At 64.4% G+C, this 56,600-nt stretch carries 50 protein-coding genes, 2 tRNA genes and 1 riboswitch (1 of these 53 running past the window's edge); of the genes, 30 read left to right on the top strand and 22 right to left on the bottom strand.

The window, feature by feature from the left end; all coding sequences use genetic code 11:
• The 9 genes from ABT24_RS03615 to ABT24_RS03575 form a co-directional block, all read right to left on the bottom strand.
• On the bottom strand, positions 1-30 hold the beginning of the coding sequence (locus tag ABT24_RS03615; RefSeq protein ID WP_276731634.1) for a hypothetical protein. The gene continues 393 nt to the left of window position 1, outside the view; 30 of the gene's 423 nt are visible here — the first part of the coding sequence; the start codon lies at positions 28-30; its stop codon lies off the left edge, out of view.
• A gap of 71 nt (positions 31-101) precedes the next feature.
• Complete coding sequence (locus ABT24_RS03610) at positions 102-428, bottom strand: DUF190 domain-containing protein (protein WP_013123323.1); 327 nt, start codon at positions 426-428, stop codon at positions 102-104.
• Complete coding sequence (gene crcB, locus ABT24_RS03605; RefSeq protein WP_286737347.1) at positions 425-823, bottom strand: fluoride efflux transporter CrcB; 399 nt, start codon at positions 821-823, stop codon at positions 425-427. Before crcB ends, ABT24_RS03610 begins: the two co-directional genes overlap by 4 nt.
• 58 nt (positions 824-881) lie before the next feature.
• Positions 882-2,885: a proton-conducting transporter transmembrane domain-containing protein gene (locus ABT24_RS03600; protein WP_276731629.1), complete on the bottom strand. Its 2,004-nt coding sequence runs from the start codon at positions 2,883-2,885 to the stop codon at positions 882-884.
• Positions 2,872-3,693, bottom strand: coding sequence for an NADH-quinone oxidoreductase subunit B family protein (locus ABT24_RS03595; RefSeq protein WP_276731626.1), 822 nt, complete (start codon positions 3,691-3,693; stop codon positions 2,872-2,874). Before ABT24_RS03595 ends, ABT24_RS03600 begins: the two co-directional genes overlap by 14 nt.
• A gap of 16 nt (positions 3,694-3,709) precedes the next feature.
• A complete protein-coding gene (locus ABT24_RS03590; protein WP_276731621.1) occupies positions 3,710-5,308 on the bottom strand; it encodes a hydrogenase large subunit in 1,599 nt (532 codons plus the stop codon).
• A 1-nt stretch (position 5,309) separates the two neighbouring features.
• Positions 5,310-6,767 carry a proton-conducting transporter transmembrane domain-containing protein gene (locus ABT24_RS03585; RefSeq protein ID WP_276731617.1) on the bottom strand — a complete coding sequence of 486 codons (1,458 nt, stop codon included), beginning with the start codon at positions 6,765-6,767 and terminating at the stop codon, positions 5,310-5,312.
• 4 nt (positions 6,768-6,771) lie between these two features.
• Positions 6,772-7,452: a hydrogenase gene (locus tag ABT24_RS03580; protein WP_276731614.1), complete on the bottom strand. Its 681-nt coding sequence runs from the start codon at positions 7,450-7,452 to the stop codon at positions 6,772-6,774.
• Positions 7,453-7,462: 10 nt separating this feature from the next.
• A complete protein-coding gene (locus ABT24_RS03575) occupies positions 7,463-8,407 on the bottom strand; it encodes a respiratory chain complex I subunit 1 family protein (protein ID WP_276731611.1) in 945 nt (314 codons plus the stop codon).
• Between the two features lie 41 nt (positions 8,408-8,448).
• Positions 8,449-8,518: riboswitch (Fluoride riboswitch) on the bottom strand.
• 178 nt (positions 8,519-8,696) lie between these two features.
• Here ABT24_RS03575 and fumC point away from each other — a divergent pair.
• Positions 8,697-10,130: a class II fumarate hydratase gene (fumC, locus tag ABT24_RS03570; protein ID WP_276731607.1), complete on the top strand. Its 1,434-nt coding sequence runs from the start codon at positions 8,697-8,699 to the stop codon at positions 10,128-10,130.
• A gap of 8 nt (positions 10,131-10,138) precedes the next feature.
• Here the strand turns inward: fumC and ABT24_RS03565 are convergent, their stop codons facing one another.
• From ABT24_RS03565 to ABT24_RS03550, 4 genes are all read right to left on the bottom strand, one after another.
• Positions 10,139-10,936, bottom strand: a complete 798-nt coding sequence (locus ABT24_RS03565; protein ID WP_276731602.1) for a GNAT family N-acetyltransferase — start codon at positions 10,934-10,936, stop codon at positions 10,139-10,141.
• Between the two features lie 193 nt (positions 10,937-11,129).
• Positions 11,130-11,645: a SixA phosphatase family protein gene (locus ABT24_RS03560; RefSeq protein WP_050985938.1), complete on the bottom strand. Its 516-nt coding sequence runs from the start codon at positions 11,643-11,645 to the stop codon at positions 11,130-11,132.
• A 101-nt stretch (positions 11,646-11,746) separates the two neighbouring features.
• Entirely contained in the window at positions 11,747-12,646 is a 900-nt protein-coding gene (locus tag ABT24_RS03555; protein ID WP_276731598.1) for an AEC family transporter, read from the bottom strand.
• Positions 12,647-12,707: 61 nt separating this feature from the next.
• Complete coding sequence (locus ABT24_RS03550; protein WP_013106074.1) at positions 12,708-14,045, bottom strand: hemolysin family protein; 1,338 nt, start codon at positions 14,043-14,045, stop codon at positions 12,708-12,710.
• Between the two features lie 379 nt (positions 14,046-14,424).
• Here ABT24_RS03550 and ABT24_RS03545 point away from each other — a divergent pair, with 379 nt between their 5' ends.
• Both ABT24_RS03545 and ABT24_RS03540 read left to right on the top strand, forming a co-directional pair.
• A complete protein-coding gene (locus ABT24_RS03545) occupies positions 14,425-15,594 on the top strand; it encodes a cystathionine beta-lyase (protein ID WP_276731595.1) in 1,170 nt (389 codons plus the stop codon).
• Between the two features lie 67 nt (positions 15,595-15,661).
• Positions 15,662-16,243 (top strand): glycine zipper 2TM domain-containing protein, encoded by a 582-nt coding sequence (locus ABT24_RS03540; RefSeq protein WP_276731592.1) that lies wholly within the window; start codon positions 15,662-15,664, stop codon positions 16,241-16,243.
• A 29-nt stretch (positions 16,244-16,272) separates the two neighbouring features.
• On the opposite strand, the gene serB is transcribed toward ABT24_RS03540, so the two are convergent.
• The gene (gene serB, locus ABT24_RS03535) at positions 16,273-17,154 is read right to left on the bottom strand and encodes a phosphoserine phosphatase SerB (protein WP_276731590.1); all 882 of its coding nucleotides are present in this window, start codon (positions 17,152-17,154) and stop codon (positions 16,273-16,275) included.
• A gap of 65 nt (positions 17,155-17,219) precedes the next feature.
• A complete protein-coding gene (mfd, locus tag ABT24_RS03530; RefSeq protein ID WP_276731588.1) occupies positions 17,220-20,702 on the bottom strand; it encodes a transcription-repair coupling factor in 3,483 nt (1,160 codons plus the stop codon).
• 91 nt (positions 20,703-20,793) lie between these two features.
• Between mfd and ABT24_RS03525 the strand changes: the two genes are divergently transcribed.
• From ABT24_RS03525 to ABT24_RS03495, 7 genes are all read left to right on the top strand, one after another.
• Positions 20,794-21,648 carry an IspD/TarI family cytidylyltransferase gene (locus ABT24_RS03525; protein ID WP_276731585.1) on the top strand — a complete coding sequence of 285 codons (855 nt, stop codon included), beginning with the start codon at positions 20,794-20,796 and terminating at the stop codon, positions 21,646-21,648.
• A complete protein-coding gene (ispF, locus tag ABT24_RS03520) occupies positions 21,645-22,127 on the top strand; it encodes a 2-C-methyl-D-erythritol 2,4-cyclodiphosphate synthase (protein ID WP_013123306.1) in 483 nt (160 codons plus the stop codon). The genes ABT24_RS03525 and ispF overlap by 4 nt, the downstream gene beginning before the upstream one ends.
• Positions 22,128-22,154: 27 nt before the next feature.
• Entirely contained in the window at positions 22,155-22,619 is a 465-nt protein-coding gene (locus ABT24_RS03515) for a DUF192 domain-containing protein (RefSeq protein ID WP_276731582.1), read from the top strand.
• Between the two features lie 113 nt (positions 22,620-22,732).
• A complete protein-coding gene (locus tag ABT24_RS03510; RefSeq protein ID WP_276731580.1) occupies positions 22,733-23,254 on the top strand; it encodes a hypothetical protein in 522 nt (173 codons plus the stop codon).
• Entirely contained in the window at positions 23,251-23,484 is a 234-nt protein-coding gene (locus ABT24_RS03505; protein ID WP_276731577.1) for a hypothetical protein, read from the top strand. Before ABT24_RS03510 ends, ABT24_RS03505 begins: the two co-directional genes overlap by 4 nt.
• A 14-nt stretch (positions 23,485-23,498) precedes the next feature.
• The gene (locus ABT24_RS03500; protein ID WP_276731575.1) at positions 23,499-25,190 is read left to right on the top strand and encodes a DUF1800 domain-containing protein; all 1,692 of its coding nucleotides are present in this window, start codon (positions 23,499-23,501) and stop codon (positions 25,188-25,190) included.
• Positions 25,191-25,284: 94 nt separating this feature from the next.
• Positions 25,285-26,499 (top strand): DUF1501 domain-containing protein, encoded by a 1,215-nt coding sequence (locus ABT24_RS03495; RefSeq protein WP_276731572.1) that lies wholly within the window; start codon positions 25,285-25,287, stop codon positions 26,497-26,499.
• Between the two features lie 68 nt (positions 26,500-26,567).
• On the opposite strand, the gene ABT24_RS03490 is transcribed toward ABT24_RS03495, so the two are convergent.
• Positions 26,568-27,149: a superoxide dismutase gene (locus ABT24_RS03490; protein WP_013123300.1), complete on the bottom strand. Its 582-nt coding sequence runs from the start codon at positions 27,147-27,149 to the stop codon at positions 26,568-26,570.
• Positions 27,150-27,380: 231 nt separating this feature from the next.
• Entirely contained in the window at positions 27,381-28,754 is a 1,374-nt protein-coding gene (xseA, locus tag ABT24_RS03485) for an exodeoxyribonuclease VII large subunit (protein ID WP_276731567.1), read from the bottom strand.
• A gap of 396 nt (positions 28,755-29,150) precedes the next feature.
• On the opposite strand from xseA, the gene ABT24_RS03480 reads away from it, so the two are divergent.
• The 11 genes from ABT24_RS03480 (at position 29,151) to hemH (ending at position 40,619) form a co-directional block, all read left to right on the top strand.
• Positions 29,151-29,771, top strand: a complete 621-nt coding sequence (locus ABT24_RS03480; protein WP_013106061.1) for a MotA/TolQ/ExbB proton channel family protein — start codon at positions 29,151-29,153, stop codon at positions 29,769-29,771.
• Between the two features lie 33 nt (positions 29,772-29,804).
• Complete coding sequence (locus tag ABT24_RS03475; RefSeq protein WP_013106060.1) at positions 29,805-30,224, top strand: ExbD/TolR family protein; 420 nt, start codon at positions 29,805-29,807, stop codon at positions 30,222-30,224.
• Positions 30,224-31,351: a tetraacyldisaccharide 4'-kinase gene (gene lpxK, locus ABT24_RS03470; protein WP_276731564.1), complete on the top strand. Its 1,128-nt coding sequence runs from the start codon at positions 30,224-30,226 to the stop codon at positions 31,349-31,351. Before ABT24_RS03475 ends, lpxK begins: the two co-directional genes overlap by 1 nt.
• Positions 31,332-31,553 carry a Trm112 family protein gene (locus tag ABT24_RS03465; protein ID WP_276731560.1) on the top strand — a complete coding sequence of 74 codons (222 nt, stop codon included), beginning with the start codon at positions 31,332-31,334 and terminating at the stop codon, positions 31,551-31,553. The genes lpxK and ABT24_RS03465 overlap by 20 nt, the downstream gene beginning before the upstream one ends.
• 2 nt (positions 31,554-31,555) lie before the next feature.
• Positions 31,556-32,335, top strand: coding sequence for a 3-deoxy-manno-octulosonate cytidylyltransferase (gene kdsB / locus ABT24_RS03460; RefSeq protein ID WP_276731557.1), 780 nt, complete (start codon positions 31,556-31,558; stop codon positions 32,333-32,335).
• Positions 32,336-32,411: 76 nt separating this feature from the next.
• Positions 32,412-33,062, top strand: coding sequence for an adenylate kinase (adk, locus tag ABT24_RS03455; RefSeq protein WP_276731553.1), 651 nt, complete (start codon positions 32,412-32,414; stop codon positions 33,060-33,062).
• A 16-nt stretch (positions 33,063-33,078) separates the two neighbouring features.
• Positions 33,079-33,837: an SDR family NAD(P)-dependent oxidoreductase gene (locus tag ABT24_RS03450; protein WP_276731549.1), complete on the top strand. Its 759-nt coding sequence runs from the start codon at positions 33,079-33,081 to the stop codon at positions 33,835-33,837.
• Between the two features lie 63 nt (positions 33,838-33,900).
• A complete protein-coding gene (dnaG, locus tag ABT24_RS03445) occupies positions 33,901-35,781 on the top strand; it encodes a DNA primase (protein WP_276731546.1) in 1,881 nt (626 codons plus the stop codon).
• Between the two features lie 418 nt (positions 35,782-36,199).
• A complete protein-coding gene (gene rpoD, locus ABT24_RS03440) occupies positions 36,200-38,536 on the top strand; it encodes an RNA polymerase sigma factor RpoD (RefSeq protein ID WP_276731542.1) in 2,337 nt (778 codons plus the stop codon).
• 55 nt (positions 38,537-38,591) lie between these two features.
• A complete protein-coding gene (locus ABT24_RS03435; RefSeq protein ID WP_013106052.1) occupies positions 38,592-39,512 on the top strand; it encodes an adenylate/guanylate cyclase domain-containing protein in 921 nt (306 codons plus the stop codon).
• A 12-nt stretch (positions 39,513-39,524) separates the two neighbouring features.
• Positions 39,525-40,619 carry a ferrochelatase gene (gene hemH, locus ABT24_RS03430; RefSeq protein WP_286737342.1) on the top strand — a complete coding sequence of 365 codons (1,095 nt, stop codon included), beginning with the start codon at positions 39,525-39,527 and terminating at the stop codon, positions 40,617-40,619.
• Between the two features lie 291 nt (positions 40,620-40,910).
• Here hemH and ABT24_RS03425 read toward each other — a convergent pair whose 3' ends face one another.
• Genes ABT24_RS03425 through ABT24_RS03410 form a run of 4 tightly spaced genes read right to left on the bottom strand, consistent with a single transcriptional unit; the run spans position 40,911 to position 45,657 of the window.
• Entirely contained in the window at positions 40,911-41,966 is a 1,056-nt protein-coding gene (locus ABT24_RS03425; protein ID WP_276731535.1) for a GNAT family protein, read from the bottom strand.
• Between the two features lie 24 nt (positions 41,967-41,990).
• Entirely contained in the window at positions 41,991-43,907 is a 1,917-nt protein-coding gene (gene asnB / locus ABT24_RS03420) for an asparagine synthase (glutamine-hydrolyzing) (RefSeq protein ID WP_276731532.1), read from the bottom strand.
• A gap of 8 nt (positions 43,908-43,915) precedes the next feature.
• Positions 43,916-45,052 (bottom strand): GTP 3',8-cyclase MoaA, encoded by a 1,137-nt coding sequence (gene moaA / locus ABT24_RS03415; protein WP_156055167.1) that lies wholly within the window; start codon positions 45,050-45,052, stop codon positions 43,916-43,918.
• 56 nt (positions 45,053-45,108) lie between these two features.
• Positions 45,109-45,657 carry a phosphatase PAP2 family protein gene (locus ABT24_RS03410; protein ID WP_231836145.1) on the bottom strand — a complete coding sequence of 183 codons (549 nt, stop codon included), beginning with the start codon at positions 45,655-45,657 and terminating at the stop codon, positions 45,109-45,111.
• A 177-nt stretch (positions 45,658-45,834) separates the two neighbouring features.
• Between ABT24_RS03410 and ABT24_RS03405 the strand changes: the two genes are divergently transcribed.
• The 3 genes from ABT24_RS03405 to ABT24_RS03395 are packed head-to-tail and all read left to right on the top strand — an operon-like array spanning position 45,835 to position 49,101.
• The gene (locus tag ABT24_RS03405) at positions 45,835-46,617 is read left to right on the top strand and encodes an SDR family oxidoreductase (protein WP_156055171.1); all 783 of its coding nucleotides are present in this window, start codon (positions 45,835-45,837) and stop codon (positions 46,615-46,617) included.
• Positions 46,618-46,628: 11 nt separating this feature from the next.
• Complete coding sequence (locus ABT24_RS03400) at positions 46,629-47,066, top strand: acyl-CoA thioesterase (protein ID WP_286737341.1); 438 nt, start codon at positions 46,629-46,631, stop codon at positions 47,064-47,066.
• 22 nt (positions 47,067-47,088) lie between these two features.
• Positions 47,089-49,101 (top strand): acetoacetate--CoA ligase, encoded by a 2,013-nt coding sequence (locus tag ABT24_RS03395; protein ID WP_276731523.1) that lies wholly within the window; start codon positions 47,089-47,091, stop codon positions 49,099-49,101.
• A gap of 4 nt (positions 49,102-49,105) precedes the next feature.
• Here the strand turns inward: ABT24_RS03395 and ABT24_RS03390 are convergent, their stop codons facing one another.
• Positions 49,106-49,948, bottom strand: coding sequence for a squalene/phytoene synthase family protein (locus tag ABT24_RS03390; RefSeq protein WP_276731518.1), 843 nt, complete (start codon positions 49,946-49,948; stop codon positions 49,106-49,108).
• A gap of 170 nt (positions 49,949-50,118) precedes the next feature.
• On the opposite strand from ABT24_RS03390, the gene ABT24_RS03385 reads away from it, so the two are divergent.
• From ABT24_RS03385 to ABT24_RS03360, 6 genes are all read left to right on the top strand, one after another.
• Positions 50,119-50,205: transfer RNA gene (locus ABT24_RS03385), tRNA-Leu, on the top strand.
• A 58-nt stretch (positions 50,206-50,263) separates the two neighbouring features.
• Positions 50,264-51,598, top strand: a complete 1,335-nt coding sequence (gene tig / locus ABT24_RS03380; RefSeq protein WP_276731513.1) for a trigger factor — start codon at positions 50,264-50,266, stop codon at positions 51,596-51,598.
• Positions 51,599-51,925: 327 nt separating this feature from the next.
• The gene (gene clpP, locus ABT24_RS03375; RefSeq protein WP_013106041.1) at positions 51,926-52,534 is read left to right on the top strand and encodes an ATP-dependent Clp endopeptidase proteolytic subunit ClpP; all 609 of its coding nucleotides are present in this window, start codon (positions 51,926-51,928) and stop codon (positions 52,532-52,534) included.
• A gap of 28 nt (positions 52,535-52,562) precedes the next feature.
• Positions 52,563-53,825, top strand: a complete 1,263-nt coding sequence (clpX, locus tag ABT24_RS03370; RefSeq protein ID WP_276731510.1) for an ATP-dependent Clp protease ATP-binding subunit ClpX — start codon at positions 52,563-52,565, stop codon at positions 53,823-53,825.
• Between the two features lie 112 nt (positions 53,826-53,937).
• Positions 53,938-56,358, top strand: coding sequence for an endopeptidase La (lon, locus tag ABT24_RS03365; protein WP_276731506.1), 2,421 nt, complete (start codon positions 53,938-53,940; stop codon positions 56,356-56,358).
• Positions 56,359-56,433: 75 nt separating this feature from the next.
• A tRNA-Ala gene (locus ABT24_RS03360) sits at positions 56,434-56,509 on the top strand.
• Positions 56,510-56,600 lie beyond the last annotated feature (91 nt).

Raw genomic sequence — 56,600 nt, 5'->3', positions numbered from 1 at the left:
GCAATACTGAAAAGCGCTGCGCTCGCCCATGAAAAACGCTCCAGGCCAGAACGCGATATGCGGGTCGACGACGTTGAATTTTCTCGGCTGAACTCGGTGCCTCATTGACAGCCGCACTGCGCCGACCAATAGACGATGTGGCCCGGCGGCACCATTTCCTGAATGCGCGGCAATACCGACTCGACCACTTCCGGCTCATCGAAAAACTCCAGTACCAGCGGCAGATGGACGTTGAGCCGCAGCAGGTCGTCGGCATGCACTTCGCCCTTGCTGCCGAAGCCGGCTACGCCGCGAAACACCGTGACGCCGTGGACTTTATGCTGTTCGTGCAACAGCTTGAAGATCGAGCGCATCAGGTCGTGATGATCGGTGTCCTTGTCGCCCTCTTTGATATAGACGCGAACCATGGTGACGGATTTGGCGCTCATGCTGAGACTCCCATATTGCGTGACAGAAAGGCGCCGAAAATGGCCGCTGCGATCGACAGCACGACCGAGGCGCCGATGTACAACCCGGCCTTCACCATCTCGCCGTTCTCGATCAGATTGAGCGATTCCAGCGAGAAGGTCGAGAAGGTCGTGTAAGCCCCGAGACCGCCGGTGAGAATGCCGGTGCGCAACTCAGGGCTGACGTTGATGCGCTCCAGGGTTTCGAAAAACAAAAAGCCCATCAGAAACGAACCGAGCACGTTGATCGATAGCGTGGCAAAAGGGAACGAGCGTCCCAGCACGCCCTGAACGACGATGCTCTGGCCGTAGCGCGCGAACGCGCCGATGATGGCGAAGAGGGCGATATACACATAAGTCATAGATAGATCCAACAAGGCGAAGACGAAAAGACGGCTGTGACATCAACACAGCCCAAAAGCGGGAAATACCGGCTCAGCCCGGCGTCCACACCAGCACCAAGCCGAAAACCACCAGCAACAACACGCCGATATAGGCCAGATAGGCGTTCATCAGCCCGTTCTGCAGGAATCGCAATTTGCGCGCCAGCCATTGCACCGCATGCACCGCAGGGTTGAACAGCAGCGGGCCGAACAGCGGCGCCTGCGAATAGTCGAACTGCAATTCTTTCAGGAAATAGGCCTTGCCCTCGAACTGCCGCGCCACCGCGTTTTGCGGCCGGTAGATGAAGTTGTAGAACACCCGCAGCGCGTTGGAGAACGACAGCGCCGTGGTCGCCCCGGCGTGCGCGGCGTAGTCCTCGCCGCCGCACCACAGCGGCGCACGGCGTACGGCATAGCGGCGCCGACCCCATACCAGGGCCAGCGGAATGAGGGCGAGCAAGGGCACGACGATCACCAGCATGGCCGGGGAGATGAAGGCGAACCCGGCCGACAGCGGCACCAGCAGCCAGTGATGCGTCATCTGCTGCGGGGCTTGCGCGGCGGGCCAGGCCGAGGCGGCCATCTGCGGCAGCCAGAACACCAGACTCACCGCGAACGCGGGCACGGCCAGCCCGGTGATGAGCACGGCTCCCCGTTGCAGCGATGTGAGCGTGGTCTGGTGTTTGCGGTGCTGCGCGGCGTGTTCCTCGTTCTGCCCGAGCAGGCCGACGCCGAACAGCTTGACCATGGTCGCCAGCGCAATGGCCGCGGTCAGCGCCATGCCGGCGCCAGCCAGCGCCAGGGCGATGCGCGAGCCATCGGTCTTGAGGGTGAAGTCGTGGAACAGGCTCTGGAACAAATACCACTCGCTGACGAAACCCGCGGTGGGCGGCATGGCCGCCAGACTCATCGCGCCGAACACCGCGCCCAGCCCGAGGGTGAGCGGCGCATGACGCAGGATGGCGCTTTGCCGCAAGTGATGGTCGCCCTGCAGCGCGGCGGTGGCATCGGCGCTGAGAAACAGCGTGCCCTTGGCCAGGCTGTGGCCCATGAGGTGCAGCATGCCCACGGTCCAGGCAAGGGCCGAGAGGGCGTCTTGCCCCCCCGCGCGGAAGATGAGCGCCGCCCCCAGCGCGGTGACCGCGACCCCGGCGTTTTCGGCCGAAGAGAACGCGAGCAAGCGTCGCCAGTCGCTCTGCTGGAAGGCATAGAGAATCGCCAGAATGGCGGTGAACGTGCCCGCAGCCAGCACCACCACGCCGAACGCGGCCAGCCAGGGCGGATGGCTCATCCACTGCAGCAGCGCACGGCCAAGGGCGAAGTAGGCCGCATTCATCACCACCCCGGACATCAGCGCGCCGCTGGAGCCACTGCCGCTGCCGTAGGCGCCTGGGTACCACTCGTAAAACGGCAGCAGCCCGAGCTTGGCGCCGAAGCCCGCCAGCCACAGCAGGCCGAGGAAGAAGGCCGAAGCCACGCCCCACTGCGTCCATTGCAGCGCGTAGGTGCCGAAGGCCAGGCTTTGGCCCAGCATGAGCACGGCCAGCAGCAGCGCCACGCCTCCCACTTCGAGCAGCGCGAGCATGAACAGATTGTCGCGCCCGGCCTGCACGCTGCGATGGTCGGCCAGCAGCATGAGCGCGCCGCCGAAGCCCATCACTTCCCAAGCGATGAGAAAGCTCGCGCCGTCCTGCAAGCCATACACGCCGAGCGCGCCCAGCAGCGACAGCGCCGCACCGGCTGCCCAGCCGCGGGCGTGCCCCGTGCCGCCAAGCAGGCTGGCAAAGAAGGCGGGCAGCAGCGCGGGCAGCATCAGCCACAGTGCGGCGGCATCGGGCTGAAACGCCACTGGCGAGTTGCCCAGCAGCAGCAAGGTCTGGCTGGCGCCGCCTTCGGGCAGACCCCACAGTGCGCCCAGCGCCGCCAACGCGCAGCCCGCAGCCAGCAGCAGACGGGGCAGGGCGGTGCCGATGAGCAGATCGGCGAGCAGCGCCAGCAACCAGGCCAGCGCGGCGAGGCCGAAAGCGGTCAACGAGACGGAATCAGGCAGATTCATAAACGCCTCCGTGCACCCGCTGCGGGCTGCGCCGCAGCAGCAAAAGCAGGGCTTCGATCAGCGCCGCCGGATTGGGCGGGCAGCCGGGCAGCCACACGTCCACCGGCAGAATGCCGTCCAGCCCCTCGTGGCAGGCATAGCCGCCGCCATTGGTGCCGCCGCCGGTGGCGCAAGTGCCAGCGGCCATGACCCAGCGCGGCTGCGGCATGGCCTCATAGGTGCGTAGCAGCGGCTCGCGCATGGCGGTAGTCACCGGGCCGGTGACCAGCAACAGGTCGGCAAAGCGCGGCGAGGGCGTGAAAAAAATGCCCAGGCGATGCAGGTTGTAGAAGGGGTTGAGCAGGGCCTGCAGCTCGCTTTCGCAACCGTTGCACGAACCGGCGTCCACATGGCGGATGTGCAGGCTGCGGCCGAAACCCTTCATCGCTTGCGCGAGTTCGGCTTCTTTCGCGGCGTCGGGGTTCGTGGGGGCGGCTTGGTCGGGGTTGAGCAAATCGGCCTTGTCGCGCACGCCAAACGCCCAGTCATGGCTGACGCTGAACGCGCCTTCCGGGCAGACCTCGGTGCAGAGCTGGCAGCCGACGCAGCGGGCGTAGTCGAGCTGAATCGCGCCCGCTTCGCTGCGCGTAATGGCCGAGGCCGGGCAGGCCGCGACGCAATCGCTGCACCCGCTTTGCTCGCTGGAGCAGCGCGTGGCATCGAAGCGCGGCAGGCCGAGCACGCCCTCCTGCCCGTCGGGGCCGGGGCGCTCGGGCCAGGGGGTGGTGGCGCGGCCTTTTTGAAGGCCAAACCAAGTCCATACAGGCATGGTGGCGCTCCTCTTTTTAGCGATCAGCGCCCGCGATGGACAGGCCGAAGCTGGCTTCGTTGATGGCGTAATCCATCATGTTGCTGTCCTCCACAGTGAATGGAAACACCCGCCAGTTCGAGAACGACGGCTCTTTGATTTTCACGCGCTGCAGCCGGGTGCGGTCTTCGCTGAGGTGCACGGCGTAAAGCAGACCGCCGCGCGTGGCCTCCACCCAGCCCAGCCCTTCGCCCTGCGGATCGGCTTCTTCCATCACGTCGAAGCGCAGCACCTCGCCCGGCTTGGTGCGGCCGATGGTCTGACGAATGATGGCCAGCGATTCGCGGATTTCTTCCATGCGCACCAGTGAGCGCGCGTGGGCGTCGCCGCCTTGCTGCACGGGCACCGAGAAGCGCACCTTCTCGTAGTTGGCGTAGGGATGATCGCGGCGCAGATCGCGGTCCAGGTTGCTGGCGCGCTCGATCGGACCGCAGGCGCCCTGGTCGAAGGCCACCTGGCGCTCCAAGCGGCCCGTGGTCATCAGCCGGTCGAGGTGGCTGCGAGTGTTTTCCAGGCGCTGCAGATAGCGGTCGATCTCGTCGTTGACGCTGTCGAGCGCCTTGTCCAGACCCGAGATGTCGAGGTCGCGGCGCAGGCCGCCGGGGGTGATGAGCCCGCGCAGAAAGCGGCTGCCGGTGAGTTTGCCGTTGATCTGCTTCAGGCGCTCTTCCAGCAGATGGCCTTCGGCCTCGCCGACCTTGAGCGTGGTGGTCTTGGACAGATGGCCGAGATAGTGCAGATGGTTGTACAGACGCTCCAGCTCGGCCAGGATGACGCGCAGATAGCGTGCGCGCGGCGGAGCCCGCCAGCCCATTGCGCCCTCCACGGCCTGGGCATAGGCCAGCGCATGCGCCACCGAGTCGATGCCACTCACGCGCTCGGCCAGCACCGAGCCCGACGCCAGAGTGGCGCCCTGAAAGCGCCCTTCCATCGCCCGGTGCTTGTAGAACAGCCGCGGGTGATAGTGCAGGATGCCTTCGCCGATGTAGAAAAACAGAAACTGCGCCGACTCCACAATGTCGGCCCGCACCGGGCCGAAAGGCAGACGCTGGATGTCCGGCCCCTGCACCTGCGGCACGATGGGCGGCAGCGGCGAATAGTCTCTTGCCGAGGCCGCGGGGTCGAAGCCAGATGCCAGGGGCGCCGGATCGCGCGGCTCGCCCTCGTGCAAAACCAGCGGGTTTGCCTCGGGGTGGCCTTCGAAGCGCAGGCCGTACGAGTCCATCATCTCGCGTTCGTACCAACCCAGCAGCGGCAGCTTGCTGGCCAGCGACGGCAGGGTGCGGTCTTTCGGCCGCACGCGCCAGACCTTGTAGGGTTGGTTCGTGCCCTGGTTGAGCAAACCGTCGGGCCTCCCCAAGGTTTGCTCGCCCCCTTGGGGGGCAGGCACCGCTTGCGGCGCCGTGGGGGCGCTACTGACGTAAATGACCTCCATGCCTCCCTCGGCGCAACTACAGGCGTAGGCCATCTGCATGCGGCCGTGGGCGCTGGGCGTGTCGCCCAGTTCGGTGAGCAAGCTGTCGGCCGCCGTCAGCAATTCGGCGGGGCTCAGGCGGGTGGTGTCGCAAAAACGCATGTCACACCCCTCCCAGTTGCGTGGCGATGCTCGCCAAATGATTCCAGATCGGCGGCAGCCACCACAGGCCGAGCAGCAGGATGGCGGCCAGCGCCACCACCATCGGCACCACATGCACGAATTTCAATTCCAGATGCGGCGCATGGTCGGGGCGCGGGCCGAAGAACATGGCGCGGAAGTGGTTGAGAAAACCGATGAAAATGACGATGAGCAGCACCGCCATCAGCCAGACCGCCCAGGGGTTGGCGCTCTGCATGCCGCCGCGCAGAATGGTCAGCTCTGAAAGAAATAGCCCGAACGGCGGCGCCCCGGTGATGGCCACCGCCCCGGCCAGCCAGATCGCGCCGCTGCGCGGAAAGAAGCGCAGCACGCGGCGAATCTTCGCGATGTCCTTGCTCTCATAAGCGTGCATCATGTTGCCCGCGCCGAAGAACACCAGCGATTTGGTCAGCGAGTGGTTGAGCATGTGATAGAGCGCGCCGATCACCCCCAGCGGCCCGCCGAAGCCGAAGCCCAGCGCGATCACTCCCATGTGCTCCACACTCGAATACGCCGCCAGCCGTTTGATGATGGTCTGTCGGCTGATGAACAGCGCCGCCACCAGCAGGCTGAAGGCGCCCAGTACGACCAAGGCGGTGCGCGCCATCGTTTCAATGGACGTGCCTTGCAGAATGTGCAGATAGCGCACGATGCCCAGCATGGCGCAGTTGAGCAGCGCGCCCGAGAGCATGGCCGAGACGGGAGCCGGGCCTTCGCTGTGCGCATCCGGCAGCCAGGTGTGCATGGGGGCCAGGCCCACCTTGGTGCCAAAACCCACCAGCACCAGCAGGAAGGAAAGCATCAGCAGCAAGGGCTCGGCCTTGGGGGCGATGGCGGCGAGATTGGCCCAGGTCATGTCGTACACCGGGCCGAGGATGAAGGTGCCGGCCCAGTAAAACAGCACCGTGCCCAGCAGCGCCAAACCCAGCCCGGCGGAGACGATGACGATGTACTTCCACGCCGCCTCGATGCTTTCTGGCGCGCGTTGAAAGCCCACCAGAAAGGCGCTGACTATTGTTGTGAGGTCGATGGCGATCCAGTACAGACCCGGATTGTTCTGCGCCGGGGCGAAGAACATGGTCAGCGCGAACGCGGCGAACAACGAATAGAAGCGGTGCAGCCGCGCCTGCTCGCCGTGCATCCAGCGCATATAGCCGATGGCGTACACGCTGGCCAGCAGATACACGATGGCCAGACAGAACATCACCCACACGCCGAAGGTGTCGAGCAGCAGGTAATGGTTCAGCGTGGTGATGGGCTGACTCGGCGTGGCGATGAGCAACACGACGACCAGCACGAAATCGATGATGGCCGCGGCGAGGTTGAGCGCCTCGGCCACGCGGCTCCGACGCGACACCCAGCTCCCCGCCATCGCCAGCGCGGTGACGATCCAGATGGCATACAAGACGTTCCAGATCATCGCCTCACCCCACCAGCCTTGTGAGTTCGCGGCTGCTCGTGGTGCCGATTTCCTTGTGCAGGAAGCGGATCAGCATGCCGAAGGTCGAGACGACGATCAGCAGGTCGAACAGAATCACCATTTCCAGCAGCAGGGGCATGCCCGGCACCAGAATCTGCGAGCCTAGAAAGATGCCGTTCTCGATCACCAGCAGCCCGAGGATGGAACTCACCGCCTCTGCCCGCAGCACCAGCATGAGAAAGCCGATGAGCTTGAGCGAGAACATGGCGGTGAGCGCGAGCACCGCGATGTTGTCCACCAGATTCATACGCACGCCCAGCTTGTGCGCAAGCGCATAGGAAAACAGCACCAAAAAGCCGCCCAGCACGATGCTCGATGCCGGTTGCAGCAGCGGGGTGAATTCGCGGTTCTGCCCCAGCCCGTTGACGATGCGCACCAGCAGATAGGGCAGCAGCGTGCCGCGAAACAGCGCGGTAAGCGCGGCGATGAACACCAGCTCGGGGTAATGGCCGGTGATGCCGATAGCCGCCGACAGCGCCGCGATCACCCACGACTCTGCGGCGAACGCCAGGATGTGGTTCTTGATCCAGTGCGAGCCCAGCATGACAAACGCCAGGATGAGGGCGATGATGGTCAGCAGGCTGAAGAGTGAGGCCTGCACGCCGCCGAGGTGGAAGATCAGCATGGTTGGGCCCTCACACCTGCCGCGCCACGATAGCGAGAATTGCCATCAGGAAAGACAGCGCCAGCGGCTCCTGATAGCGGTAGAAGCGCAGGCGCGACTGCGCGGTATCGACGAACACCATGATCAGCGCAACCACCGCCCATTTGGCCAGCAGCGCAAAGGTGGCGCCCAGAATGCCCAGCGCCGTGCCTTTGATGGACAAGCCCCAGGGAATGGTCAGCACGTTGAGAAAAATGGTGTAGAGAATGGCCTGCTTCATCCACGAGGCCCACTTCAGCAGCGCCAGCAGCGGGCCGGAATATTCGAGGATGCGCGCCTCGCCGATCATGTAGATCTCGTAGTGGATGCTCGAATGGATGGGCAGGCGCTCGGTTTCCACCGTCAGCAAAATGAAAAAGGCCGCAACCAGGAACAAATGCGCCGGGCTCCAGAACACCGCCGGGCTGGCCACCAGCAGATGGTTGACCACGAAGGGCAGCATGGCCTGCGCCAGCAGGGTGATGCCGACGAACACCATGATCAGCGTGGGCTCGGCCAGGATGGAGAGCATGGCCTCGCGGCTCGACCCCAGTCCGCCGTAGGGATGGCCGCTATCCAGCCCGGCGAGCAGGATGGCGAAGCCGCCCAGGGTGAGAATGAGCCCGCCGCCGAGAATATCGCTCATATCGGAGAGCGGCAGCGGATAGTTGGTCAGCACCGGAATGAGAATGGGCACCGTGAGCATGGCCGAGAACGCCACGATGGGCGCGGCCCAGAAAATCCACGAAGCCGTCTGCGGCACCACGATCTCTTTGCGCAGCAGCTTGAACAGATCGCGGTAAGGCTGAAAGAGGCTGGGGCCGCGGCCGCGCTGCACCTTCTCTTCCATCGTGACGATGAAGCCGTGCAGCAAAGGCGAGAGCATCACAATGGCCAGTACCTGGCACACTTGCTGCAAGATGACGTCACCGCGCATAGCTCCTCCCTGTCGTGAAACGCAAGCGATTGCATGGCTTGCGGCAGGTAGGAGTCATTAGCTTGGGGGCAGCCCCACGCGGTTTTGGCGAACTCCATCGCCTTAATGGTTGCTGTGCAGTCTAGGAGTTCAAACCGAAAAGGGTCAAGCTGACATCCGTTTCAAAACGAAAGTATGGCGACCAAACTTTACCCCAGCGAGATGGCTGAATGATGCGGTCACAACCTCGCCACTGGCAATGCTGGGCCGCAGGCGCTACAAACTTAGAAATACACGCGGGAGACGACGCATGAACCGTAACGGCAACACTACCCAGCAGTTGATAGAGCCCAGCGAGGGCAACCGGATCGAGACCGACTCGTTCGGTCCCATCGAAGTGTCCGAGGCGCATCTGTGGGGCGCGCAAACGCAGCGCTCGCTGCAGCATTTCGCCATTTCCACCGAGCAGATGCCGCGCGAGTTCATCCGCGCCCTGGCGCTGATCAAGCGGGCCTGCGCCGGCGTGAATGCCGAGTTGGGCAAACTCGATCTGCGCACCGCGCAGGCCATTATCGAGGCGGCCGATGAGGTCATTGCCGAACGCTATCCCGACGAGTTTCCGCTGGCGGTCTGGCAGACCGGCTCGGGCACGCAGACCAATATGAATATGAACGAGGTGCTGGCCAACCGCGCCTCGGTGCTGCTGGGCGGTGGCGTCGGTTTGGCGCGCAGCGTGCATCCCAACGATCAGGTCAATATGGGGCAGTCTTCGAATGACATTTTCCCCACGGCCATGCATGTGGCCGCCGCTGCGCAGACCGTGCAATATCTGCTGCCCGCACTCATCGCCTTGCGCACCACCCTGCAGACCAAGGCGGAATCTTTCGCCGACATCGTCAAAATCGGCCGCACCCATTTGCAGGACGCCACGCCTCTCACCCTCGGGCAAGAATTTTCGGGCTACGTCGCCCAACTCGATCTGGCAAGGCGCGCCATCGACGCCGCGCTGGGGCCGGTCTATGCACTGGCCGTGGGTGGCACCGCGGTGGGCACCGGGCTCAACACCCATGCGTCGTTCGGCGTGCGCGTGGCCACCGAGTTGGCGCGGCAGACCGGGCTGCCGTTCACCAGCGCCGAGAACAAGTTCGCCGCGCTCGCCGGGCATGAGGCGCTGGTGTTCCTGCACGGCGCGCTCAAAACGCTCGCGACGGCGCTGATGAAAATCGCCAATGATGTGCGCTGGCTGGCTTCCGGTCCGCGCAGCGGCCTGGGCGAGATTCGCATTCCCGAGAACGAGCCGGGCAGTTCCATCATGCCGGGAAAGGTCAATCCCACGCAGTGCGAGGCGCTCACCATGGTGTGCGCGCAGGTGTTCGGCAACGATGTGGCGATCAATATCGGCGGGGCTTCCGGCAACTTCGAGCTCAATGTATTCAAGCCGCTGATCGCGCACAACGTGCTGCAAAGCCTGCGGCTGCTGGCCGATGCGATGAACAGCTTCGATCATCATCTGGCGCGCGGCATCGAGGCCGACCGGGCGCGCATCACCGAGTTGATGCAGCGTTCGCTGATGCTTGTTACCGCGCTGGCGCCGCACATCGGCTACGACCAGGCGGCGGCCATTGCCAAGTCGGCCCACCACAGCGGCAGCACCCTGCGCGAAGCAGCGCTGGCCTCGGGGCTTGTGAGTGCGGAAGACTACGACCGCTGGGTGCGGCCGCAGGACATGGTGAGAACCAGTTGACGCGGCGCTTACTCGCCGAGGAAATGCCGCGCGTAGCGCCGGTTGACCTGGCTCAGACGCAGCAGTAAGGCGAAATCGGCCACGCCGAAGTCCGGGTCCCAAGCGGGCGCGCCGCACACTTTGGCGCCGACACGCAGATAACCCTTGAGCAGCGGTGGCGGCTCTACTGCGAGGTCTTGCCGCAGGTGCTGCACCGGCAGGGCGAGACGCGGGTGCACCCGGTCTTCGATCGCGGCCAGATGGCTTTTCTGCAGTTGCGCCCAGAGGCTGGCGGCGGTATGTCCGCCGCAACGCATCGACATGCTGGCGCAGCCGATCAGCGCATCGAGCCCGTGGCGTTGCATATAGTTGGCGATGCCGCCCCAAAGCGCCATGATGACGGCGCCGCTGCGATAGTCGCGGTGCACGCAGGAGCGACCGATTTCAAGCAGGCGGGGCTTGAGGTGATATAGGCGGGTGAGATCGAATTCGGTTTCGGTGTAGAGCGTACCCACGCGCTTGGCCTGATGCGGGGGCAGGGCGCGGTAGGTGCCGATCAGGCGTCCGTCGCCGTCGCGTACCAGCAGGTGGTCGCAGTAGGCGTCGAACAGATCGATGTCGAGGCCGGGCTCGGGCGTTTTGATCTGCGCGCCCATTTCTTCGACGAACACCTTGTAGCGCAGGCGCTGCGCCTCGCGCACTTCATCGCCATGACGCGCCCAGGCAACGCTGAGACTCTGCGAGGCTTGTCCGGCTGCGGCGTTCAGGCCCGCCGCGTTGTGCTCAGTGCGCCTGTCCAGCGGACGCGCGTGTTCGTCGTCGAACATGGTCTTTCCTCCATATCGGATAGGAGCCCCAGGGCAGGGCTAGGCCCAGCCCGCCCCCCGTGGGGGTCAAGAAAACTTGGGGTGGCCCTGCGTTTTCTTGAGTGAAAGATAAGAACGCGCCGTGACAGTTCAGTGAAGGTCTCGTGAATTTGGTGTGACAGTGCAAGCAAGCTGACGAGTTGTGAGCAGGGCCTCAATCGCCCAGCAAATCCGGGCTGACGCAGGCGCGCAGACTGCGCTGGATGCCGACTTCGCGGCTGCGTTCCACCGCCCAGAGCAGGCCGCTTTTGCGCAATGAGAACTGCTGGTCGCAGCCGGTGATCCAGTAAAGCCCGGCGCGGCCGAGGATGGGTTGATGGCCCACAAGCACCAGCGCACCGCCTTCGCGCGGAAATTCGGACACCACCGAGAGCAGTTCCTCCATCGACGATTCCGGGCGCAGGCGCGGGTCGATCACCGGATAGTCGTTGAGATGCTGCGCAGTCTGGCGCGCTCGCTGGGCGGGGCTGGAAATCACCGTCCAGGGTTTGGGCAACTGCGATTTGATCCAGCCGGCGACCTGGGCCGCGTCGCGTCGGCCTTGCTTGGTGAGGTTGCGGCGCAGATCGACCTCGTCGCCCTGCGCTGAGCCCGCGGCGTCTTCGGCCTCGGCGTGTCTCCAGAAAATAACGTGGAAATTCGGCATGTTAGACAGGGAAGTGAGTGTCATTTCAATCCTTGAAGGATACATGGCAAAAATGTCATCTCACTGTAAACCACACTGAAACACTCAGTATGCGTTACATCACAAGGCTCAAAATCGGAAATAAATCAATGCTGCATCACGGCGAGAAAGACCGGAATGGAGAAGGCGCCGAGTACGGTGGACAGGCTGACCAGGCCGGCCACGTAGGGGCCGTCACCGCCCATGCGGGCCGCCAGCACGTAGGCGCTCGACGCGGTGGGCATGGCGGCGAACAGCACCAGCACCAAGGCCTGCAGCGGCGGCAGTGCAAACGCCCAAGCCAGCGCGATCGCAGACAGGGGCAGCAGCAGGTGCCGGATGCTCAAAAACCACAGGCCCACCGGCAATTCCCGGTGCAAGCCTCGCCATTGCAGACCGGCGCCCACGGTCATCAGCCCTAGTGCGATGGAGGCATGGCCGAGCCGATCCAGCGCGGGCACGATGGGCTCGGGCAGCGACAGGCCGAGGCTGTGCACCGTCAGCCCGGCCACGGTGGCGATGAGCAGGGGGTTGCGCAACAGTTCGCGCCAGACATTGCTTTGCGCATGACGCGCCAGCGCCCACACCGCCGCGACATTGCACAGCGGCACCCCTACGGCGATGAGCACCGCGACCAAAGACACCGCGGGCGGGCCGCCCACCCGATCGGCGACGGCCAGGGCAATGTAGGAATTGAAGCGAAAGGCGGTCTGCACGCCGCTGGCCACGCAACGTCGGTCGGCCTTGCGCGACCAGAAGGCCAGATACGACAGGCCGATGCCGATGAGCAGCATGGCCGCTCCCGCGATGACGAAGTCCCGCGTGTCGCCCAGACTGGCATGGCCGCGGCTGGTGGTGGAAAACAGCAGCGCCGGAAACAGCACAAAATACACCAGCCGTTCCACCCCGTCCCACACGTTGCGGTTGAGCGCGGTGAAGCGCACGAGCAGCAGCCCCAGCACGATCAGGATGAAGTCCGGCAGCAGGAGCAGGGCGTCGTGCAGCATGGGGTGGGGTCAGAGGCAGCACAGGTGCGGCAGCCCACGACGGCGGGAGCCGTACCGATTTTCAAAGCCGCGAGTCGCGTCCTTCGCCGGGGTCGGAGAATTCGTCTGCGGCTTCGGTGGGGCGGCGCTGCACCAGCACCTTGTCGATGCGCTTGCCGTCCATATCGACGATCTCGAAAGTCCAGTCGCCCCACTGCACGATGTCGCCTGTGGCCGGCAGCCGTGCGAGCAGTAGCATGAGCATGCCCGATAGGGTGTTGTAGCGCTGCTTTTCCTCGTCGGGCAGACGGGCCAGGCCCAGGCGGGTCTTGAGGTCTTCCACGGTGATGAGGCCGTCCATCAGCCAAGAGCCGTCTTCGCGCTGTATCGCCCACGGTTCTTCGGACGGATGCGACTTGAACTCGCCTGCAATGGCCTCCATCAAGTCCTGCACGGTCACGATGCCCATGGTCTGGCCGTATTCGTCGATCACCACGGCGGTGTGCTCGGGACTCTGGCGGAAGGTCTGCAGCAGCTCCAGCCCGGTCAGGCTTTCGGGCACGAAGGTCGCGGGTACGGCGGCCTTGCTCAGATCGTCGATACCCTCGCGGCGGATGAAACGGCCCAGCAAATCCTTGGTCGAGACGATGCCGACCACTTCCTCCAGCCCGCGTTTGACCAGCGGAAAGCGCGAATGCGTCGACTGCGCGATTTTGTTCAGGTTTTCGCTCAGCGGCTGATCGACGTCGAGATATTCGATCTCGTTGCGCGGCGTCATCAGCGAGGCGATCTGCCGGTCGTCGAGGCGGAACACATTGCGCACCATCTCGTGCTCCTGCTCCTCGATCACCCCGGCGTCAGAGCCTTCTTCGAGCACCTCGTTGATCTCGGCCTCGGTCATCTGCGGCATGGTGTTGTGGCGCACGCGCAGCAAGGTCAGCAGCAGGTCGGTGGAAATGGACAGCAGCTTGACGAAGGGCGCCGCGCCGCGGGCGATCCAGGTCATGGGCCGCGCCATCACCATGGCGATGCGCTCGGGCGCGAGTTGCCCCAGCCGCTTGGGCACCAGCTCGCCAATGACGATGGAGGCGAAGGTGATGATCAGCACCACGATGGCCGTGGCCGACACCCCGGCAAACTTGGGCAGCAGACCCAGCGAGATCAGCCAGTTGGCCACCGGCTCGGAAAACGCCGCCTCGCCCAAAATACCGTTGAGCACACTGATGGAGGTGATGCCGATCTGCACCGTGGACAGCAGCCTCGTGGGCTGCTCGGACAGATGCAGCGCGGTGCGGGCGTTTTCATTGCCGGCCTCCGCCAGCGCGGTCAGGCGAGCCCGGCGCGCCGTGACCAGCGCGATCTCCGACATGGCGAACAGACCATTGAGCAGAATCAGACCGAACAGAATCAGCACTTCCATGACGGGCGCTCCAGAGCGGACGAAACACGGAAAAAAGCAGTCGCCTGTGCTGCGGCCCAGCGAAGATGCAAAGAGGCACGGGGCGAGATCGGGCAGGCGGGGCGGCGGGTGCGCAAGGGCTGCGCAGAGCGCTGGGCGGTGGTTGCAAACCCGGCACAGAGCTTAGGGAACAAAGGGCCGGGTAACAAAGACGCAGGGTCAGGATCCAAGGAGTGGGTGTCGGAGCGGGCTGGCATTCGGCCTATGCTTCACGTTGGTTTGCGCAGCGGGCTTATCGCCTACGCAAACCCGCAAAACAAGATCCAAACATCGCGGAGCCCATTCCATGTCGAGTCAACAAGAGCCCCAATTAGACCAAAAACCCCAGTCGCCCTCCGAAATGCAACATTTGTCCACCCGTTTGCAACATCACCCGTATCAACCTCCAGCCGGTTTTGGTGCGGTGGAGCCCGGCGTGCACCATGCCTCCACCGTGATCTTCCCGGATGTGGCGACGATGCGCGCGCGCGACTGGCGCAGCAAGGCCGGCTATACCTACGGGCTGCACGGCACCCCCACGACGTTCATCCTGGAAGAGCGTCTGGCCGCGCTCGATGGCGGGCGCCACTGCGTGCTCTGCCCCTCGGGTCTTTCGGCCATCGCCTTGGTCGATCTCGCTTTGTTGAAGCAAGGCGACACGGTGCTGTTGCCGGGCAATGTGTACGGCCCGAGCCGCGAACTGGCCGAGCGCTTTCTCGGGGCCTGGGGCATTCAGCACCAACTCTACGAAGCCACTTGCACCCCTGAAGAACTCGCCAAGCTGATCACGCCGCAAACCCGGCTTCTCTGGCTGGAAGCGCCCGGTTCGGTGACCATGGAAATGCCCGATCTGCGCGGACTCATCGCCGTGGCACGGCAGCACGGCCTCCACACCGCCATCGACGCCACCTGGGCTGCCGGCATCGCCCTGCAGCCTTTCGAACTCGGCGTGGACGTGGTCATGCAAGCCCTTACCAAATACCAAAGCGGCGGCGCCGACCTGCTCATGGGCAGCGTGAACACCCGCGACGATGCCCTGCACGAACGCCTGCTGCTCACCCACATGCGGCTCGGCTTGGGCGTGGGCGCAGACGACGTCGCCCGCGTGCTGCGCGGCCTGCATACCCTGCCGCTGCGCTACGCCGCCCACGACGCCAGCGCGCGGCGCATCGCGTTGTGGATGCAAGACCAGCCCCAGGTGGCGCAGGTGCTCCACCCGGCGCTGCCCGGCAGCCCCGGCCACGCGCACTGGCAGCGCGACTGCACCGCCGCCGCCGGGTTGTTCAGCGTGGTGTTCGATGCGCGCTACACCGCCGCTCAGGTCGATGCCTTCGTCGACGCCTTGCAACTCTTCAAGATCGGCTATTCCTGGGGCGGCCCGGTGAGCCTGGCCGTGCCCTACGACGTGCAGGCCATGCGCCCGGCGGGACGCTGGCTGCACCAAGGCGGCCTGGTGCGCCTGGCCATCGGCCTCGAAGACCCGCAAGACCTGATCGACGACTTGCGGCAGGCGATGCAACAAATGTTCTGAACATTGTCACCCAACAGCGCCCAAACTCCGTTGAGGCTGCATAACCTAACTTTACGGGGAACCCATCATGTTTCGGCCAAGTCTGTTGATGAGCGGCGCAGTGTTGTTGTCACTACTGGGTGGTTGCGCTGTCGTGCCGCCGTCCTATTCCACGGCGTATGCGCCTGCGCAGCAGCCGAGCGATCAGCAACCTGTTTATCAGCAGCCGGGTTATGCGCCTTATGCCCAGCCGGGGTATGCCGGGGCTTATGCGTCGGCGCCGCCCGAGTATGCGCAGCAACCGGCCTATGTGCAGCAGCCTGCCTACGCGGCGCAGCCGGGCTACGCACCCGCGCCGGTGGCGCAATCGGCTTTGCCGGGCGCAGCGCTGGGGGCGGTGGCGGGCGGGCTGATCGGTTCGCGCTTCGGTGCGGGCAACGGCCGCACGGCCATGGCGGCCACGGGCGCGGCGCTGGGCGCGGTGGTGGGGGCCAATGCGGCCAATCCCTATGCCACGCAGATCACGCCGGGTACGGTGATCGGCGGGGTGGTCGGTGGGCTGGTGGGATCACGCTTCGGCCACGGCAATGGCAAGACGGCGGCGGCAGCGCTGGGTGCGGCCGTGGGGGCGATGGCGGGGTCGCAGTATCCGGCAATCACCCTGCCATGATGCTGCCGTAATGCGGCTTTGAGGCCCGTTTATTCAAACCAGTGCAGCAGACTGTCGAGGCCGCCATGGTCGATAGCGGCGGTGGCGGCTTCGCGTACCTTGGGTTTGGCGTGGTAAGCCACGCTGAAGCCCACCGCATTCATCATGGGCAGGTCGTTGGCGCCGTCGCCAATCACCAGCACTTCGCCGGGATCGCAGCCCAGGTCGTCGCAGAAGGCGAGCACGGCCTTTTTCTTGGCTTCGCCGTCGATGATGTCGCCTTTGAGCGTACCGTCGAGCGCCTCGCCCTTCACGCCCAGCACATTGGCGGCCACGCGGTCGAAGCCTAGGCGCTGTTTGAGCCGGTCGGTGAAGTAGGTGAAGCCGCCGGTGACGAGCTGGGTTTTCAGTCCGGCCGCCAGGGCTGCGGACAGCAGGGTTTCGGCGCCGGGGTTCAGGCGCAGGGTGTCGGTGTAGAGGGTGTCGAGTGAGGCAAGCGGCACGCCAGTGAGCAGGGCCACGCGCTGGCGCAGGCTGGTGGCGTAGTCGGCGATCTCGCCGCGCATGGCGGCGGCGGTGATGGCGGCGATCTCGTCTTTCTTGCCGACGGCGGCGCCGATTTCATCGACGGTCTCGATGTTGATCAGCGTGGAGTCCATGTCCATGGCCAGCAGCTTGAAGTCGCCCAGATGCAGCCCGGCGGGCACGATGGCCCAGTCGATATGGTGCTCGCGGCAATAGGCATCGAGTGCGCGGCGCATGCCGGGGCCGGCGCTGCGGATGTCGCGCAGGCGCGCGCCGTTATGGCCGCGGTTGGGGCCGTGGTCGTCGGCAAATTTTTCCAGACTGATCGGCGCGGCGATGTGGCAGAGATGGTCGAGGTTGTCTTGCGAGAGCGGGGCGGTGTGGCGCTGAATGACGAGGTGGTACATGGTGTGTGCGTGTGCGGATGCGATGGGGCTGTGGGGAGGTTTGCGTCGGACTTTACGCCAGCGCCTCAGGCAATCGCCACCTCGGCCCGCGGCGCGCCGAGTTGCTTGAGGGTGTCGCGGATGAGCTGGGCGCGCTGCGTGGCGTCTTTGGTCGGGCGTTCGATGCGCAGTCGGTCGTTGCCGGTGAGCTTGATGTGGCGGTTTTTCTGGATGAGGTCGATGATGCGGGCGGCGTCCACCGGGGCGTCCTTGCGGAAGTGCAGAATGGCCACTTCTTCGGCCGCATCGATCTTGGTGATGCCGTAGCTCTGCGCGATCAGCCGCAGGCGGTGCGTGTCCACCAGCGCCTGCGCGGGCGGCGGCAGGCGGCCGAAGCGATCGACGATTTCCTCGGCCACGCTGTCGAGCTGGGCGCTGGTGGCGGCGCTGGCCAGTCGCTTGTAGAGCGAAAGCCGGGCATGCACGTCGCCGCAATAGTCGTTGGGCAGCAGGGCGGGCACATGAAGATTGATCTCGGTGGTCACGCCCAGCGGGTTGAGCAGGTCGGGCTCGCGGCCTGCGCGCAGCGCCTTCACGGCCTCGCCCAGCATGTCGTTGTAGAGCTGGAAGCCGATCTCCTGCATATTGCCCGATTGCTGCTCGCCCAGCACTTCGCCGGCGCCGCGAATCTCCAGGTCGTGCATGGCCAGATAGAAGCCCGAGCCCAGTTCTTCCATCTGTTGAATGGCTTCGAGCCGCTGGCTGGCCTGCTTGGTCAAACTCTGCACATCGGGCACCAGCAGATAGGCGTAGGCCTGGTGATGCGAACGCCCGACGCGGCCGCGCAACTGGTGCAGCTGCGCCAGGCCGAACTTGTCGGCCCGCGCCATGACGATGGTGTTGGCGCTGGGCACGTCGATGCCGGTTTCGATGATGGTGGTGCACAGCAGAATGTTGAAACGCTGGGCGTGGAAGTCGCGCATCACCCGCTCCAGATCGCGCTCGTGCATCTGGCCGTGGGCGATTTCGATGCGCGCTTCGGGCACCAGTTCTTCGAGCTGGCGACGGCGGTTTTCGATGGTCTCGACTTCGTTGTGCAAGAAGTACACCTGACCACCGCGCTTAATTTCGCGCAGGATGGCCTCGCGCATCACGGCGCCGCTTTCGCTGCGCACGAAGGTCTTGATCGCCAGCCGCTTCTGCGGCGCGGTGGCGATCACGCTCAGATCGCGCAGCCCTTCGAGCGCCATGCCCAGGGTGCGCGGAATGGGCGTGGCGGTGAGGGTGAGCAAATCGACCGAAGCGCGCATGGCCTTGAGCGCCTCTTTGTGGCGCACGCCAAAGCGGTGCTCCTCATCGACGATGACCAGGCCGAGCCGGTCGAACTTGACCGTGGGCGACAGCAGCTTATGGGTGCCGATGACGATGTCCACCGTGCCGCGCGCCAGGCCGTCGAGTGCGGCGCTGATCTCCTTGGTGCTGCGAAAGCGCGACATCTCGGCAATGCGCACCGGCCAGTCGGCGAAGCGGTTGCGGAAGGTTTCGCAGTGCTGCTCGGCGAGCAGGGTGGTGGGCGCGAGCACGGCCACCTGCTTGCCGCCCATCACCGCCACGAACGCGGCGCGCAAGGCCACCTCGGTCTTGCCGAAGCCGACGTCGCCGCAAACTAGGCGATCCATCGGCTTGGGAGAGATCATGTCCTGCACCACCGCATGGATGGCCGCGGCCTGATCGGGCGTCTCCTCGAAACCGAAACTCGCGGCGAAGGCTTCATAGTCCTGCGGCGAATAGCGGAAGGCATGGCCCTGATGTGCGGCGCGGCGGGCGTAGATGTTGAGCAGCTCGGCGGCGGCGTCGCGTACCTGTTCGGCAGCTTTGCGCCGGGCCTTGTCCCACTGGCCCGAGCCGAGGGTGTGCAGCGGTGCGTCTTCCTGCGCCGCGCCGCTGTAGCGGCCGATGAGATGCAGTTGCGACACAGGCACGTACAGCACCGCATCGTTCGCATAGACCAGATGCAGAAACTCCGCGGGGCCGTCGCCCAGATCGAGCTCGGCCAGGCCCTGATAGCGGCCGATGCCGTGGTTGGCATGCACCACCGGGTCGCCGGGCTGCAGCTCGGCGAGGTCGTGGATCAGGGCATCGACATTGCTGGCCTGCTCTTGCTTGCGGCGCCTGCGCTGGGCCGGGTTGAGGGCGAACAGCTCGGTCTCGGTGAGCACGGCCAATCGGTCGGCGGGCAGCGAGAAACCCCGCGCCAGCGGCCCGACGGCCAGGGCGAAGCCGGTGGTGCCCTGTACGAATTCGTCCCAGCTCTCCGCGGGCTGGGCCGACAAGCCGGACTCCTGCAACAGCTCGCGCAGGGTTTCGCGGCGGCCGGCGGATTCGGCCAGCAGCAGCGCGCGCCGGTGTTGCGGGCGGCCCTCTTCCAGCCATTGCGCCAGGCGCGCCAGCGGGCGGGAGGCGCGGCGGTCGGCGCTGATGTCGGGTAGCTCGGCGCTGGTGGGTTTGTCGGTCTGCGGCGCATCGGCCTTGGGCCGCAGCGCAAGCTGGGCGAGGGGTTTGATGCGGCTGAAGAACGCTTCTTCACTGAGAAAAAGCTGGTCGGGAGCGAGGGCGGGGCGCTCCGGGTCGTGCCGCAACAGACGGTGGCGCTCCTGCGTATCGGCCCAGAACTTCTGGATGGCGGTGGAAATGTCGCCATGCAGCACTACGCGGGTACGTTCGCCCAGATAGTCGGGCAGGGTGGCGGTGTGCTCGAAGAACAGAGGCAGGTAGTACTCGATGCCGGGCCCGGCGACGCCGCTTCCCATGTCTTTGTAGAGCGGGTTGCGGCTCGGGTCGCCCTCGAACACCTCGCGCCAGCGGGCGCGAAAGCGCTTCTGCGCCGCATCGTCGAGCGGAAACTCGCGGCCCGGCAGCAGCCGCACCTCCTTGACCGGGTAGAGGCTGCGCTGGGTGTCGGGGTCGAAGGCCTGGATGGCGTCGATGGTGTCGCCGAATAGATCGACGCGGTAGGGCACGGGCGAGCCCATGGGATGCAGGTCGATGAGACCGCCGCGCACCGCGTATTCGCCCGGGGCCATCACCTGGCTGACGTGGTTGTACCCGGCCAGAACGAGCTGGGCGCGCAGCGCGGCTTCGTTGAGCGCCTCGCCCTGGCGGAAATCGAAGGTGTAGGCCGCAAGGAATTCCGCCGGGGCCAGACGCTGGATGGCGGTATTGGCCGGGGCGATGACCACGTCGATCTGCTGGTTGTGGATGGCCCAGAGCGTGGCCAGCCGCTCGGAGATCAAATCCTGGTGCGGCGAAAAGCTGTCGTAAGGCAGGGTTTCCCAGTCGGGCAGCAAGCCGACGCGCAACTGCGGGGCGAACCACTGCAACTCGCCGAGCAGACGCTGGGCATCGGCTGCGTCTGCGGTGACGACGAGCCAGGGCGCGGCGTCATCGCGCGGCGCGCACAACTCGGCCAGCAGCAGGGCATCGGCACTTCCGGCGGGTAGCGGCCAGCTCACACGCTGGCCGGGCTTGAGCGCGGGCACTTGCGCGCGCAGGGCGTGGACAATAGACATTGTTCAAATTTTCGCCCAAAGTCGTGGGCGCCCGTGTGTCTCGATGCAAATACCGCCCGCTTCTCCCGCCCGACCCTCCCGTTGCCATGCCGTGATTCCGAGCGCGGGCAGCGGTTCGCGCCTGCCTGGCGATGCGCCCAAGCAATACCGGCGTCTGCTGGGCGAGTCGGTGGTGCAGCACACGGTGCGGGCTTTTCTGCAGACGCCGCGCATCGCCTCGGTATCGGTGGTGGTGCAGGAGGGCGACGTGTGGGCGGCCGACGCCTTGCAGCCCGATCCCCGGCTGCATCTGGTGCCACGCGGCGGCGCGACTCGGGCGCACAGCGTACTCGGCGGGTTGGAGGCCTTGCTAGACGCGGGCGCGCCGCCCGACGACTGGGCGCTGGTGCACGACGCAGCACGCTGCTGCATCACCCCCGAGCTGATCGACCGCCTGATCGATGCCTGCCTGGAGGATGACGTCGGCGGCCTGCTGGCGCTGCCCCTGCCCGATACCCTCAAGGCCGCCGATTCCGCAGGCCGCGTGGCCTGCACCGAGCCACGCGAGGGCCGTTGGCTGGCGCAGACGCCGCAGATGTTCCGCATCGGCGCGCTGCGCGATGCGCTGCGGGCGGCGATTGAAGCTAACGCGCCCCCGCCGCCGGGCCGCCCCAAGGCGGGGGCAGCCCCCTCGGGGGGCAGCGAGCGCACAGCGGGAGCGTGGGGGCAACAATTCCCGCCGCCGGGCCGCCCCAAGGCGGGGGCAGCCCCTTCGGGGGGCAGCGAGCGCGCAGCGGGAGCGTGGGGGCAACAATTCCCGCCCACCGACGAAGCCGGTGCGATGGAGCACCAGGGCGCGCGACCGCTGCTCGTGCCTGGCGCGTCGTGGAATTTCAAGATCACCTATTCCCCCGACCTCGAACTCGCGCAGGCCTTGCTCGCCGCACGTGCAGGAGCCAACCCATGACGCAAATCCGCATCGGCGAGGGCTATGACGTCCACGCTCTCGTTCCCGGCCGCAAACTCATCATCGGCGGCGTGACCATCCCCCATCCCCTCGGCCTGCTCGGCCATTCCGATGCCGACGTGTTGCTGCACGCCATCACCGACGCCTTGCTGGGCGCGGCCGGGCTGGGCGACATCGGCCAGCATTTCCCCGATACCGACGCGCGCTACCAGGGCGCAGATTCGGGCGAACTGCTGCGGCAGGCGCGCCAGAGCGTGCTGGCACAAGGCTGGGCGATCAGCAATGTGGACTGCACCGTGATCGCGCAGGCGCCCAAGCTCGCACCGTATCGCGACGCCATCCGCCAGCGCATCGCCGCGCTGCTGGAACTGGACGCAGCGCAGGTCAACGTCAAAGGCAAGACCACCGAGCGTCTGGGCTTTGTCGGCCGGGGCGAAGGCATCGCCGCCAGCGCGGTGTGCCTGCTGCAGCGCGATTGACGAACGCCACCGAACAAGGACCGAACCATGCACAGGTCTCGTTTCATCCACCGCATCGCCTTGGCTTTTGTACTGGCCAGTTCCAGCGCGGCCTGGGCCGCGCAGCCCGAGGTCAATACCGGCCTGCCGCTGGTGCGCCTGCAGATCGGCGACCACACCGTCACTGCCGAAGTGGCTTCTACCCCCGAGCAGCAGCAGACCGGGCTGATGAACCGCCGCAGCCTGCCCGCGAATCGCGGCATGGTGTTCGTGTTCGCTCAGTCTCAGCCGGTGTGCATGTGGATGAAAAACACGCTCATTGCCCTGTCGGTCGCCTTCATCACCACGGACGGCCGCATTGTCAATATCGCCGACATGCAGCCGCAGACAGAAGACGTGCACTGCGGCCAGACCGATGTGCGCTATGCGCTGGAAACCCCGCTGCACTGGTTTGCGCAGCACGGCATCCGGCCGGGTGCGCGCGTGCTGGGGCTGCCCGCACCAAGCCGCTGACGCGATACAAGTGGTGACAACTGCGCGCGGTGCAGTTGTCACCGGGCAGGCAGGACTTTCGTTGATTCGACACGGCCGCCATCCTTCTCGTCGAATTTCAAAGGAAGTCCATCATGCACTCTTTTCTGCATCATTCTCAAGAAAACGCCGGGCCGCCCCAAGTTTTCTTGTCCACCTCGCAGCTTGCAAGCTGCTCGGATTCAGCTCCGTCCAAGCTGCCGCAGGGCAGCTTGGAGCCGCGGGCCTCATCCCCCGCGGGGGGCGGGTCGGCGAGCCGACCCTGGGGGCGCTCTCTAGCAAACGCCGGGCACTGGAAGCCGTTGGCGCTCGGTCTGCTGGCTGCCAGCGCTTTGCTCACCGCGCCGCTGGCCATGGCCGAAACACCCTGGCAGGCTGCCCATCCGGCGCGTGCCGAAGTGCTCCAACGCGCCAATCATCTCGATCAGCGCATTGCCTACGCAAGATGGACCGGCGCCCTCACACCCTGGCGGGCCGCCGCGCTGCAACATCAGGTGGCGCAGGTGCGCTGGCGGCAGGACGTGCTGGCGCGAGCTCAGGGCGGCGCGCTGGTGCGTTCCCAGTATTGGGCGCTGAACCGTCAGGAAGACGCCATCAGCCGGGAGATCACACCATGACGCGCGCCATGAAAGTCTTGGGGCGCGTCGCACGCTCGCGCCGCCTGCAACTGATTTCAGTGGCGGTCGCAGGGAGTCTGCTGCTCGGCGGGTGTTATGTGGCGCCTCTTGCTCCGGCGCGGGTTTCAGGGGCGGTGATCGTGCGGCCGGAAGGCGGCGGCTGTTGGCACCCCGGCTGGCGCGGCCCTTATGGCGCTTGGCATCCGGCCCATTGGGGCGTGTGCGGTTGAACGGAGCGCTCATCATGGAACATCGTTTGCACGCTGCCGGGCGGCTGTCGCGCCGCCGTTTCATCGGGGGGCTTGGCGCTGCGGGGCTGGGCTTGTGGGGTTTGGCGCCGGCTGCCCTGTCGCAAACCTTGCAGACCGCTGACGAGGCTGGCCCTGCTGCGCTGGACGCCGCTGCGCAGGCCGATCCGGTGACCTTTCTCGACCGGGTGAGCTGGGGCGCCAGCGCGGAGCAACTGCAGGCGCTGTCACGCCTGGGCGCCACGGCCTATCTGGACCTGCAACTGCGCGTTCAGCCCGGTGCTGCGCCGCCATCCGAGCTGGCGGCGCGGCTTGCCGCCTTGCCGGTGAATCAGCCGCTTCAAGCGCTGATTCCGCCCATCGTGCGTGAACAACGCGCCTTGTTCCAGGCCCGCAAAAATGACCCGCAGGCCGCTGCCGATACCGAGGCCCGGCTGAAGGCGCTCAACCGCTTCAAATATGCGCTGGCGCAACAGGCCGCGGCGCAACAGGTGTGGCTCGGTCTGTACGCCCCCAGTGCCCTGCAGCAGCGGCTGAGCTGGTTCTGGCTGAATCATTTCAATGTGTTCCGTGGTGGCAATATCGGCCCGATGATGGGCGATTACACCCAGCGCGTCATCGCTCCGCACGCGCTCGGCCGCTTTCGCGATTTGCTGCGCGCCACGATGTTTTCGCCGCAGATGCTGCTGTACTTGAACAACGCGCAAAACGCCCGCGGCCATGTGAACGAAAACTATGCGCGCGAAGTCATGGAGTTGCACACCCTGGGCGTGGGCAGCGGCTACACCCAGACTGATGTGACCAACCTCGCCCGCGCACTCACCGGCCTGGGCGTCGACCTGATGGATCAGCCGGTGCGGGTGCGCCCGGCCCTGCGCGCCGATGTTTGGCGGCAGGGGTTGGTGGTGTTCAACCCCGCGCGGCACGACCCCGACCCCAAGACGGTGCTGGGCTACACCCTGCAAGGCCACGGCCTGGAAGAGATCGACGAGGTCATCACCCTGCTGGCCGACCACCCCGCCACCGCGCGGCACGTCAGCACGCAACTGGCGCAGTACTTCGTCGCCGATCCCGCTCCGCCCGCTCTGGTCGATGTCATGGTGCGGCGCTGGCAGGCCAGCGGCGGTCAGATGGCCGAAGTGCTGCGCGCGATGTTCACCAGCGCGGCATTCGCCGCCAGTCTGGGCCAGCCGCAGTTCAAAGACCCGATGCGCTATGTGCTGTCGGCGCTGCGCGCCAGCCTGGGCGAGGAACCGATCCGCAACCCGCAGCCGGTGCTCGGCATGCTGGCCCGCCTGGGCGAGCCGCTGTTCGGGCGCCAGACGCCCGACGGCTACCCGCTGAACGCGAGCGCCTGGGACGGCTCGGGCCAGCTCACCGCGCGCTTCGAAGTGGCGCGGCAGATCGGCAGTGGCGCACCGGCGATGTTCGAGCCGCCGCCCGCTTTCCTGCAGCAGAGCGCGCCGCTGGTGGCCGCAGAACCTGACGAAGCAATGGCCGCGATGACAGCTCCCCAAGCCGCGCCCAAGCCGCCCCTCCGTCCCCCGCCCGATCTCGCGCGCAGCCCGGTCTATCTCGCCCAGCAAAACCAGCTCAGCATCGCCACCTTGCGCGCGCTGGCGCAGGCCGACAACCGCCTGCGCTGGAACACGCTGTGGCTCTCATCGCCCGAATTCATGAATGCGTGAATGCCCCCCGAAGCCTCGCCGCACTCGGCTCTCCCCCCAGGGGGGAGCGTGAAATTCTTGGTGCGGCCCGGTGAATTGCTCAGGAGAAACTGCCATGCAACGCCGCCATTTCTTGCAAACCGCCACCGCCGCCGCGCTGGCCACACCGATGACCCGCCTGTGGGCCGCGCCCGCCGCACAGGGGCAGCCCAAGTTCGTGCTGGTGTTCCTGCGCGGCGCGTATGACGCCACCAATCTGCTCGTGCCCCATGCCAACGGCTTCTATTACGAGTCGCGCCCGCATATCGCCGTTCCCCGGCCGGGCGAGGGCGCCGACGCGTCCATCGCGCTGAATGCCGACTGGGCGCTGCATCCGGCGCTGCGCGAATCCCTGCTGCCGCTGTGGCAGGCCGGGCAACTGGCTTTCGTGCCCTTTGCCGGCACGCGCGACCTGACCCGCAGCCACTTCGAAACGCAAGATCACATCGAACTCGGCCAGGGCCCGCAGACGCACGACTTCAACGACGGTTTTCTCAACCGTCTGGTGCAGCAGATCGGCGCGCGCGCTCAGCCCATGGCCTTTACCGCGCAGCTGCCGCTGTCGCTGCGCGGCACCCAGCGCGTGCCCAATCTCGCCATCGCCCAAGCCGGGCACACCGGCATAGACGACCGCCAGCGCGCGCTGATCGAAAGCATGTGGAACGGCTCGTCGCAGGGCGCGGCGGTACGTGAAGGCTTCGCCGTGCACCAGACCGTCGCCGACGATATGCAGGCCTCCGGCTGGCAGGCCGAGATGGTCGCCGCCAGCCGCGGCGCGGTCGCGCCCAAGGGCTTCGTCGCGGAAGCCGTGCGCATCGGCGGATTGATGCGCGACAGCTTCAACGTCGGCTTCATCGACGTGGGCGGCTGGGACACGCATGTCAACGAAGCCACCGACAACGGCGCAAAAGGCCAGCTTGCCGACAAACTCGCCGCGCTCGGCCAGGGGCTGGCCGGCATGGCGCAGGCACTGGGCCCCGACTGGCAGCAGACCACCGTGGTCGTACTCAGCGAGTTTGGCCGCACCTTCCGCGAAAACGGCAATCGCGGCACCGATCACGGCCACGGCACGGTGTACTGGGTGTTGGGCGGCGCAGTGCGGGGTGGGCGCATCGCGGGTGAGCAGATCGTGCAATCGCCCTCTACCCTCAACCAGAACCGCGACGACCCGGTGCTGACCGACTACCGCGACCTGCTCGGCGGCCTGTTCCAGCGGCAGTGGGGGCTCAGGCCATCGCAAATTCAGACCATTTTTCCGGGGGCACGGCCAGTCGATCTGCGGCTGGTGTGAGGCGAGCGCGTCGCCCAAAAAGAAAAGCCCGCACTGCGGGCTTTTCTGCGACACGGGTTCTGGCGCGATCAGCCGAAGTTCTTTTCGGCGAAGTCCCAGTTGGCCAGGTGGTCGAGGAAGGTGGTGACAAAGTCGGGGCGGCGGTTGCGGAAGTCGATGTAGTAGGCATGTTCCCATACGTCGATGGTCAGCAGGGGCTTGTCGGCGGTGGTCAGCGGGGTCTGACCGTTGGCCGTGTTGACAATGTCCACGCTGCCGTCGGCCTTTTTCACCAGCCAGGTCCAGCCCGAGCCGAAGTTGCCGACGGCGGATTTGTGAAAGGCTTCCTTGAACGCGGCGTAGCTGCCCCATTTGGCGTTGATGGCCGCAGCCAGCGCGCCCTTGGGTTCACCGCCGCCGCCCGCTTTCAGACAGTTCCAGAAGAAGGTGTGGTTCCACACCTGCGCGCTGTTGTTGAACAGGCCGCCGCTGGATTTTTTGATGATGTCTTCCAGCGACATGTTCTCGAACTCGGTGCCCTTGATCAGGTTGTTGGTGTTATTGACATAAGCCTGATGGTGCTTGCCGTGGTGGTATTCCAGCGTTTCGCGCGACATATGCGGCGCGAGCGCGTCGGGGGCAAAGGGCAGGGGGGGGAGTTCGTGTTGCATGGGCTTCTCCTTGAGTGAGTGGCGGTTGCATAAATCAAACCAAGGCCATTCTAGGAACAGCCGTTTGACTTTGCTCACTCAAGGAAACGCAGGGCCGCCCCAAGTTTCTTTGTCCACCTCGCAGCTTGCAAGCTGCTCGGATTCGGCTCAGTCCAAGCCGCCGCAGGGCAGCTTGGAGCCGCGGGCCTCATCCCCGCGGGGGGCGGGTCGGCGAGCCGACCCTGGGGGCGCTCAATTCGGCGGGATGTCCGCTTCGAGAGGATGGGGCTGCGCGTCGATGCGGCCGATGTCGATCCGCACTGCGCGTTGCGCGTCGGCCAGCAGCAGGGGCTGCTGTGGCGCGAGTTGCGTGAGGTCGCGCAGCACTTGGCCGTTCATGTTCATGCCCAGCAGGTAGCCGCGCGCGAGGGTGGCGCGCGGGCTGAGGAGTTGCAGATGCTGCGCAGCGCGGTCGAGCCGGAGTTGGGCGTTTGAGATCTGGCGCGACAGCGTTTCTGGCAGGCTGCGCTCGTATCGGTTCAGGCGCTCGCGCTCCCGCGGCGCGCGCTGGCGCAGCGCATGGGCCAGGCGGTGCTGTAAGAGTTGCAGCCGTTGCGCGTGCAGCCTCGGCAGGTCGTTCAAGGCCTGCTGCAGTCGCCACTGCAACTGCGCGAGGTGGCGCTGCGGTGCGGCCAGCAGCGCGGCGGGTTGCGGCCAGCGCAGGGCGAGGCGGTCGCAGCGCTGCTGTTCGCGCTGCAGATGGCGGCTGAGTGCAGTGCTGGCGCGGTGCGCGGTATGGGTGAGCGCGTCGAGCAAAGCGGCCTGGGCGGGCACGCCGAGTTCGGCGGCGGCGGTGGGGGTGGGCGCACGCAGATCGGCGACGAAATCGGCCAGGGTGAAGTCGGTCTCGTGGCCCACGCCGCTGATCACCGGTAGGGTGCTGGCGGCAATCGCCCGGGTCAGCGCCTCGTCGTTGAAGGCCCAGAGGTCGTCGAGACTGCCGCCGCCGCGTACCAGCAGGATGAGATCGACTTCGCGCCGCGCCTGTGCGCGCTGCAGGGCGGCGAGCAGCTCGCCGGGCGCCGCGGCCCCCTGCACGCTGGCGGGATAGACCACGACGCGCACATGGGGGCTGCGCCGCCGCAGGGTGGTGAGCACGTCGCGCAGGGCTGCGGCCTGTAGCGAGGTGATCACGCCGACGGCTTGCGGCAGGGCCGGGAGCGGGCGTTTGCGCTCGGGGTCGAACAGGCCCTCGATCTGCAGTTTGGCCTTCAGGCGCAAAAACGCTTCGAGCAGCGCACCCTCGCCGTCGGGCTGCACGCTCTCAACAATGAGTTGCAGGTCGCCGCGGGGTTCGTAAATCGCCACGGTGGCGCGCAGCCGCACGCTCATGCCGTCGCGCAGCGCGGTGGCGGCAGAGCCTGCGCGCTGGCGGAACCAGACGCAGCGCAGTTGCGCCGTGCCGTCCTTGAGGTTGAAGTACTGGTGGCCGCTTGCGGCCCGAACCAGGCCCGAGATTTCGCCACGCACGCTCAGGCTGTTGAAGCGGGCGTTGAGGGCGTCCGAGAAGGCCTGAACCAGAGCAGAAACTGTCCACACCAGGACGCCGTTAGTTGAAGTTTTCAAGGTGGATATCGAGTCGCCAGGTGCGAAACGTCAAGAGGATGTGCACACTTTGCCTGCAGATGCTTTCGCCGCCAGAATGCGCCCGAAGGTAACGTGCTTGCATGCCAAGTTATTGAAAAACAATGAGAAGTTATTGATTAAAAAAGCGTCACATTAAGCCGGGCGCTTGATTTTGCGCGATTTGGCGCTGCCGTTCAGCGCTTTCCCACAGAGTTGTCCACAGAAAGGTGGGATAACTTTCGAAGCCCGCGATTTTGACTCTTGACCGGCGCCCGCTGTTTCATTGTCCGCCACTTCTCTGACCCGGCATAATGCGGCGCTGAAGGCTCGTGCGTGGCGGGTTGGGCACGCACGGCGACTGATTTTGCAGCGCAAAGACGCAAAGGAAAAAGACCCATGTTGCAGATGGTGGAAGCCGCAGGCTGGCCGATCTGGCCGTTGATTCTGTGCTCGATTGTGGCCCTCGCGGTGATTTTCGAACGGCTGGCCTCGCTGCGTCGCGCTCGCATTCTGCCGACCAAATTGCTGGACGAGGCGCTGAATGTGTCGGCCAAGCAACTGCCGGCGGCGGATGTGATCGACAAGCTCGAACAGAATTCGCCGCTGGGCGCCGTGCTGGCCAGCGGGTTCCGCTCGGTGGCGCGGCCGCATGCCAGCGCGGCGGGGCTGCAGGAAGACTTGGAAAACGCCGGGAGGAATCAGGTCTATCGGCTGCAGAAGTATCTCAACGCGCTGGCCACCGTGGCCTCTGCGGCGCCTTTGCTCGGTCTGCTGGGTACGGTGGTGGGCATGATCGAGATTTTCGGCTCGCAGTCCACCGCCGGAACCGATCCGACGGTGCTGGCGCATGGCATTTCGGTGGCGCTTTACAACACGGCGCTTGGGCTGATCGTGGCGGTGCCCTCGCTGATTTTTTACCGTTACTTCCGCAGCCGCGTGGACGACTACACGGTCGAACTCGAGCAGGCCGCGCGGCGTCTGGCCACGCATCTGCAAAGCTATCTGCCGCGCCGCTGAAATGAACCGCGCCTCCGACCTGCGCCGCTTGCCATGAATTTCAAACGACAGACCACGGAAGACCCCGAGGTCAACCTCATTCCGCTGATCGATGTACTGCTGGTCATCCTGATTTTTCTGATGATCAGCACCACCTATTCCAAGTTCACCGAGCTGAAGATCACCCTGCCCACGGCCGACGCCGAGAAGCTGCAGAACCATCCTCAGGAAATCATCGTGGCCGTGAGCAGCGGCGGCGAGTATGCGGTGAACAAGCAGTTGCTCCCCAGCCGCACGGTGAGTGCGCTGACCCAGTCGCTGCTCGACGCCTCCAAAGGCAAGGCCGACACCATGGTGGTGATCAGCGCCGACGCCCAGGCCACGCAGCAATCGGTGGTGAATGTGATGGAGGCCGCGCGCGCCGCAGGCTTGAGCCGCCTGACCTTCGCCACGCAGAAGTCTCCCGGTTCCTGATGGCGCAACCCGCTGGGCCGAGCGGCTGGCCGGACTGGTGGCTGCGCCGCAGCCTGCTGAGTTGGGCGCTGTTGCCGCTTGCCGGAGTGTTCGCGCTGCTGAGCGCCGGGCGCCGCAGCCTGTATCGCGCGGGTGTGCTGCGTGCTGAACGCGTGGGCGTGCCGGTGGTCGTGGTGGGCAACCTCACCGTGGGCGGCGCGGGCAAGACGCCGCTGATCGCCGAGCTGGCGCGCGGCTTGCTGCAGGCGGGCTGGCGGCCAGGGATCGTTTCTCGAGGGTATGGCCGCCGCTCAGCCGACGACGCTCCATTGCGGGTGGACGCGCAGAGCGATCCGGCGGAGTGTGGCGACGAGCCCGTGCTGCTGGCCCGGTTGACGGGCTGCCCGGTGATGGTCGGACGGCGGCGCGCGCAGGCCGCGCTCGCCCTGCGGGCCGCCTGGCCCGATGTGGATGTGATTCTGAGCGACGACGGCCTGCAGCATCTGGCGCTGGCTCGCGATATCGAACTGGTGGTGGTCGATCAGCGACTTTGGGGCAATGGCTGGCTGCTGCCTGCCGGGCCGCTGCGCGAATCGCCCGGCAGACGGCGCGACGCCACCCTCGGCCCCGAGGCGGCGCTGCAGCAGGTGTCCGGCGGGGGGCGGCACTTCGCCCTGGTGCGCAGTCTGGGCGACATCACGCATCTGGTTAGTGGGCAAACGCTCAGCGCTGCGCAGTTCGTGCAGCGTTTTGGTGCAAAACCGCTGGGTGCGGTAGCCGGAATCGGCCATCCGGGGCAGTTTTTTGCCATGCTGCAAGCTCTCGGGCTGACGGTGCAGACCCGGGCGCTGGGTGACCATCAGCCTCTGAGCACCCCCAGGGCTGGGCCGTGCCCAGCCCGCCCCCCGTGGGGGTCAAGGAAACTTGGGGCGGCCCGGCGTTTCCTTGAGAGCGCCGACGTACTGGCCGGTCTGCCGCCAGACGGCCCCATTCTGCTGACGGAAAAGGACGCCATAAAATCGGCCCATCTGCCGCCTGTTTTGCGCGAGCGCCTCTGGGTTGTCGGCCTGCGGCTGCAACTGCCCGCCGACTTGCTGCCCTGGTTGCACCAACAATTGGAGAAAGTCCGTGGACTCCCGACTTCTTGACCTGCTCGTCTGCCCCATCTGCAAAGGGTCGCTGCAATTCGACGCCGCCGCGCAGGAGCTGATCTGCCCGCGCGACAAGCTGGCTTACCCGGTGCGCGACGACATTCCGCTGATGCTGGTCGATCTCGCCCGCGACATGACCCTGTCTGCCGACGCAACGCCGAGCCCGTCCCACGCCGCCACTGCCGAACCGGCGGCCTGAGCATGGCGGCTGCGTTCTGGGTGCTCATACCGGCCCGCCTGGCTTCCACGCGCCTGCCCAACAAGCCCCTGGCGGACATTGCCGGGGCGCCGATGGTGGTGCGCGTGGCGCAGCGCGTGGCGCATAGCGGCGCGCAGGAAGTGGTGGTGGCCTGTGACAGTCCGTTGATTGCGCAGGCCTGTGCGGCGCACGGCGTTCGCGCCGTTCTCACCCGCGAAGATCACGCCAGCGGCACCGACCGGCTGGCCGAGGCCGCCGAGTCGCTGGGTCTGCCCGAAGACGCCATCTTGGTCAATGTGCAGGGCGACGAGCCGCTGATCGACCCCAAGTTGCCCGCGGCATGCGCGGCCTTGCTGCAGCGCACTCCGCAAATCCCGATGGCCACCTGCGCGCATGCCATCACCGAAGCGGCCGAGATTTTTAACCCGAATGTGGTGAAAGTCGTGCTCGATGCGCAGGGCAGGGCCCTGTATTTTTCGCGCGCGCCGATTCCGTGGCAGCGCGACGCCTACACGGCGGGTTCAGGCGGCTGGGCGATGCCGGGGCAGCCCCCGCATCCGGTATATCGTCACATCGGGCTGTACGCTTATCGCCACCGTTTTCTGCGCGATTACGCCAAGTTGGCACCGGCGCCGCTGGAACAGGCCGAAGGGCTGGAGCAATTGCGCGTACTCTGGCACGGGCACTCCATTGCGGTGCATGTGACCGAACAGGCGCCCGGCCCCGGGGTCGACACGCTGGCCGACCTGGAGCGCGTGCGGGCGATGTGGCTTGAGCGCTGAACAGGACGCCGAGTCAGCGTCGTGGCAGAGCGGTCTGCTATTCTGAAATGTGCGTTTTTACGATTGAGAGACCTTCATGCGATTGATACTTTTGGGTGCACCGGGCGCGGGCAAGGGCACGCAAGCCGCCTTCATCACCGAGCGCCTCGGCATCCCTCAGATTTCCACCGGAGACATGCTGCGCGCCGCGGTGAAGGCCGGTACGCCGCTGGGCCAGCAGGCACAGAAAATCATGGAGGCGGGCGCCTTGGTACCCGACGAAATCATGTTGGGCGTAGTGCGCGAGCGCCTGTCGGCGCCCGACTGCGCCAAGGGTTTTCTGCTCGACGGCTTTCCGCGCACCATCGCCCAGGCCGAAGGTCTGGAGAAAGCGGGAATTGGCATCGACGTAGTCCTTGAATTCGACGTGCCCGACGCCGACATCATCGAGCGCTTGAGCGGACGCCGGGTGCATCCGGCCTCAGGACGTACCTATCACCTGGCTTTCAATCCCCCCAAGACGGCCGGTGTGGACGACCTCACCGGCGAGCCGCTGGTGCAGCGCGCCGACGATCAGGAAGACACCGTGCGCAAACGCCTGGACGTGTATCACGCCCAGACCCTGCCGCTGGTGAAGTTCTACGCCGAGCGCATGGCGCAGCCCGGCGCGCCGCGTCTGGTCACCATCTCCGGGGTCGGGCCGGTGGCCGAAGTGCAGCAGCGCATCTTCGCCGCATTGCAGGGCTGAACGGACGGAGCACCCTATGCAACTCTCTGGTCACAGTGCGATCATCAGCGGCGGCGCATCAGGTTTGGGCCGCGCTACCGCCGCCTTGCTCGCGTCACGGGGCATGCGGGTGGTCATCGCCGATCTGCAAGAAGACGCCGGGCGAGCAACCGCAGCAGACATCGGCTGCCAGTTCATGCGCTGCGATGTGACGCAGGCAAGCGACGTGGAAGCGGCGGTGCAAGCGGCCAACTCGCTGGCCTCGCTGCGGGTGGCGGTGAGCTGCGCCGGCATCGCCCCGGCTGCGCGCACGCTGGGCAAGCAAGGCCCCCATGCCCTGGAGCTTTTCCAGCGGGTGATCAACATCAATCTGGTTGGCAGCTTCAACCTCGCCCGCCTTGCCGCCGCCGCGATGGCGCAGCAGCCGCCGCTGGATGACGGCGAGCGCGGCGTGATCGTCAACACCGCCTCGGTGGCGGCGTTCGACGGGCAGATCGGGCAAGTAGCCTACGCCGCGTCCAAGGCCGGCATCGCCGGCATGACTCTGCCGCTGGCGCGCGATCTCTCGCGGGACGGTATCCGCGTCATGACCATCGCGCCCGGCATTTTCGAGACGCCGATGCTCATGGGCATGCCTGCCGAGGTGCAGGCGGCGCTGGGACAGATGGTGCCGTTTCCGCAGCGTCTGGGACGGCCCGAGGAATACGCGGCCCTGGTCGAATCCATCCTCACCAACCGCATGCTCAATGGCGAAGTCATCCGGCTCGATGGCGCCATTCGCATGCAGCCCAAGTAGTCTCGCCCGATCCAGCCGTTTCGCGGCCGCCGCCCCAGCCGCCACGATGACGACGACCGATCCATGCAGCAACGCATTCCGCCCGGTTTCATTCAGGATCTGCTCGCCCGCGCCGACATCGTCGAAGTCGTTGGCCAGTATGTCGAGCTGAAAAAGACCGGTACCAACTACAAGGGCCTGTGCCCCTTCCACGGCGAGAAGACGCCCTCGTTCACCGTGAGTGCGAGCAAGCAGTTCTATCACTGCTTCGGTTGCGGCGCGCATGGCACGGCTATCGGCTTCCTGATGGAGCACGCGGGCATGGGCTTTGTCGATGCGGTCAAGGAGTTGGCCGGGCGCTACGGCATGACCGTGCCCGAGCCCGACCTCGACCCGCAGCAACTTCGCCAGATCCAACAGCAGCGCAGTCTGCAGGCCACGCTCGTCGACGCCCTGCAGACGGCTGACGGCTTTTATCAGCACCGCCTGCGGCATAGCGAACGGGCGAAGAACTACCTCATCGCCCGTGGCTTGCAAGGCCAGGTCGCCAAAAAATTTGGCCTGGGCTACGCCCCGGACGATTGGCAGCCTTTGGCCGGCGCGTTCGCGAATTACAACGCCGATGCCCTGGTGCAGTCCGGCCTGGTGGTGGCCCGCGACGCGGCCGGCGACACCCTCGATCCGCAAGCCGAGTCGTTTGCCTCGGCGCAGCGTCGATACGACCGGCTGCGCGACCGAATCACCTTTCCGATTCGCAATCTGCGCGGCGAAGTCATCGGCTTTGGCGGACGCATCATCGACCAGGGTGAACCGAAATACCTCAACTCGCCGGAAACCGCGGTGTTCCACAAAGGCGAGGAGCTGTACGGCCTGTTCGAAGCCCGCAGCGCCATTTCGCGCGCGGGTTATGCGCTGGTGGTCGAAGGCTATATGGACGTCGTGGCGCTCGCCCAATTCGGGGTGGAACAGGCCGTGGCCACGCTGGGTACCGCCTGTACGGCACAGCAACTGCAAAAGCTGTTTCGGCATACCGGCCAGGTGGTGTTCAGCTTCGACGGCGATACCGCGGGCCGCCGCGCCGCGCGCCGGGCGATGGAGCAGGCCCTGCCTCTGCTCAGCGATACGCGGGTGGTGAAGTTCCTGTTCCTGCCCGCCGAGCACGATCCGGATTCTTATGTGCGCGAAAAAGGCGCGGAAGCCTTCGAGCGCGAGATCGGCCGTGCCCAGCCCTTGTCGGAATTTCTGTTTTCCAGCCTGTTCGATGGCGTGGCGATGACCACCGCCGAGGGGCGCGCGCAGGCCATCCACGAGGCCGGGCCGTTGTTGTCGCAAATCACGGCGCCTGCTTTGCTCGGTCAGTTGGTGGCCGATCTGGCACGCCGCCTGGAGATGCCCGCCACCGAGTTGCGCGAGGTGCTTCGCCTGTCTTCGCCCTCGCGCAAGCCATCCGCTCCGGCGGAGTCGTTCGGCACGCGTGGCATGAAGACGGCGCCGCGCGTACGCGGCGGTCGCGAGGCGCTGCGGGCCTTTGCCGCGGTGCCGAAAGATCCCCTGCGGCAATTGCTTCCTTTGCTGCTGTCGCAGCCCGAGTTGTGGTGGAGCATCAACCCGGCGCAGCATGCGCTGCTCTCGCTGGAGCCCGGGCCGCTGCAGGGGCTGGTGCTGACGCTCGAATCCATTCTGGAAGATCAGCCCGAACTGTCTGCCGCAGCGCTATGGGAAGCCTTGCGCGCGGCCGGGCACGCGCCTGAGGAGGTGCTGGCCGAGTCGCCAGACCCGCTGGAACTGGACGAAGCCGCAGCCAAACAGGATTTGCTGGCCATTCTGTCGCGCCTGGAGCGCGCCGCGCTGAAAAGACGGCAGGACGAACTGGTTGCCGGTGGCTTGGTGGCAGACGCCGACCGGACGGAATACCGCAGTCTGGCGCTACGACTCAAAGAGATCGACCAAGCGCCGCGAGGTTGACGGTTTTGGCGCACAGGCAGACAATGCTCGGTTTTTTGTAAAATCCACCTCTTCGGGGTGAATATCTGCCAAAACAGACTACCGGGCATAAGTTCAGGGGCGCAGGTTCAGGGGCATAAGTTCAGGGGCATGGGTTCGGCAGCAAGGCATAAGCGCCGTGGGGGCGCGGTCATCAAGGAAAACCCAATCGAACCGAGGCTACGAATTTGGGTCGAAGCGATGCGGGTCAAAGCGATTAAACCTTCTTGGAGCTGCCAAGACGTTTGCTGATTCGGCTCGGTATCGCCCTTGCCGTGCGGGCTTGGTGCGAAATGGCCGTTTCGCTCGGGCTCTTTGAATTTTGGCGATTCACCCTACATACTGTCAGCAATCCCCCTTCTATATTTCCTTCCGAACCAACGGTCGGTTGAGGTCCACCATGACAAAAGCATCATCCAAAACGCAGACTCCCACTCCGCGGGGCGCATCCCGCAAAGAGACCTCAGTCGTCGAGGTGAGTCCCGCCGAGGTGCGTCCCGTTGTGGACGCACCGCGTGGCAAGGTCCATCGTGTGGCGGCAAAAGAAGGGGGTGCTGTGGAGGTCAATGCGGTCAAGGCAGCGACCAAGTCGGCCGCATCGGTTACTAGCCCAGCGCCCAAGCGGGGTCGTCCGCCCAAGGCGGGCGTTGTGACGGCCGAGGCCGATACGTCTGCCGCGCGCCGTGGCCGCAAGAGCAAGTTGGAAGAGCCGACCGATGATTTGTCGGATGACCTGAGTGAAGAGGTCGAAGCAGTCGATGTCGCTGCCGAAGTCGCCGAAGTCGAGGTGGTGGAAGAAGTGGCCGCTGCGCCCGTGCCCAAAACACGCAAGGCTTCGCGCGCTCGTGAGAAGCAACTGCTCAAGGAGTTCGGCTATGACGACTCCAACATCACCGACGAAGAGTTGGGCCGTCGGCGCGCTCGACTCAAGAGCCTGATCAAAATGGGCAAGACCCGCGGGTTCCTGACCTACGGGGAAATCAACGATCACATTCCGGACAATCTGGCCGATCCCGAGTTGATGGAAACCATTGTTTCCATGCTCAACGACGTGGGCATCGCGGTGTACGAAACCACGCCTGATGCGCAAACCCTGCTGCTCAACCAGCACGGCCCGACCGCGTCGAGCGAAGAAGAAGCGGAGGAAGAGGCCGAAGCGGCGCTGTCCAACGTCGACTCTGAATTCGGCCGCACCACCGACCCGGTGCGCATGTATATGCGCGAAATGGGCACCGTCGAGCTGCTCACGCGCGAAGGCGAAATCGTTATCGCCAAGCGCATTGAAGACGGCCTGCGCCAGATGATGCTGGCCATTTCGGCTTCGCCCTCGACTGTGGCCGAGATTCTGGCCATGGCCGCGCGTATTCATCACGGCGAATTGCCGGTCGACGAAGTGGTGGACGGCATGGTGTCGGACGACGAATCCGACGACTACGTGGCCGAAGAAGACGTCGACTACTCGCTCGACGAGAGCGGTGAAGAAGACGAGGACGGCGGCGCCGGCGCCACCTCCATGAAGCTCGAAGAACTCAAAGGCAAGGCCTTGGAAGCCTTTGCCGACGTGCACGACGCCTTCATGAAAATGCGCCGCGCCTACGACAAGGACGGCTACCGTTCTGCCAGCTATTTGAAGGCGCAGGAGGCGATTTCCGCTGCGCTGATGGAAGTGCGCTTCACCGCGCGGACCGTCGAGAAGCTCTGCAATCTGCTGCGTGCCCAGGTGGACGAAGTGCGGCGCTACGAGCGTGAGATCCGGCGCTATGCGGTGGATCGCTGCGGTATGCCGCAGGAGGAGTTCATCAAGTCCTTCCCCGGTCATCAGCTCGATCTGAAGTGGGTGGACAAGCATGTGGCTTCTGGCAAGCCATATTCCGTCATCCTCAGCCGCAATGTGCCGGCCATCAAGGAGCTGCAGCAAAAGCTCATCGACATCCAGACCCGGGTGGTAGTGCCGCTCGACGACCTCAAGGAAATCAACACCCAGATGAGCCTGGGCGAGCAGGCTGCGCGTGAAGCCAAGCGCGAAATGATCGAGGCCAACCTCCGTCTGGTCATCTCCATCGCGAAAAAGTACACCAATCGCGGCCTGCAGTTCCTCGACCTGATTCAGGAGGGCAACGTCGGCCTGATGAAGGCGGTGGACAAATTCGAATACCGCCGCGGCTACAAATTCTCGACCTACGCCACCTGGTGGATCCGTCAGGCCATTACCCGCTCGATTGCCGATCAGGCGCGCACCATCCGGATTCCGGTGCACATGATCGAGACCATCAACAAGGTCAACCGCATTTCGCGCCAACATCTGCAGGAGACGGGCACCGAGCCCGACGCCGCCGTGCTGGCCGAGAAGATGGAAATGCCCGAGGACAAGGTGCGCAAGATCCTCAAGATTGCGCGCGAGCCGATTTCCATGGAAACGCCCATCGGCGACGATGACGATTCACACCTGGGCGATTTCATCGAAGACTCGGGCACGCTGGCGCCGACCGAAGCGGCCATGCAGGCAGGTTTGCGCGACGTGGTCAAGGAGATTCTCGATTCGCTCACGCCGCGCGAAGCGAAGGTGCTGCGCATGCGCTTTGGCATCGAGATGGCCAACGACCACACGCTCGAAGAAGTGGGCAAACAGTTCGACGTCACCCGCGAGCGTATCCGCCAGATCGAGGCCAAGGCGCTGCGCAAGCTCAAGCACCCCACCCGCTCGGACAAGCTGCGCAGCTTCCTCGACACGCTTTGATCCGCACGCTCCTGCCCGCCACGCGGCGGACAGGAGCACACGCTAGACTTCGGGCATGACCAACGCGCGAAAAACGGCTGTCCGCACCATCGTGTTTGCCGATGTCGTCGGCAGCACGGCATTGTTCCAATCTCTTGGCAATACCGAAGCCACGGCGCTGGTCACTCAGGTCGTGTCGAACATGGCCCGCAGCTTCAAGGCGGCGGGCGGCGATGTGGTGAAAACGCTGGGGGACGGCATACTCGCCACCTTCGAGCACAACACCCCCGCGCTCAACGCCTGCATCGACATTCAGCGCACCTGCTCCACCTCAGGCGCGGTCGATGCCACGGGCGCCCGACAAAAACTACCTCTGAAAATCGGCATCGCTCGCGGCGTGGTCGTGCTGGCGCCGGGCGATTGTTTTGGCGATCCGGTCAATGCGGCCTCGCGCCTGTCCGACTCGGCCGGAACCGGCCAAATTCTCATCGGCGACGCCGTGATGGAAGCGCTGCCGCTGGAGTTGCTGGCCCGGCTGCGCAGTCTCGGCGCCATTTTTCTGCGCGGCTACGACGTGCCGGTTCCGGTGCATCAGGTCGATTGGGAGGCGCAGGTCGATATGGGCCAGACCATGCCGCAAGTGCCCTCGCGCATCGACTACAGCAGTCAGTTGCTCAATCTCGCCTGGCTCGATACCAGCGTGGACTATGCCGCCGATCAGATGCCCATCGTGATCGGGCGCACGAACGGTGCAGACTTTCCTGTCAACGATCTGCGGGTATCGCGCCAGCACGCGCGCATCGACTGGCGCGGCAGCTATTTCATGCTGACTGACCTCAGCAGCAACGGCACCTGGGTGCGCTACACGGGCAATGACACCACGCTCGCCCTGCGGCGCAACGAGTGCGTGCTGCATGGCCAGGGCGAAATCACCCTGGGCGCCAAGCCGTCCGACCCGACCGCGCCCACGGTGATGTTCCAGATCCATCCTCACTGAACTCAGGTTCTCATGCCCTTGTCCGACCCTACGGCGTATTCGCACGGTTCCGCACCGAAAACTGCCATCCTTCTCGTCAATCTGGGCACGCCCGATGCGCCGACCGCATCGGCCTTGCGTCGCTACCTCGGTGAGTTTCTCAGCGACCCTCGGGTGGTCGAAATTCCCAAGCCGGTTTGGTGGTTGATCCTCAACGGCATCATTTTGCCGATTCGTTCCTCCAAATCCGCGGCCAAGTACGCCTCGGTCTGGACCGAGCGCGGCTCGCCCCTGCAGTCGGGCACGGCCGACCTCACGCAAGCCGTTGCCGCCGAAATGGCTCGGCTGGGTCATCATGTGCAAGTGCGATATGCCATGCGCTACGGCAACCCGTCTGTGGCCAGTGTGCTCGACGAGATGGCCAAGCAAAACGTCACTCGCATCCTGCTGGTGCCGCTCTATCCGCAATATTGCGCGGCCACCACGGCCTCCACGCTGGACGCAGTGACGGCCTGGATGCGGCGTAGCCGGCGCATGCCCGAACTCCGGGTGCTCAATCACTTTCACGACGAGCCGCTTTACATCGAGGCCCTGGCGCGAAAAATCGAGGTGTACTGGCAGCAGCAGGGTCGGCCTGACAAATTTGTCATGAGCTTTCACGGCATGCCGGCGCGCACGCTCAAGCTGGGCGATCCTTACCACTGCGAGTGCCACAAGACCGGGCGCCTGCTCGCCGAGCGCCTGGGGTTGGCCGCTGCTGATTACGCGGTGACGTTTCAGTCGCGTTTTGGCAAGCAGGAGTGGTTGCAGCCCTACACCGAACCCACCTTGCGCCAACTCGCGAAAGAAGGTGTGGCTCGGGTCGATGTGACCTGCCCGGGCTTCAGCGTCGATTGCCTGGAACCGCTGGAAGAAATCGCCATGGAGGGCAAGGAAGCGTTTCTGTCCAGTGGCGGCAAGGTCTTTCATTACATCGACTGCCTGAACGCCGAGACGCACTGGGCGCAGGGTTTCAGCCGTCTGCTGACCTCTCATCTGCAGGGCTGGAATACAACCGTGCCCGCCGATCCTAAAGAACTCGCGCAAACTCGCGAACGGGCCAAGGCCCTGGGTGCGGAAAATCTGTGAGTTAAATCTGTGAGTTCACAGGGATGAATCGCGGGGCGTCGAGCGCGCCTCCCGCCAGAACTGCACCAGCAGCCCAACGCCGAGCCCGATCACACCTATCGCCAAGAGGTAGAGCACCAGTTCAGCCAGAGACATCTTCTCTCTCCTTCAAGAGCGCCCAAAGCGCACAAGTCTTGAAGAGTGAGTGCTCAACACGAGCAGACAGTTCCGTGGGATTGGGTGTGGGGTGTGTCGTGCGTGTGACCAAAGTTTTCTCCGCGCGGGCGGTTGCAGCGGCCTGCGCAATACGGCTCAGTAATCTTCGTCGGCGCTGGTGAGATACCACTGCGCCTGCTCAAGCGCCTGGGCTTGTTCGGGTGCCATGGTGCAGAACACATTGCGGGCATCACGCGCCAACATGCCCAACTGATGCAGCTTGCTCTGGATGTCGGCAGGGCCGAGCAATTCAAACGATACGCTACTGCGACCGTCGGCATAGGCGTCGCGAAACAGGGTGTCAAAGAGCAGATTCAAGCTCTCCGGATGTTCTGGGTGGCAGAGCAGATCGCGCACATGCAACACCTTGCCGACGACCTCACAGACGGCATAGCCGATGAGCCCGTCGTTTTGGGCGCTCAAGGTCAGGAAGCGGAATTTTCTCCAGGGCTTCGGTTCGAAACGCCAGGCCAGGTAACAGCGATCACGCACGCCGATGAGCAAGGCCGGGTCTTTCTGCGCGGCCCACAGCGCATCGAAGCGGGCATCGGGCTGGTCCATCCATTGAGCCCGTCGGCCACGAAAGTCGTGGGCGTACCGGGTTCTGCGCAGGGTATGCCGCCACCAGTCTGCGGTGCGCCCCACGGCGCGGCGCACCAAGTGGGGGATTTGCGCGGGCAGATAGTTGGCGCTGCGCAGCACGCGTACGTAGCGCACCATGCGCCCCGCCACCTTGTAGCCCAGGCGCTTGACCACGGGTTCCGACTTCGGGTTGGGAAAGCCGTAGATCAGCCCGCACTGCGGCAAAAAACGATCGCGCAGCGACGTTTGCAGCAGCATCGCCGGATACAGCGTGCGATGTTCCGCCGTCACGCCGAAGTCAGCCAGAAGTCCCGCGTTCAAGGCTTGGCCAGCCAAACGCATCTGCCGGGTTGCAAGGCCGATGACGCCCACGGCTGTTCCGTTTTCGGCCGGAGAATGGGCGAGCAACACCTGCGGCAAACCGGCCGGATTGCGCAGGTAGAACCAGTCGTATTTGTCCTGGCGACGCTCTGGGTGCCCGAGATTGGCCACCCAGAGCGACACGATGATGCTGCGATCGGTCTGCAGGTCGGCGGGCAACGCGGCGTAACTGGACGGTGCGGCGGTCATGGAGGAGCGCGGATTCGCGAAGGGTCAGCGCCGGATGAACTGGTCGTGCAGAAGCAGGGTGGAGAGCATGCCGACAAAGGCCATATTGTCACCAAAGCCGATGACTTTTCCAGCGCGTGCCTTGTCGAACAGGCGGATCGCCGCCTGCGGGTCGAAGTAGCCCGCATCTTTGAGGCGCGCCACGCTGAACAGGTCGGCCACGTAATCGACGGGTTCGCCATTGTGAAAAAAACTCTGGCTGTCGGGGGCGCGGTAAGGTTGCTTGGTGCGATGGCGCAGCGCGTCGGGCAGCAGGCCGTCCATGCTGCGTTTGAGCAGGTATTTCTCCACCAGCCCCATGAGTTTGTAGCGCGGAGGAAGCTGGCTGGCGAAGGCGATCAGCCGGTGATCGAGGAAGGGAAAACGGGTCTCGATGGACTGCGCCATGGCCATGCGATCGCCCTGCGAACACAGCAGATAGCCCGACATCAGGGTATGCGCCTCGATGTACTGATCCTGGCAGAGCGGCTCCCAGCGGGAGATGTCGGCAGGGAGTTGCGCGGCGATGGTGGCGATGGGGTCGGCCGCAGTGGCCGCGGCGCGCCATTCCGGCGACAGAAAACCGGTGATGCGTCGCGTGGTGGTCCAGCGCGGCAGGTGGGCGAACCAGGGCTCGCGGAAATGCGCTTCGCCCTCGCGGAAAAAACGCTCGGTCATCGTCCGGCCGGCGGCCGGGGAGTGTTTGAGATAGGGGTAGAGGCGTTCGAGCAGGCGGGGGCGCCAGCGCGAAGCGGGCTGCCGGGCCATGAAGCGGCGCACCCGGGCTTCTTTGAACAGGTCGTAGCCGCCGAAGACTTCGTCGGCGCCTTCGCCGGTGAGCGCCACCTTGTAGCCCGCGGCGCGCACCCCGGCGGCCAGCAGCATCATGGGCGCGGGGGCTGTGCGCACGATGGGTGTCTCAGTGTGGGCGATGGTGCGCGGGAAGGCGGCGGCGATGTCGGCGCGGGTGCAGTGCACCGTGGTGTGATTGGTGCCCAGGTGGCGTACGAGTTGCTGCTGCCAGGGGCTTTCGTCGAATTCGGCGTCGTCGAAAGTGAGGGAAAAAGTGCGCAGCGGCGTGTCGGTGTAGTGGCGGATCAGGGTGGTGACGATGGAAGAATCGAGGCCGCCGCTGAGGTAGGCGGCCACGGGCACATCGGCACGCAGTTGCAGCCGCACCGCGTCGATCAGCAGGTCGCGCAGCTCGTCGGCGCAGGCGGCGGCCGAGCGCTCGTCTTCGATCGGGGCTGGGGGAAAGCTCCAATCCCAATAGCGGCGCGTCTGCGTGCCGCGTGCGTCGACCGACATCACATGGCCGGGCGGCAGAGACTCGATGCCCTCGAACACGGCGTGCGGCGGCAGGGGTGCCCAGTAGGTGAAGACTTCGCCCAGCGCTTTCGCATCCAGACGGCGCGGCACTTCGGGCAGGGCGAACAAGGCCTTGACCTCGGAGGCAAAGGCCAGACCGCCCGGCACGCGAGTGTGAAACAGCGGCCGGATGCCGGTGCGGTCGCGCGCTAGCAGCAGGCGCTGACGCGGCCCGTCCCACAGGGCGAAGGCGAACTGGCCGTTGAGCTGATCGACCAGCGCATCGCCGTGGTCTTCATACAGGTGCACCAGCACTTCGGTATCGGACTGCGTGGCGAAGCGATGGCCGCGGCGCTGCAGCTCGGCGCGCAGTTCGATGTAATTGAAAATCTCGCCGTTGAAGACCACCCACACCGTGCCGTCTTCGTTGCACATCGGCTGGTCGCCGCCGGACAGGTCGATGATGCCCAGGCGGGCGTGGGCCAGACCGATCGGTCCTTTGTTGTAGAACCCCTGCTGATCAGGCCCGCGGTGATGCAGCTGGCCGATCATCGCGGCAAGCTGCGCGGGATCGATGGGCGCGTTCCAGTTCAGGCGACCCGCAATGCCGCACATGGCCGCTTTCAGCCGCCGATGTAAGACATCTCAACCCTGCGCTCGGCGCGCTGGGCAAGACCTGCCGCCGTGCCGCGCAGCAGGGAATATCGGTCATCGCGCGCCGTCCAGACCTGCGCCAGCGCGGCGCGCAGCTGCTCGTCGCTGACCGGGGCCAGGCCGCTGCGCGGATCGCCGCGCAGCAGGGCGCGCACGTCGTGGCCGTGGGTGGCGAACAGGCAGAGGTAGAGCTTGCCTTCCATCGACAGCCGGGCGCGGTTGCAGTCGCCGCAAAAGGCGCGGGTCACGCTGGAAATCACGCCGATCTCACCCCCGCCATCGTCGTAGGCCCAGCGCTGGGCGGTTTCGCCGGCGCTGTGCGGCTCCAGCGGATGCAGCGCATGGACGGCGTGAATGCGGTCGATGACCTGTTGCGACGGCAGCACTTCGTCCATGCGCCAGCCGTTGGTGTTGCCCACATCCATGTATTCGATGAAACGCAGCACCACGCCGGTGCCGCGGAAATGTTCGGCCATCGGCAGTATCTGCGCATCGTTGGTGCCGCGCTTGACCACCATGTTGACTTTCACCGGCCCGAGGCCCGCGGCCAGGGCCGCGTCGATACCCCGCAGCACTTCGGCCACGGGGAAGTCGACATCGTTCATCTGGCGGAAGGCCGCATCATCCAGCGCGTCGAGGCTGACGGTGATGCGATCGAGCCCCGCCTCCTTGAGCAAGGTCGCCTTGCGGGCGAGGATGGAGCCGTTGGTCGTCAGCGTCAGTTCGGGCGCCAGACCCTCCGGGGTGCGCAGGCTGTGCAGCATCTCCACCAGTCGTTCGAGGTTTTTGCGCAGCAGCGGTTCACCGCCAGTGAGCCGGATTTTGCGCACGCCCAGAGACATGAAAACCTGGGCTGCGCGGGTGATTTCTTCGAAGCTCAGCAAGTCGGCATGCGACAGGAATTCATAGTGCTTGTCGAATATCTCTTTCGGCATGCAGTAGGTGCAGCGAAAGTTGCAGCGGTCGGTCACCGAGATCCGCAAATCGTGCAGAGGGCGGTGAAAACGGTCGGTCGGCTGCTGCGGCGCGCTGCCGGTGTCGGCAGGGACGGACGGCACGCTTGTCGCGTAATGATGGTCGACGATGGGAATGATGCGTTCGGACATATCGCCATTATCGACAAAGCGGGCGGGCGCCGCGCTGTTTCGGCCCTCGGGCCTGTTCACATCACGGAAATTCGCAAGGCCAGGGCGAAGGTGGCGAGCAGCATGCCGAGCACTGCGCCGACGAGGACATCGGAGAGGTAATGCAGCCCCAGAATCAGCCGCGAAGCAGCGATCAACAGGGCAAACGGCACGGCGATCCAGCCCAGTATCGGGGCGAAAAACAGGATCTGCAGGGTGAAGTTCACCGCATGCAGGGTGTGGCCGGAGGGAAAGCTGAACTGATCGAGCGGGGGTTCGCTGAGCACGATGCGATGGCAATGTTCGCTCGGGCGCGGACGGGCCGCCAGACGCTTGATCGACCAGTACAGGCCGGTGCCGATGAACGTGGTCACGATTAACCAGAGGATCGGCGAGATCGCCTCGCGCCCATCGAGCCAGAGCAGCAAACACAAAATGGCCGCCCAGCCCCAGCCGTTGCCAAGGCGGCTGATGGCGGAAAAGAAGCGGCGCACCCAGGCCTGCCGACTCAAACGATTGGCCGCAAGGGTCAAGCCTTCTTCCCATTGCAGATAACGCTGAAGCAGGCTGGGCTGTCGCTGTTGCATGGTTGATCTGGGGCGCTGTTGCGGGATGGTGGAGGCGTGGCGAGATTGTTGCACTGCAGACTTAGCCACGGTTGAGCCGACGCGCATCTCGGCTGCCTCTACCATTGTGTCATCAGCGCAAGGCAGTCAGCCAGGAATCGACGGACGGCCTGCTGCGCTTTATTCTCAAGGATAGACATGGCATACACCATCGAACTTTCGGGCCGCGTCGCCCTGGTCACCGGAGCATCGAGCGGGCTCGGCTGGCGATTTGCCGAGGTACTGGCGCAGGCGGGGGCCGCCGTGGTGCTCAGCGGTCGGCGCATGGAGCGGCTCAAGGAACTGCGGGCCCGCATCGAAGGGCAGGGGGGCGACGCCCATGTGGTCGAACTCGATGTCACCGATAGCGCCAGCATTCGCGCGGCGGTGGCGCATGCCGAGACCGAGATGGGGCCGATCGACATCCTGGTGAACAACGCGGGCATTTCTGCGCAGCAAAAACTGCTCGACGCCACACCGGAAGATTTCGATGACGTTTTCGGCACCAATGTGCGCGGCGCATTTTTTGTGGCGCAGGAGGTGGCGCGGCGCATGGTGGCGCGTTCGCTGGGCGTGACGCCGGGCACCTGGGCCGGCGGGCGCATCATCAACGTGGCCTCGGTGGCCGGGCTGCGAGTCATACCCAAGCTGGGGGTCTATGCCATGAGCAAGGCCGCCGTGATTCACATGACGCGGGCGATGGCGGTGGAGTGGGGCAAGTACGGCATCAATGTCAACGCCATCTGTCCCGGCTATATCGATACCGAGATGAACCACCATCACTGGCAGACCGAGGCGGGCCAGCGTCTGATGCAGATGCTGCCGCGCAAACGCCTGGGCAAGCCCGAAGATCTCGACGCCATGCTGGTCATGCTCGCCAGCGGGCAAAGCAGCCTGGTCAACGGCGCCATCCTGACGGCTGATGATGGCTTTGGCATCTGAGGAAAAGCCCGATGCGATTCGAAATCCCTGAACAAAAACAACTGGTTCACACCCTGACCCTGCCCATACGCTGGGGCGATATGGATGTGATGGGCCATGTGAACAACACGATCTATTTCCGCTACATGGAAATCATCCGCCTGGAGTGGCTGCGCGAAACCGGCGTACCCGCCAACACCGCAGGGCTGGGGCCGGTGATCGTCAACGCTTTCTGCAATTTTCAGATCGAATTGAAGTATCCGGGCGAGGTGCTGGCGCGGCTCTACACCACCGATGTGGGGCGTACCAGCTTCGACACCTACACCTTGCTCAGCCGCACCGACGATCCCGACACGATCTACGCCAGTGGCGGTTCGCGCGTGGTCTGGGTGGATTTTCCGCGGCGCAAGAGCGCGCCCTTGCCCGATAGGCTGCGTGAATTGCTCACGCAGCATGCCGACTCAAACTGACCTCTATTCGAGAGATTGCGTCATGCCAGATTCCGAAACCAACCAGCCGCTTTGGTTGCCCTCTCCGCAGCGCATCGCCGCTTCGCACGTCGAGGCATTTCGTCATTGGGTGAATGAGCGCCACGGTCTGCATTTGCAGACTTATCAAGACTTGCTCGATTGGTCGATCGCCGAGCAGGCCCAGTTCTGGGACGCGGTGTGGGAAACCTCCGGCGTGATCGCCGAGCACAAAGGCGAGCGGGTGCTGATCGACGCCGACCGTATGCCCGGTGCGCGCTTTTTCCCAGACGCCCGCCTCAACTTCGCACAGAACCTGCTGCGCCGCAATGACGACGCCATTGCGCTGCATTTCTGGGGCGAAGATCAGGTGCAACGCCGCCTGAGCTGGCGCGAATTGCACGCCGAAGTCTCTCGGCTGCAGCAGGCCTTGAAGCATTGGGACGTCCAGCCCGGAGACCGGGTTGCGGCCTATATGCCCAATATGCCCGAGACGGTGATTGCCATGCTCGCGGCCACCAGCCTCGGCGCCACCTTCACCTCCGCCTCGCCCGACTTCGGGGTGCAAGGCGTGCTCGATCGTTTCGGCCAGACCCTGCCCAAGGTGCTGATCGCCTGCGACGGCTATTTCTACAACGGCAAAACCTTTTCCAACCTGCAGAAGCTGGCCGAACTCGTGCCGCAATTGCCCTCGCTGGTGAAAACCGTCGTCGTGCCCTATGTGGCGCAGGCGCGCGGGCAGAGCTTGAGCGTGGCGGCGATTGCCGGCGCTCAGGTGTGGGAGGATGCGCTCGCGCCATTGACCCCGCAGGCGGTGCAATATGCGGCGCAGCCCTTCGATCATCCGGTCTACATCCTGTATTCAAGCGGCACCACCGGGGCGCCGAAATGCATCGTGCATCGCGCGGGCGGCGTGCTGCTCAAGCATCTGGCCGAGATGCGGTTGCAGGCTGATATTCATCCCGAAGACCGCGTGTTCTTTTTCACCACCTGCGGCTGGATGATGTGGAACTGGCTGATGTCTGCGCTCAGCCAGGGGGCGACGGTTTGCCTTTACGACGGCTCGCCCGGTGTGCGCGACAACGCCATTTTGTTCGACTACGCCGATGCGGTGGGCTTCACGCATCTCGGCACCTCGGCCAAGTTCATCGAGGCGCTGGGCAAGTCGGGCATCGCGCCGATGCACACGCACCGCCTCAGCGATCTTCGCACCCTCATGTCGACCGGCTCGCCGCTGGCGCCCGAAGGCTTCGACTACATCTACGGCAAGGTGAAAGCCGACATCTGCCTCAGTTCCCTGTCGGGCGGCACCGATCTGGTGGCCTGTTTCATCGCCGGGTCGCCCATGAACCCCGTCTGGCGCGGCGAGATTCAGGCCTGCGCTCTGGGCATGGCGGTGATCGTGGCGGGTGACGACGGCAAGCCTTTGCCGGACGGGCAAAAAGGCGAGTTGGTCTGCACCAAGCCCTTTCCCTCCATGCCGCTGGGTTTTCTGGTGGACGGCAGTCTGGAAAAAGGCGCGCAGAAATACTTTGACGCCTACTTCGCGCAGTTCCCGAATGTATGGTGGCATGGCGACTACACTCAACGCACCTCGCATGGCGGCTACATCATTTTTGGCCGCTCGGATGCAACGCTCAATCCCGGCGGCGTGCGCATCGGCACGGCGGAGATTTACCGCCAGGTCGAGCGCATCGACGCGGTGCTCGAATCGATCGTGATCGGCCAGAACTGGCCACCCGGTACTTACGGCGATGTGCGCGTGGTCCTGTTCGTGCGTCTGCGCGACGGCGTGGTGCTCGACGAGGCGCTGATCGACGCGATCAAGCGTGAGATTCGCAACAACACCACGCCGCGCCATGTGCCCGCGCGGATCGTGCAGGTGCACGATATTCCGCGCACCAAGAGCAACAAGATTGTGGAAATCGCGGTGCGCAACCTGATTCACGGCGACCCGGTGAAAAACGTCTCGGCGCTGGCCAATCCCGAGGCGCTCGACGAATACCGCGCCTTGCGTGCCGAACTTGAGCGGGCTTGAACGGCTAACTCCTGCGCCGTAAGGTACAGGTGCGGCTGATCCAGAGCTTGCGCAATGGCGTCAGGCTGATGCGTTGGTGCAGTACCGCAAAGTCGGCCCGCTCGATTTCGCTCAGCAGCGCCTCCGATATGGCGCCAAGAGCCAGTAGAGGTGCGGTCTGCGCGGCAGGGTAGGGTGTGAGCGCGCCGCGAGCTGTGCTCAAAGCCGTGCGGGCCAGTGTGGTTTGTTCCTGCAGCAAGGCACGAATGGGCGGGCTGACCACGCGCTGCTGCAAGTCCACCGCCTTGACCCCATGCCGCTGCAGGGCATCGAGCGGCAGATACACCCGGTCCTGCGCGACATCACGCCCCAGATGCCGGATATGACTGGTCAATTTCAGCGCCACGCCCAGTTCCTCCGCAGCGTCCAGGGCCGGAGGCGCGGTCAGCCCAAGCAGCGCTGCCGCATTGTGCAGCGTCTGCCCACTGCCCGCCCGGCAATAGTGCACGAGCGCGGCCCGATCCATCCACCGGTTCTGTTGCAGGTCGATGTCCACGCTTTCGATCAGGCCGAGCAGCGCCTGTGGCCGCAGACCCTGATCCCGAAAACATCTCCCGAGAGCACGCAGGCAAGGGTGCTCTGCCTGGTCTTGATCGAGCGCCAGCATCTGCGCATGCCACCAGGCCAGCTTGGCTTGTGCGACACCCGGGTCGCTGACCGTGGTGACGATGCTGCGCACCTGCACATGCACGTCCAGCAACAGCGTCAGCGCCGCACGGCGCGCGGGCGGGCAGCGTTGCAGCGCGTAATAAGTCGACGAGCCGGGGGGCGGTTTGGCGCAGGAATCAGGGATTTGAGGCGGGGGCATGTTGAGCGCTGCATCAGGCAGGCTGGAGGCAGCTAGAATACCCGATTGCCCAAAAATCAATGCCGCAGTGAATAGGCCGCACTGAATAGCCGCCTTCCGAGGTGAGCCCCAGTTGAGACCGAGTTGAAACATAAGGCGCGAGCGTAAAGTTTTTGGCGACAGATCACCCCGCGAGGGTGGCGAAATTGGTAGACGCACCAGGTTTAGGTCCTGACGCCTTCACGGGCGTGGGGGTTCGAGTCCCCCCCCTCGCACCAACCGGCAAGCGCAGGCTTGGCGGTCTTTGATCCCTTTTTTGAACACTGGACTTTCCCCATGACTGTCGAAACCCTGGACAAACTGCAGCGCCGTGTGACCGTGACCGTGCCCAAGGCCGCTGTGCAGAACGAAATCAATTCCCGCCTGAAGAATCTGAGCCGCACGCTGCGCCTGCCCGGCTTCCGCCCGGGCAAAGTGCCGATGTCCATGGTGACGCAGCGCTACGCGCCGTCCGTCGAGATGGAAGTGCTGCAAGACAAGATCGGCAACGCGTTTTACGACATCGCCACCAGCGCCCGTCTGCGCGTGGCGGGGGCGCCGGAATTCAGCCCCAAGACCGAAGGGATCGAAGCGGACGTGATGGCGTTCGATGCTGTGTTCGAGGTCTATCCCGACGTGCAGATCCCGGATCTCTCCACCCAGGCTATCGAACGCGTGACCGCCGAAGTGGACGAGGCCGCCATCGACAAAACCATCGAAGTGTTGCGCAAGCAGCGCACCCAGTTTGTGACGCGTGGCGAAGCCGCGCCGAACGGTCAAACGTCCGAAGGGCTGGAAGTGCAAGACGGAGATCGCGTCACCGTCGATTTTGAAGGTCGCATCGACGGCACCGCTTTCGAAGGCGGCAAGGCCGAAGGTTTCACTTTCGTTCAGGGCGAAGGCCGCATGCTGCCCGAGTTCGAAGCCGCCACCAAAGGGCTGCAAGCCGGGCAAAGCAAGATTTTCGAACTGCACTTTCCTGAGGACTACCAGGGGCGGGCCGTTGCCGGTAAGACGGCGCAATTCACCCTGAAAGTCACCCAGGTCGAATGGCCGCTGCTGCCCGAAGTCGATGCCGATTTCGCCCGGGCCTTGGGCGTTGAAGATGGCGACGTGCAGCGTCTGCGCGACGATATCCGCAGTAACCTGAGCCGCGAGGTCAAATCGCGTCTCACGCAGCGCAACAAGCTGGCCGTCATGGATCTGCTGCAAAAGGCCGTTGCGGTCGATCTGCCCAGCGCGCTGGTGCAAAACGAAGTGAATGAACTGATGGCCAGCGCCCGTCAGGATCTGGCCGAGCGCGGTATGAAAGATGCCGACAAAGCTCCGCTGCCGCCCGAATTGTTCAAGGAGCAGGCTGAACGTCGCGTGCGTCTGGGCCTGATCGTTTCCGAGTTGGTCAAGCAACACGACCTGCAAGCCAAGCCCGAACAGGTGCGCGCCTACGTTGAAGAACTCGCTGCCAGTTACGAACAGCCGCAGGATCTGGTGCGCTGGTACTACGCCGATCAGGAGCGCATGGCACAGGCCGAAGCCATCGTCATGGAAAACAACGTGACCGACTTCGTGTTCGCACAGGCGCAGACGATGGACAAATCGCTCGGTTTCGATGAGCTGATGGGCCAGAACTGAGCCCGTTGGTCATACTGATGAGCGCCCCAGGGCCGGGCTGCGCCCAGCCCGCCTCCCCGCGGTGGATGAGGCCCGCGGCTCCGAGCTGCCCTGCGGCAGCTTGGACGGAGCCGAATCCGAGCGGCTTGCAAGCCGCGAGGTGGACAAAGAAACTTGGGGCGGCCCTGCGTTTCCTTGAGAGCCGCTGTGCGCGCAGGCGTGCAGCGGCTTTTGTGTTTTAGGGCCGCTGTTGCGCCTACCGCAAACCCGGTGCGGAAATCCCGCACGCTGGCATCGGTAGAGCAAAGTGCGTGCTAATCTGTGTCCACCTTCACGTTTTTTTCTTCCATGAGCGCTACTGACATTCAAAACCTGGGCCTGGTGCCCATGGTCATCGAGCAAAGCGGCCGCGGTGAACGCGCCTATGACATTTACTCGCGGCTGCTGCGCGAGCGGGTGATTTTTCTGGTCGGCCCCATCAACGATCAGATGGCCAATCTGGTCGTGGCGCAATTGCTGTTTCTCGAGTCGGAAAATCCCGACAAGGATATTTCGCTCTATATCAATTCGCCCGGCGGCTCGGTGTCTGCCGGCATGGCGATTTTCGACACCATGCAGTTCATCAAACCCGACGTGTCCACCTTGTGCACCGGCATTGCCGCCAGCATGGGCGCCTTCCTGATGGCGGCTGGCGCAAAGGGCAAGCGCTACTCGCTGCCCAATTCGCGCATCATGATTCATCAACCCTCTGGCGGGGCGCAGGGCCAGGCGACGGACATCGAGATTCAGGCGCGCGAAATTCTCTATCTGCGCGAAAGACTCAACGGCATTCTTGCCGAGCGCACGGGCCAGACCCTTGAAAAAATTGGCATCGACACGGAACGCGACTTTTTCATGTCGGCCGACGAGGCCAAGGACTATGGCCTGATCGACGAAGTCATCTCCAAGCGCTCCTGATCCTCACCCTCCAAGTAGACACACGCCCATGGCTGAGAAAAAATCATCTTCCGGTGAAAAGACCCTGTACTGCTCGTTCTGCGGAAAGAGCCAGCACGAGGTCAAGAAACTCATCGCCGGCCCTTCGGTCTTCATCTGCGATGAGTGCATCGACCTGTGCAACGAGATCATTCGCGATGAAGTGACTGCAACGGACGCCAATGGCAAGGTGGTGAACTCCGATTTGCCGACGCCGGCTGAAATCAAGGCTATTCTCGATCAGTATGTGATCGGGCAGGAGGCGGCCAAACGCATCCTGGCTGTCGCGGTGTACAACCACTACAAACGGCTCAAGCACATCGGCCAGACCAGCGATGTCGAGCTGGCCAAGAGCAACATTCTTCTGGTGGGGCCCACGGGTTCCGGCAAGACCCTGCTGGCGCAGACGCTGGCTCGGTTGCTCAACGTGCCCTTCGTGATCGCCGACGCCACCACACTGACCGAAGCCGGTTATGTCGGCGAAGACGTCGAGAACATCATTCAAAAGCTGCTGCAGAACTGTAATTACGAAATCGAGCGGGCGCAGCGCGGCATTGTCTACATCGACGAGATCGACAAGATCTCCCGCAAATCGGACAACCCCAGCATCACGCGGGATGTGTCGGGCGAGGGCGTGCAGCAGGCTTTGCTCAAACTCATCGAAGGCACGATGGCTTCGGTGCCGCCACAAGGCGGGCGCAAGCACCCCAATCAAGATTTCATTCAGGTCGATACGACCAATATTCTGTTCATCTGCGGCGGAGCATTCGACGGTCTGGAAAAGGTGATCCGCAATCGTTCCGAGAAGTCGGGCATCGGATTTTCGGCCACGGTCAAGACTCAGTCTGAGCGCAGTGTCTCCGAGACTTTTCTTCAGGCCCAGCCGGACGATCTCGTCAAGTTCGGCCTGATTCCCGAACTGGTGGGGCGTCTGCCGGTGGTGGCTGCGCTCGAAGAACTTGACGAGCCCGCGCTGGTCGAAATTCTCACGGCGCCCAAGAATTCGCTGGTCAAGCAATACCAGAAGCTGTTCGAGATGGATGGCATCAAGCTGGAGTTTCGCCCGGCCGCACTCGATGCGATTGCGCACAAAGCGCTTGAGCGCAAGACCGGTGCGCGCGGGCTGCGCTCCATCGTAGAGCAGGCTTTGCTTGACCTCATGTTCGACCTGCCCAATGCGCAAGGCGTGGCGAGCGTCGTCGTTGACGAAAACGTGATCACGTCAGGCGCCAAGCCGCTGCTCATCTACCAGGATGCGGCGAAGGCGTCCTGAGCCTGACGACAGCCAGCGGGCGGTTGCAAGCGCAGGAGGTCGCCAGTATCGCTGGCTTGTAAATTCAGCCTGAGTCCCCATCTGCACACCAACTTATTTTCGGGTGACCTACATGTCAGATACCCCTGAGCAAAACACCGACCTCACTGCGTTGCCGCTGCTGCCTCTGCGCGATGTGGTCGTTTTTCCCCATATGGTGATTCCCTTGTTTGTGGGGCGTCCCAAGTCGATCAAGGCGCTGGAATCGGCCATGGAAAGCGGCAAGCAGATCATGCTGGTCGCGCAGAAGGCCGCGGCCAAAGATGAGCCCAAGCCCGACGATTTGTTCGATGTGGGCTGTCTTTCGAGTATTTTGCAGATGCTCAAGCTGCCCGACGGCACGGTCAAGGTGTTGGTTGAAGGTGCGCAGCGGGCCAGCGCCCTGAACATCCGAGACAACGGCGACTATTTCGCCTGCGAAGCTGTGCCTATCGAATCCAGCTCGGAAACCAGCGCGGAATCCGAAGCGATGCGGCGCGCGGTGGTAGCGCAGTTCGACCAGTATGTGAAGCTGAACAAAAAAATCCCGCCTGAAATTCTCACCTCGATTTCCGGCATTGACGATCCGGGCCGTCTGGCTGACACCATCGCCGCACATCTTCCGCTCAAGCTGGAACAGAAACAGTCTGTGCTCGATCTGCACGACGTGCATGCGCGTCTGGAAAATTTGCTTGAACAACTCGAACGTGAAGTCGGCATTCTTCAAGTCGAAAAGCGCATCCGCGGTCGGGTGCGCCGCCAGATGGAAAAAAGCCAGCGCGAGTACTACCTGAACGAACAGGTCAAGGCCATCCAGAAAGAGCTGGGCGAGGGCGAAGACGGCGCGGACATCGAAGAGATCGAGAAAAAGATCAAGGCTGCGCGCATGCCCAAAGAGGCCAAGAAGAAGGCCGAAGGCGAGCTCAAAAAACTCAAGCTCATGTCCCCGATGTCGGCTGAAGCCACGGTGGTGCGCAACTACCTCGACGTGCTGATCAGCCTGCCCTGGTCCAAGAAGAGCAAGGTGCGCCACGATCTGGCATTTGCCGAGGCGGTGCTGGAGGAAGATCACTACGGCCTTGAAAAGGTCAAGGAACGCATCCTGGAATATCTCGCGGTTCAACAGCGCGTGGACAAGGTCAAGGCGCCGATTCTTTGTCTGGTCGGCCCTCCGGGGGTGGGCAAGACCTCGCTGGGTCAATCCATCGCTCGCGCGACCGGGCGCAAGTTCGTGCGCATGGCCCTGGGCGGCGTGCGGGACGAGGCCGAGATTCGTGGTCATCGCCGCACCTACATCGGCGCCATGCCCGGCAAGATCCTGCAGAGCCTGAACAAAGTGGCGGTTCGCAACCCTCTGTTCCTGCTCGACGAGGTGGACAAGCTCGGCATGGATTTCCGCGGCGATCCGTCCTCTGCCTTGCTGGAAGTGCTCGATCCCGAACAGAACCACACCTTCAGCGATCACTACGTCGAGGTTGATTTCGACCTGTCCGATGTGATGTTTGTCGCCACCTCGAATTCGCTCAACATTCCGCCGGCGTTGCTCGACCGGATGGAGGTCATTCGTCTGGCCGGCTACACCGAGGATGAGAAGGTCAGCATCGCCCAGCGCTATCTCCTGCCCAAGCAGATGAAGAACAACGGGGTAGAGAAAGACGAACTCGACGTCACGGAAAGCGCCATTCGAGGCCTGATTCGCTACTACACGCGCGAGGCGGGGGTGCGCTCGTTGGAGCGTGAGATTTCGCGCATCTGCCGCAAAGCCGTCAAAGGACGCTTGCTGAAAACCTACACCGATCAGGTTGTGGTCACCGAAGACAACCTTCACGACTTCATCGGCGTGAGGCGTTTCAACTTTGGCATCGCCGAAAAACAGAATCAAGTCGGTCAGGTTGTGGGCTTGGCCTGGACCGAAGTCGGCGGCGATTTGTTGACCATCGAGGCCACCGCCATGCCTGGGAAAGGCGCCATTTTGCGCACCGGCTCTTTGGGCGATGTGATGAAAGAATCGGTCGAGGCCGCTCGCACCGTGGTGCGGGTTCGCTCACGACGCCTTGGCATCAAGGACGAGTTGTTCGAGAAGCGCGATCTGCACATTCACGTCCCCGAAGGCGCGACGCCCAAGGATGGTCCGAGCGCCGGCATTGCCATGACGACTGCGATCGTCTCCGCGATGACGGGCATTCCCGTCAAGGCTGAAATTGCCATGACCGGCGAAATCACCCTGCGAGGTGAGGTGCTTGGAATCGGCGGCCTGAAGGAGAAACTCCTCGCGGCGCTGCGAGGAGGGATCAAGACGGTGCTGATTCCCGAAGAAAACGTCAAGGACCTGCAGGAGATGCCTGAAAACGTGAAAGCCAACCTGAGCATCATCCCGGTGAAATGGATTGATCAGGTCTTAGACCTGGCGCTTGAGCGCGTTCCTGTGGCACTGGAAGACGAAGTTCCCGCCAAGCCCGTAGAAGTGCCAGTCGCACCCGTGGATGCGTCGGTTTCCGAGACTGCGCGTCACTGAGCGGGTCACCAAAAGCCCAACGAAATAGCACTTGCAACGACGGAAAAAATCGGTATAGAATGCTGTTTTGCTTTCGGGGGTATAGCTCAGCTGGGAGAGCGCTTGCATGGCATGCAAGAGGTCAGCGGTTCGATCCCGCTTACCTCCACCAAGTAAATTCAAGCAATATTTGAAGGTTTAGTCCCCTTCGTCTAGAGGCCTAGGACACCGCCCTTTCACGGCGATAACACGAGTTCGAATCT

This window comes from Thiomonas sp. SCN 64-16 (assembly GCF_001725585.1).
GTDB classification, from domain to species: domain Bacteria; phylum Pseudomonadota; class Gammaproteobacteria; order Burkholderiales; family Burkholderiaceae_C; genus Thiomonas; species Thiomonas arsenitoxydans.
This window is presented reverse-complemented; position numbering and strand designations above follow the sequence as displayed.

Bases quoted from the DNA above. Each gene is read 5' to 3' on its own strand.
- ABT24_RS03610 (WP_013123323.1), bottom strand. From the start codon at position 428: ATGAGCGCCAAATCCGTCACCATGGTTCGCGTCTATATCAAAGAGGGC.
- ABT24_RS03600 (WP_276731629.1), bottom strand. From the start codon at position 2,885: ATGAATCTGCCTGATTCCGTCTCGTTGACCGCTTTCGGCCTCGCCGCG.
- ABT24_RS03595 (WP_276731626.1), bottom strand. From the start codon at position 3,693: ATGCCTGTATGGACTTGGTTTGGCCTTCAAAAAGGCCGCGCCACCACC.
- ABT24_RS03590 (WP_276731621.1), bottom strand. From the start codon at position 5,308: ATGCGTTTTTGCGACACCACCCGCCTGAGCCCCGCCGAATTGCTGACG.
- ABT24_RS03585 (WP_276731617.1), bottom strand. From the start codon at position 6,767: ATGATCTGGAACGTCTTGTATGCCATCTGGATCGTCACCGCGCTGGCG.
- ABT24_RS03580 (WP_276731614.1), bottom strand. From the start codon at position 7,452: ATGCTGATCTTCCACCTCGGCGGCGTGCAGGCCTCACTCTTCAGCCTG.
- ABT24_RS03575 (WP_276731611.1), bottom strand. From the start codon at position 8,407: ATGCGCGGTGACGTCATCTTGCAGCAAGTGTGCCAGGTACTGGCCATT.
- fumC (WP_276731607.1), top strand. From the start codon at position 8,697: ATGAACCGTAACGGCAACACTACCCAGCAGTTGATAGAGCCCAGCGAG.
- ABT24_RS03565 (WP_276731602.1), bottom strand. From the start codon at position 10,936: ATGTTCGACGACGAACACGCGCGTCCGCTGGACAGGCGCACTGAGCAC.
- ABT24_RS03560 (WP_050985938.1), bottom strand. From the start codon at position 11,645: ATGACACTCACTTCCCTGTCTAACATGCCGAATTTCCACGTTATTTTC.
- ABT24_RS03555 (WP_276731598.1), bottom strand. From the start codon at position 12,646: ATGCTGCACGACGCCCTGCTCCTGCTGCCGGACTTCATCCTGATCGTG.
- ABT24_RS03550 (WP_013106074.1), bottom strand. From the start codon at position 14,045: ATGGAAGTGCTGATTCTGTTCGGTCTGATTCTGCTCAATGGTCTGTTC.
- ABT24_RS03545 (WP_276731595.1), top strand. From the start codon at position 14,425: ATGCAACATTTGTCCACCCGTTTGCAACATCACCCGTATCAACCTCCA.
- ABT24_RS03540 (WP_276731592.1), top strand. From the start codon at position 15,662: ATGTTTCGGCCAAGTCTGTTGATGAGCGGCGCAGTGTTGTTGTCACTA.
- serB (WP_276731590.1), bottom strand. From the start codon at position 17,154: ATGTACCACCTCGTCATTCAGCGCCACACCGCCCCGCTCTCGCAAGAC.
- mfd (WP_276731588.1), bottom strand. From the start codon at position 20,702: ATGTCTATTGTCCACGCCCTGCGCGCGCAAGTGCCCGCGCTCAAGCCC.
- ispF (WP_013123306.1), top strand. From the start codon at position 21,645: ATGACGCAAATCCGCATCGGCGAGGGCTATGACGTCCACGCTCTCGTT.
- ABT24_RS03515 (WP_276731582.1), top strand. From the start codon at position 22,155: ATGCACAGGTCTCGTTTCATCCACCGCATCGCCTTGGCTTTTGTACTG.
- ABT24_RS03510 (WP_276731580.1), top strand. From the start codon at position 22,733: ATGCACTCTTTTCTGCATCATTCTCAAGAAAACGCCGGGCCGCCCCAA.
- ABT24_RS03505 (WP_276731577.1), top strand. From the start codon at position 23,251: ATGACGCGCGCCATGAAAGTCTTGGGGCGCGTCGCACGCTCGCGCCGC.
- ABT24_RS03500 (WP_276731575.1), top strand. From the start codon at position 23,499: ATGGAACATCGTTTGCACGCTGCCGGGCGGCTGTCGCGCCGCCGTTTC.
- ABT24_RS03495 (WP_276731572.1), top strand. From the start codon at position 25,285: ATGCAACGCCGCCATTTCTTGCAAACCGCCACCGCCGCCGCGCTGGCC.
- ABT24_RS03490 (WP_013123300.1), bottom strand. From the start codon at position 27,149: ATGCAACACGAACTCCCCCCCCTGCCCTTTGCCCCCGACGCGCTCGCG.
- ABT24_RS03480 (WP_013106061.1), top strand. From the start codon at position 29,151: ATGTTGCAGATGGTGGAAGCCGCAGGCTGGCCGATCTGGCCGTTGATT.
- ABT24_RS03475 (WP_013106060.1), top strand. From the start codon at position 29,805: ATGAATTTCAAACGACAGACCACGGAAGACCCCGAGGTCAACCTCATT.
- lpxK (WP_276731564.1), top strand. From the start codon at position 30,224: ATGGCGCAACCCGCTGGGCCGAGCGGCTGGCCGGACTGGTGGCTGCGC.
- kdsB (WP_276731557.1), top strand. From the start codon at position 31,556: ATGGCGGCTGCGTTCTGGGTGCTCATACCGGCCCGCCTGGCTTCCACG.
- adk (WP_276731553.1), top strand. From the start codon at position 32,412: ATGCGATTGATACTTTTGGGTGCACCGGGCGCGGGCAAGGGCACGCAA.
- ABT24_RS03450 (WP_276731549.1), top strand. From the start codon at position 33,079: ATGCAACTCTCTGGTCACAGTGCGATCATCAGCGGCGGCGCATCAGGT.
- dnaG (WP_276731546.1), top strand. From the start codon at position 33,901: ATGCAGCAACGCATTCCGCCCGGTTTCATTCAGGATCTGCTCGCCCGC.
- rpoD (WP_276731542.1), top strand. From the start codon at position 36,200: ATGACAAAAGCATCATCCAAAACGCAGACTCCCACTCCGCGGGGCGCA.
- ABT24_RS03435 (WP_013106052.1), top strand. From the start codon at position 38,592: ATGACCAACGCGCGAAAAACGGCTGTCCGCACCATCGTGTTTGCCGAT.
- hemH (WP_286737342.1), top strand. From the start codon at position 39,525: ATGCCCTTGTCCGACCCTACGGCGTATTCGCACGGTTCCGCACCGAAA.
- ABT24_RS03425 (WP_276731535.1), bottom strand. From the start codon at position 41,966: ATGACCGCCGCACCGTCCAGTTACGCCGCGTTGCCCGCCGACCTGCAG.
- asnB (WP_276731532.1), bottom strand. From the start codon at position 43,907: ATGTGCGGCATTGCGGGTCGCCTGAACTGGAACGCGCCCATCGATCCC.
- moaA (WP_156055167.1), bottom strand. From the start codon at position 45,052: ATGTCCGAACGCATCATTCCCATCGTCGACCATCATTACGCGACAAGC.
- ABT24_RS03410 (WP_231836145.1), bottom strand. From the start codon at position 45,657: ATGCAACAGCGACAGCCCAGCCTGCTTCAGCGTTATCTGCAATGGGAA.
- ABT24_RS03405 (WP_156055171.1), top strand. From the start codon at position 45,835: ATGGCATACACCATCGAACTTTCGGGCCGCGTCGCCCTGGTCACCGGA.
- ABT24_RS03400 (WP_286737341.1), top strand. From the start codon at position 46,629: ATGCGATTCGAAATCCCTGAACAAAAACAACTGGTTCACACCCTGACC.
- ABT24_RS03395 (WP_276731523.1), top strand. From the start codon at position 47,089: ATGCCAGATTCCGAAACCAACCAGCCGCTTTGGTTGCCCTCTCCGCAG.
- ABT24_RS03390 (WP_276731518.1), bottom strand. From the start codon at position 49,948: ATGCCCCCGCCTCAAATCCCTGATTCCTGCGCCAAACCGCCCCCCGGC.
- tig (WP_276731513.1), top strand. From the start codon at position 50,264: ATGACTGTCGAAACCCTGGACAAACTGCAGCGCCGTGTGACCGTGACC.
- clpP (WP_013106041.1), top strand. From the start codon at position 51,926: ATGAGCGCTACTGACATTCAAAACCTGGGCCTGGTGCCCATGGTCATC.
- clpX (WP_276731510.1), top strand. From the start codon at position 52,563: ATGGCTGAGAAAAAATCATCTTCCGGTGAAAAGACCCTGTACTGCTCG.
- lon (WP_276731506.1), top strand. From the start codon at position 53,938: ATGTCAGATACCCCTGAGCAAAACACCGACCTCACTGCGTTGCCGCTG.